Origin of the sequence: Xenorhabdus innexi, from assembly GCF_002632485.1 — a bacterium.
In the GTDB taxonomy this organism is placed as follows: Bacteria; Pseudomonadota; Gammaproteobacteria; order Enterobacterales; family Enterobacteriaceae; genus Xenorhabdus; species Xenorhabdus innexi.
In genome coordinates, this window is record NZ_NIBU01000023.1 from 1 (window position 1) to 56,337 (window position 56,337).

The following is a 56,337-nucleotide window of genomic DNA, read 5'->3' on the forward strand; positions in this document are numbered from 1 at the left end:
TATGCCAGAACGCGTTCAAAACACCACAAAGAAAATCATGTAAAAACAAAACATTGGATGCGTGTTTTGAACGGCTTAATTCTTAAGAGCCTATCTATGTGGTGTGCCTAAACATGGAAGTAAATTAGTTGGTCTTATTTCAGCGCCAAGGACAATAGAGGGGTTTAGTCAATATCCCAATATTAAACCTGAGATAAGAAACAGAATTAATGATATGGTAGCTACTGCAAATGATGGGACGCATCGGTACTTCTTGGCTTACCGTAGCTTAATTATAAATGCTATAAATATATCCAAAAGTAACAAAATAGCTAATACAGAGGTTATTGCGTGGAAAACATATGAGAGTGATCCTCCTGGCTCAAATTTTATCAAGTTGTTTTCGTTGCAAGGACAAGATTTTTATAAACTTTCTGATAGTTATCTTAAATAAGAGATCATATATGAAGAGTTTTGTTTTTTTATTTATTGTTTTTTTCTCATCAAATTCATTTTCAAATCAGGATGAATTAGATTTTAAAGCTTGGGAAAGAAAGGGGAGTTGGGGGATTTATAATAAAAAACCAGATGGCTCTTTCAATCCGTTAAAGATAAAAGATTACAGAGAAGGATATCTACCATCATTTAGTTATCTTATTAATAAATTTGGTTTTGGGGATAAAAATAATACGTATTGTTTGATAGGCTATCAATGGAATAAAAAAGAGAATAGTGAAGAGCGTACTAGAGTCGTTGTTTTTTGGAAAAATGCTAATTATTTAATTGATTGGGATCTACCTGATGGTGATACTTATCATAGATATAAAGCTATTATCTTTAGTAAACCTTTTATTAACCTAAATGAGTCCGTTGTTCCTTACAAAGAAGCAGAAGGTGCTCAAGCTTTATGGGCTAAAGAAGGTATTATTCAGATGATAAATGACTGTGAACTTCATGGCGAAAAAATTACGATAAAACCCTCTGAAGTGATGGATATTAAATAAAATAAAAACTGCTCGCAGTCAGCGGGCAGGCATTGCTGGAATGAATAGTAAGTTATAAATTAAGTAGTTAGCTACTTTTTTGGTAGTCATATTCATGGTTTTCTTTCGCTACAATGGCAAGATTTTTATAAGTTATCAGAGAGCCATATTAAATAAGAGAGTATGTATGAAATATTTAATTGGGATTATCATGGTTTTTTTCTCCATCAATGCCTCCGCAAAGAGGAGTAATCTTGATTTTAAATATTGGGATGAATCAGGAGGGTGGGGGATATATAATAGAAAACCGGAAGGATATTTTAATCCGTTGAAAATCAAGAAATATAAAGAAAATTACATCCGTGCATTTAACTATGCCATTAAAGTTTTTGAAAAACAAAAAGAAATTAATTATTTTTGTTTGATTGGTTATGATTTTTATAAAAAAGATGGACATGATGAATTTAAACGAGTTGTTGTTTACTGGAAGACTGCTAATCGATTAATTAACTGGGAGGTTCCAGATGGGGATGATGATAATGATGATAGGTATAAATCTATTATATTCAGCAAACCTTTTATTGATATTAATGAGTATGTTGTTCCTTACAAAGAAGCCGAAGGTGCTCAAGCTCTATGGGCTAAGGAAGGCGTTATTCAAATATTGGATGATTGTGAACTTCATGGCGAAAAAATTACGATAAAACCCTCTGAAGTGGTTGATATTAAATAAAATTCAAACTGCTCGCAGTTAACGAGCAGTATGCGTGGTTTCACAATTGATTTTTTGGTACAAAATCATCACTAAATACCATCCGCTTGCGCCCCGGCTCTATCTCTGTCAGCGGTTCTACCTGTCGCAATGTGCTTTTACAGCGTGTCACCAAATCCTGATATTCGCGGGTGCTGATCCGTTTCCATTCCAGCTCCTGATCTGTCAGCGGGCGCAGAGCGCGGGCGGGCGTACCGATAATGAGCTGGTTGGCAGCAAATACCGCCCCTGCCTTGATAAAGGCCATTGCTCCGACAATACAGTTTTCACCAATCTCTGCGCCATCCATCACAACTGAATTCATGCCAACCAAAACATTGCGCCGGATTTGGCATCCATGCAGTATTGCTCCGTGCCCAATGTGACCATTTTCTTCAACTATCGTGTCTTGTTGGGGGTAGCCGTGCATGACGCAGTTATCCTGAATATTCGAACCATCCATCACAATCAGTCGACCGAAATCACCGCGCAGACTGGCATTCGGGCCGATATAAACCTGTCTGCCAATAATGACGTCACCGACCAAAACCGCAGTCGGATGAACATAACTGCTGGGGTCAATAACCGGGGTTAAACCATCAAGTTGATAAACAGGCATAAGCATTTCCTCAAAATCAATTGTCAGGTAGTACTAAGATCCGTGGGGCAATCCACCAAAACGACGATAATACGCAGCAGCAGGCTGGGGCAGTTTACCGATGGTGGTTTCACACTGTTCACTAATGTAGCGCGTTGCTGAAGAGCCAATACGCTGGTAGATGTTGATACATAAATTACGGGCAATCTGGCCTTCCCACTGTGCAGGCAGCAGTGCATCCGGTAGCAGTGGATCACGCAGCACGACGCGGCGGTAAAAGTGGATAAGCAGAAGGCGCAACTGGAAGCAGCGCTCTGGTGTCAGCTCATCTGTGTTGCAGTCTTGCAGTAGTTTCATCAAAGGCCGGAATGTGATGATAAATTCGTGGTAGTGCTGGGCGATTTGATCCAGCGACCAACTGACTGATACCCGTTCTTTCAGACTTTGCTCCGAGCGGCGATAGGGATAATCCGCCCGGAAGTAGATCACTGAATCACTGGCGTTCAGCTCTCCCAGCAGAGCCGGAATATCATTTTGTGAACTGCCGGGGGCTGCCATTAATGTATTGCTGAGCTGACCGAACCCAAACCAGTTCAGCTCTTTTTTCAGGCGGGTACGTTCTTCTTTGTTGGTTTCTTCCAGCAGCAGCAAATCCCATTTACCATCCCATGCAGGCTGTGCGCTGAGATAAATTTTACTCTCCGCATGGCGAAACTGGCTCATACCGCGTTCAGTAATGCGGTAGTAACTTCGGCGACCTATTTTCTCTACCTCCAGCCAGCCCTCTTTTTGTAATCGAAATACAGATGTCCGGACGAAACGGTCACTGAAACCCAGTGGTTCCAGCAGAAGGCTGAGACTGCCCAGCCAGATTTCTCCTCCCTGATGGCTGAGTGCATCGCCATACAGGGAGATGATCAGCGATGTGCCGCTAATCGGCTGGGCATCAAGGGCATGTCGAATAAAATCGTCGAGTTTGTGTGTCATATTTTATTATTGTCTGAGCGCAAATGTTCATGACAGTAGCATAACCGGATTTACCCGTCTTCTCAGTGTCGTCTGTGGCGAAAAATTATTTCTGCTGGCGGCGGTCAATCACCCGGACAGCTTTGCCTTCTGAACGTGGAATATCCCCGCAGTTGACAATACTGACCTCTGTGCTGATCCCTATCATCGCTTTTATATGATGACGTAATTTATGACAGATGCTACAGCGCTGCTGGATACTGAACTGTGTCGGATCTTTCAGCTCAACTTTGACGGACAGGGAGTCATAATTGCCGACACGGTTCACTTCCAGCTGATAGTGTGGTGACAGTTCGCTGAAACGTGTGATCTGCTCTTCTACCTGTGATGGGAACACATTGATACCGCGAATGATCAGCATGTCATCAGAACGCCCGGTAATCTTACCCATGCGCCGCATATTGCGGGCTGTTCCCGGCAACAGGCGTGTCAGGTCGCGGGTACGGTAGCGGATCATCGGCATCGCTTCTTTGGTCAGTGTCGTAAAAACCAGTTCGCCACTCCCTCCGTCCGGCAATATATTCAGGTTGTCCGGGTCGATCACTTCGGGATAGAAATGGTCTTCCCAGATAGTGGAGCCATCTGCGTATTCCAGTGATTCCATGGCAACACCCGGCCCCATAATTTCAGACAGACCATAAATATCCAGTGCCTTGATGCCCATCCGGTTTTCAATTTCCTGACGCAGGCCTTCCGTCCACGGTTCAGCGCCGAAAATACCGACCCGCACAGAACATTGTCTGGCGTCACCTTCCATTTGACGCTCCAGTTCATCCAACAGTGTCAGGCAATAGGAGGGAGTCATCATAATGACATCGGGTTGAAAATCGCGGATCAGCTGCACCTGTTTTTCAGTTTGTCCGCCAGACATAGGGATAACGGCGGCACCCAGACGTTCTGCGCCGTAATGTGCTCCCAGTCCTCCGGTAAACAGGCCGTAACCGTAAGCGACGTGTATTTTATCTTTTGCTGTTACTCCGGCAAAACGCAGGCTGCGGGCGACCAGCTCAGCCCAGTTATCAATATCCTGCTGGGTATAGCCAACAACCGTCGGACGCCCTGTTGTTCCCGATGAAGCATGGATACGCACAATTTTTTCCATTGGAACGGCAAAAGTATCAAAGGGGTAGTTATCTCTCAGATCCTGTTTGGTGGTATAGGGAAATTTGGCAATGTCCTCAAGTTGCCGGAAATCACCGGGGTGAATACCAATGGCATCAAACTTTCGTCGATACATTGGCACGTTGTTGTAGGCATGATGCAATGTCCATTTCATCTGCTCAAATTGCCACGCCTGAATTTTGTCGCGTGAAGCAAATTCAATGGAGTCGTGACTGGCTTCGGCATGAGGAGTGAAGCGTGAGTGAAGGTGTTGTACGTTGTTACTCATAATTTCCCGCCCTTTTTGTTTATTTAGGGATAACAGGCTGTTTTTATTTTTATATGCAGGTGCTGGTTCTGAATGACTTGTCTGAAAAAATGACTTTTATGAGAAATTGTTTTTATGAAATACGTTCAATAATCATTGCGATCCCCTGACCGACTCCGATGCACATGGTGCACAAGGCATAGCGTCCGGCTCGTCGTTCCAGTTCAAGGGTTGCTGTCAGTGCAAGCCGGGCGCCACTCATTCCCAGTGGATGCCCCAGTGCTATCGCACCGCCATTCGGGTTCACATGTTCAGTATCATCTGCCAGCCCCCATTGACGTATCACTGCCAGTGACTGGGCGGCGAAGGCTTCATTCAGTTCAATGACATCCATCTGATTCAGGCTCAGGCCGGTGAGTGCCAGTACTTTGTTTGTGGCTGATAATGGCCCGATCCCCATAATGCGTGGTTCAACACCGCTGGTAGCGGTTGCCACAATACGTGCTTTAGGTGTCAGACCATGTTTTAAGGCAGCGGCTTCTGACGCGATAATCAGGGCGGCGGCTCCGTCATTGACACCGGAAGCATTTCCCGCAGTGACTGTGCCGTCAGTACGGAATGGTGTTTTCAGTTTCTGTAACTGCTCTAATGTTGTATCAGGCCGGGGATGTTCATCCTGTGAAATAAGCGAGGTTTCTCCTTTCTTACGACGATCAGGCAGGGCAACAGGGATGATTTCTTCCGCCAGTATGCCCTGTTGTTGCGCTTTGGCTGTACGCTGTTGGCTGCGCAGGGCGAAAGCATCCTGTGCCTCCCGGCTGATTTGAAATTGTGCAGCCACGTTTTCTGCGGTTTCCGGCATCGAATCTGTGCCGAACTGTTTTTGTATCAGTGGATTAATGAAACGCCAGCCAATGGTGGTATCGAATATCTGAGCCTGACGGCTGAAAGCCGTTTCCGCTTTTCCCATCACCAGTGGTGCACGGGTCATGGATTCCACGCCACCAGCCAGTATCAGTTGAGCTTCACCCGCTTTAATACTGCGGGCAGCAAAAGCCATTGCATCCAGACCGGAACCACACAACCGGTTGAGGGTTGTGCCGGAAACAGTATGAGGCAGGCCAGCCAGCAGTGTTGCCATACGAGCGACATTACGGTTATCTTCACCCGCCTGATTTGCACAACCGAGAATGACATCATCAATAGCCTGCCCGTCCAGTCCGGGATAACGCGCCATCAATGCCCGTAGCGGCAGGGCAGCCAGATCATCAGGCCGCAGGCTGGCGAAGACTCCGCCATAACGTCCGATAGGTGTACGTACTCCGTCACAAATAAATGCGTGGGTCATAATTTTTCTTTCCTGAGCGTTTTAGTGGGCGTTGTTTTAGTCGGTGTTATTGCTTTTGCGGGTTCTTCTAAAACAGAATGACCCAGACGGTGGGAGTGACCACGGAAAAAGGCAACGGTTTTGCCATTCTGGTTGGTAATTTTGACGTCATACAGCCCGTTAGTTTTGCCCTGATGTTGCACTGATGCGTTAGCTGTCAGCCGATCACCATTAAAAACCGGATGAATAAAATCGATATTACATCCAGAAGCGACAGCGGCAAGCCCTTCGCTGTTGCAGGCATAGGCAAATGCGGTATCTGCCAGACTGAAGATGATGCCACCATGACAGGTTTTATGACCGTTAAGCATGGTCGGTACAATGGTCATGCTTAATTGAGCGATCCCGATGTCGATATAGTCAATGTGCATCCCCATATGGTTGGCGCAGGCATCTTTGCTGTACATGGTTTCAATACAGTTTCGGGCAAGCTGCTTCGGGGAATTGTTCGTTTTATTAGGCATGATCTTTCTTCTTATTTATGTTGATATTCATTCATGTTGCCGGAGATACGGGTACTGCAATGTGGTATGGCCTGCCGCCAGCTGACGGAGCAGAGGAGACGGGCGGTAACGGGTTTCGCCGTAAAACTGCCGTAAGTTTTCCAGCGTATTGAAAATATGCTGCCAGCCAAGCTGAGTTCCCCATGCCAGCGGGCCAATGGGATAATTCACACCACAGCACATTGCCAGATCGATATCTTCGGCACTGGCGATGCCTTTGTTGAGCGCATCCAGTGCTTCGTTGCACAACATTGCCACAGTACGCATCGTCAGCATGGCCGGATAATCCGGCAGTAAAATGACCTGTTTGCCGAGGGAATGCAGAAAACGAACTACTTTTGCGGTTTGTTGTTGAGTGTTCTGGCAGGCTGCGCTTATCACGATTACCGGAGCAGTGCGATGGTTGGCGGACAGATCAAATTGCACAACCGGAGCCTGAATTTCATCAGCCAGTTGTGAGCTGGTTTTTCCGTTTGCCAGCATAAACAGCACATTATCAATCTGTAATGCAGGTGAAGATAACCGGAGATTCAGTTCTTTTTCGCAGAGTATTCTGTTTTCCTGTATTCCGTTCTTTTGTAACAACGCAGCAAAGTGCGGCAGGGCAGACCAGTTACCGATGGCCTTTATTTGCTCAGTTTTGATTGACTCTGCGGGTTGTATTTCCGCAAATGTAGGGCACTCAGCACGGTCTTTATCAGCATCACCTTTACCGGAGCTATTCTTTCCTGATGAACCTTCCTCTCTTGAATAGACATAAAACCCCTGACCACTTTTGCGTCCCAGATGATTGGCTTCCACCAGTTCTTTTTGTCGTAGTGATGGCTGAAAGCGGGGATCACCGTAGAAAGCATGAAACAGGGATTCAGTGACGGCGTAATTCACATCATGTCCGATTAAATCCGTCAGTTGCAGTGGACCCATAGCAAAGCCACCGCCATCTTTTATGACAGCATCCAGTGTTGCGGGTGATGCAACCTGTTCTTCCAGTGCGCGCAGGGCTTCTGCATAAAAAGGGCGCGCAATGCGGTTGACGATAAAACCGGGTGTGGAGCGGCAAATAACCGGCTGTTTCTGCCAATCGGTCACGAGACATTTAAGAACCGCGATGATTTGCGGGGAAGTTTCCAGTCCTTGTACGATTTCTACCAGTTTCATTAACGGGGCCGGGTTGAAAAAATGCAGTCCAGCCATGCGTTGAGGTGTACTCAGGACACTGGCAATAGCCGTAATTGACAGCGATGACGTATTGCTGGCAAAAATAGTCTGTTCTGAACAAAGAGATTCCAGCTGGTGGAATAGTTTTTGTTTGGCTTCCAACTGTTCGATAATCGCTTCAATCACCAGTACACAGGGTGCCAGTGCCTGTAATGAGTTAACAGGTGTGATGTGTTGCAACAGTGTCTTAGTTTTTTCTGCATCGGCTTTACCTGCCTGAACCCGATGATGCAGGCGGCTCTGGAGTGTATTCAGCGCCTGTTGTGCAGCGTCACTATTGGCATCAAATAGCAGGACGGAATGTCCTGCCTGAGCTGCAACCTGAGCAATGCCGATACCCATCGTTCCCGCGCCGATAACAGCGATTGGGCCTTCTGGTATTGATTCATCTGATGCGGAATCACTGAATGTCGGACGATGATATACCGGCATATTCATAGTTATCTCCCTTTGAACTGAGGTTCACGTTTTTCCATAAATGCACGGACACCTTCCTGAAAATCTTCCGTATGCCCGCATTGACGCTGTAAATCGCGTTCTAGCTCAAGTTGTTCATCCAGCGTATTTGCGGCGGCGGCATAAGTGGATTGTTTGATACACGCAAGGGAGAACGTTGGCTGAGATGCCAGACGCTGGGCGATTTCCCATGCTTTTTCTGCCAGCTCTTTAGGTTCAAAGACCTGCCAGATCATGCCCCATTCCAGTGCCTGTTCAGCACTGATTTTGTCCCCCAGCATTGCCATTCCCATTGCTCGTGCATGACCAATCTTGTGAGGCAGGAACCAACTGCCGCCCGCATCCGGTGTCAGGCCGATACGACAAAAAGCCTGAATAAAGGTGGTCGTGCGGGACGCAAGTACAATGTCACCCGCCAAAGCAAGGGAGAGACCGGCACCCGCAGCCACGCCATGAACGGCACAGACCACCGGCTTAGGGAGGGTGGTCAGACGGCGGATTAGCGGATTGTAGAAAGTTTCAAGGGAATACCCGAGATCAGGAACGCCACCTACATTGATAACAGAATTGCGATCATTTAAATCCTGACCGGCACAGAAACCACGTCCGGCACCTGAAATCAGTACACAGCGTACGGATTCATCCTGTTCAGCAATTTTCAGTGCTTCACTGAGTTGCAGGTGCATTTCCTCGTTGATGCTGTTTATCAGTTTTGGACGATTGAGCTTAATACTAAGGACACCTGCTTTCACTTCAGTGAGTATCGTGGGTATATTTTCGTTTTCCATCTACTAGCATCCTTTAAATGTCGGTTTACGTTTTTCAAGGAAGGCGGAAATACCTTCCTGACGATCGGCTGTACCGGCTAAGGCAACAAAATGTTGTCGTTCAGCGGACAGCCCCTGTGACAGGCTGGTTTCGTATGCAGTCTTGAGAGCAGCCTTAGCCGCCCGTAATGCCAGCGGCGAAAATTCACTGATGCGGCCTGCTATCTGTTGTGCGCGTTTTAACGTCAGATTATCGATACAAACTTCACTCACTAACCCTGCCTGTTGCGCCTGATGAGCGTTAATGGCTTCACCGGTTAATATCATCTGGCTGGCAAGGGCTTTACCTACACTACGAATAAGCCGCTGTGTTCCTCCAGCCCCCGGCATTAACCCAAGGGTGATTTCCGGCAGACCAAAGCTGGCATTTTCACCGCAAATCACCAGATCACAGGCCAGCGCCAGCTCACAGCCCGCGCCGAGGGCGTAACCATTAACAGCGGCTATCATGGGTTTGCTGGTATTGTTCAGCCGTTGCCAGAGATGGGGTCGGCGATCAGTTATCGCGTCAGCAACGGTTTGTTGCTGTAGTTCTTTGAGGTCAGCACCAGCGGCGAAACAACGCTGGGAACCGGTAATGATGATGGCACCAATGTCAGTATCGGCATCGGCCTGCTCCAGATGCTGGACGAGCAGTTCAAGACAATCATTGCTGAGGGCATTGCGCACTTCCGGCCGGTTGAGGGTCAGTGTGCATACCCGCTGTTGCTGATGACATAAAACCCATTCCTGACTCATAGCGTCTCCAGAGTTCTGATTATTTTTTATGAATGGCCTGTTTTTAATGCCTTCCTACCAAGAAAAAATGTCAAACATCAAAATCAACAACAACGCCATCGCCTTTCGGCCATGACTGGCAGCTTAAAATATAACCGGAAGCGAGTTGATCCGGTTCAAGGCTGTAGTTCACTCCCATGTCCACTTCACCGGATTTGAGCCGGCATTTGCAGGTGGCACAAACACCGCCTTTACAGGCGTAGGGCAGGTCCGCTCCCTGCCGCAGGGCGGCATCAAGAATGCTGTTATCTTCAGCATTCATGACAATATTCAGGGTGCGGCCATCTAAATGGATCTCGACACGGGTTTCGCGTCCGGCCAGATTTGCCGGACGGGACGCGGTGTACAGGGGATGATTACCGGTATTGAAACGTTCACTATGGATGTTTTCAGACACCATACCCGCCTGTTCAAGTGCTGATTTGGCATCGTCCAGCATCGTTTCCGGCCCGCAAAGAAAAGCGTTATCAAACTGGGTAAAATTAAGGAGCGTTTTGCCGATACGCCGCAGATTTTCGGTATTGATACGACCATTGAGCAGCGGGCTGTCGGTCGTTTCCTGACTGAATAGATACAGCACCTGAAAACGCTGTAGGTAGCGGTTTTTCAGGTCAGATAATGCTTCCCTGAACATGATGGATCGGCTGGTACGATTACCATAAATCAGCGTAAAAGTGCTTTCAGATTCCAGAGCCAGTGTGCTTTTGATAATCGACAAGATGGGTGTAATTCCTGAACCTGCGGCAATCGCCAGATAACTTCCCCGCCTGCTGGTATCCGGGGGATAACCAAAATTGCCCTGTGGCTGCATGACATCCAGTTCATCCCCGACTTTCAATCGTTGGTTTATAAAAGTGGAAAATCGCCCCTGATAGACAGCTTTGACACCGATTTGCAGTGTGTTATCCAGTGGCGAGCTACAGATGGAGTAGCAGCGGCGCAGCTCTTCCCCGTCAACTTCGGCTTTGAGTGTCAGGTGCTGACCCGGCTGATAGTGGAAGTTTTCTTTCAGTTCATCGGGAATGTGCAGAGTGACGGCGACAGAATCAGGTGTTTCACGCTCAATAGCCTCAATGCGTAAGCGATGAAATTGTGTCCGGTGAGACGATTTTTGTTGAGAACCGGGATGATGAAGAATGCCCATCTGCTACTCCCTTCTATTCGTTTGAAATTAAATACATTTGAAGTAATCGAAAGGTTCCAGACAGTGCTGACAGCGATAAAGTGCTTTGCAGGCAGTGGAGCCAAACTCACTGATTTTTTCTGTCTGCTGGCTGCCACAACGGGGGCAGATAATGGATTCGGTATCTGCACTTGTTTTACGACCAGAGCGCTCACAGGCCGCTCCCTGCGGTGGCGCGATACCTGATTCCCTCAGGCGTTGTCTGGCATCGGCATTCATCCAGTCAGTCGTCCACGCCGGACTCAGGCTCACATCAATATGGACGGGGAAAAAACCGGCTTGGGTCAGCGTCGTTCGGATTTCGTTAATCAGAAAATCTGTTGCCGGACAGCCTGAATAAGTCGGAGTGAATACCACTTGCCAGCCGTTTTGACCGTTCTGCTCATTCCTGAAAGTGGTGACTTCCCGTACCATACCGAGATCGGTAATTGATAGCGTCGGCAGTTCCGGATCGGCAATCTGATGCAGACACTGCCAGATCTGATGGATTTCCGGTTGTTGCAATGTGTTGAATTGCTGTTCCATCTTATCCTCCTGATGCTATCGGATGACGTTATCCGGTTTGCAATCACCAGTTACAGTCGGGATAGGCCCGTTGTAAAAACTGCATTTCTGCCAGAATGTAGCCGAGATGCTCTGTATGCAGCCCTTGCTTACCGCCCTGTCGGTAAGGTGTTTCCTGTGGTATTTCCAGTGTGGCCTGCGCAAAGGTTTCTTTGATCGTTTCCTGCCACGGCTCATACAGGGTTCGTGGATCGACTGCAATACCGGCTTCGGCCAGTTGTTGTTCTACTTCATCGCAATGGAAGAGTTCACCGGTGAAACGCCATAGTTGATTGACAGACTGCTGTATTTTGTCATGGCTCTGTTCCGTGCCATCTCCCAGCCGGATCATCCAGCCACGGCTGAAACGCAGGTGATATTCCACCTCTTTTAATGACTTGTTGCTGATGGCTGCTAACTGGCTATCGCGGCTCTGCCCTAATGCCTGATGAAGTAAAACGTGATAGGCATCGATAAAAAACTGGCGCACCAGCGTATCGTTAAAGCCACCATTAGGTTGTTCTACCAGCAGAAGATTACGGAATTCCCGCTCATCACGACCAAAAGCCAGACTGTCTTCATCAATCTCTTTTTCAGAACCTTCTTCCACCTCCATTCCATTAAGTGTGGCGGCATAGCTCAGAAAGTGGCGTGCCTGCCCCAGCAGATCAAGACCAATATTGGCCAGAGCCAGATCAATCTCCAGTTCTGGTGCGTGACCACACCATTCGCACAGGCGTTGTGACAGGATCAGCGGGCTGTCTCCAAGACGTAATACGTAGTCGAAAAGATTACGTTTGAAAAGAGTATGTTCGGGGGAAACGGCAGGAGTCATATTCATATTTTGCCCTTTACATATTCTTGATGCCGTCAGGGATCGTGTAGAACGTCGGATGACGGTAGATTTTATCTTCCGCAGGTTCAAAGAAAGCGCCGCGATCTTCCGGCTGTGATGCAACCAGATAAATGGATTTCACCACCCAGATAGAGCAGCCTTCATTACGCCGGGTATAAGCATCACGTGCGTTTTCGAGCGCCATCTGATCATCCGCTGCATGGAGGCTGCCGACATGACGATGAGTCAGCCCCTGTTTACTGCGGACAAAGACTTCATACAGTGGCCAGTCATTATCGTTCATTACATTTCTCCTTGTGTATATACCCGTTGTCTTTCAGGTTGCAGCGGATTAAGCGGCCTGTTTTCTGGCTGCTATCTTTTTGGCATGAACGGATGCGGCTTCACGTACCCATTTCCCGTTGTCCCAAGCCCGGCGCTTGGCCTCCAGACGTTCGTAGTTGCATATCCCCTGTCCTTTGAGTACCTGATAAAATTCATCCCAGTTGATTTCACCAAAATGGTAATGCCCTGTTGTTTCATCCCAGACCAGTTCAGGATCAGGAGCCGTCATACCCAATGCTTCTAATTGGGGAACGGTGTTATCAATAAATTTCTGTCGCAGCTCATCATTACTGAACCGTTTGATTTTCCAGGCCATACTCTGGGCACTGTTGGGGGAATCACTGTCATTGGGGCCGAACATCATCAGCGTTGGCCACCAGAACCGATTGATAGCATCCTGTAGCATGTCCCGCTGGGCTTTATTGCCTTTAGACAGAGCCATAACGGCTTCATATCCCTGACGCTGGTGGAAGCTCTCTTCTTTACAGATTTTCACCATTGCGCGGGCATAAGGGCCGTAAGATGCCCGGCACAGAGCGACCTGATTGACAATCGCAGCACCGTCTACCAGCCAGCCAATCACCCCGATGTCTGCCCAGCTTAAAGTGGGGTAGTTGAAGATTGATGAATATTTCATCGTTCCATCCAGTAACTTCTGATAGATGTCCTGACGAGTACAACCGAGGGTTTCTGCGGCACTGTAGAGATAAAGGCCGTGACCAGCCTCATCCTGCACCTTTGCCAGTAATACCGCCTTGCGCCGCAGGGTCGGGGCGCGGGTGATCCAGTTGGCTTCCGGTAACATGCCGACAACTTCCGAGTGTGCGTGTTGACCGATCTGACGTATCAGGTTTTGGCGATAGGCATCGGGCATCCAGTCCTTAGCTTCAATGGAAATATCTGCCTCGATCTTGGTGTCAAAATGCGCCTGTAGTTGATCAGTTGTCATATAACGCTCCAAATATGATTCTTATTTTTTTTATTGATCAATAAAAATGAATCACTTAACGTAACCTTAAATCTACAAACTGATAACAAAAATATCAAACACTTTATTTGTATATTTGTCGAACATATCACAATTTATCTCTTTTATTTTTTCAAAAAGTTATCATTAATTTTTATTGTTAGTGATATATAAGAATATTGATATGCAGTGACCTTAAAATGTTTAGTTCTTGTTAGTTTTTTTGGTGGTTTTTTGTCAGGGTTATGTGATACATAAATATCAATGGTTTGTTTAATGATGATTCATTAATAAGATCGCCGGAGAAAAACATGCAACAATTAACCAGTTATATTTGTGGTGCCTGGGTTTATGGGAAAGGCAATGCCAGAACTATCTACCATGCAGTCAGTGGTGAAGCGTTGTATCAGGTATGCTCAGATGAGTTGCCACTGGCTGATAGCCTTGAATATGCCAGAGAAAAAGGCGGAAAAGCACTCGCAGCCATGACGTTCCAGCAACGTGCCCAGATGATGAAAGCCATTGCAAAACATCTGCTTGCCAATAAAGAAGCTTTATATGCTATTTCAGCAGAGACCGGAGCAACCCGTTCGGATGGTTGGGTCGATATTGAAGGCGGCATCGCAACGCTATTTTCCTATGCGGGGCTGGCAGGGCGCGAGCTACCGGATGATGTACTGTGGCCGGAAGATGAGATGATCCCCCTTTCCAAACAGTCGCAGTTTGTCGCTCGTCATGTTCTGACTTCCCGCCCCGGTGTTGCTCTGCACATTAATGCATTTAACTTTCCTTGCTGGGGCATGCTGGAGAAACTGGCACCGACCTGGATGGCGGGTATGCCAGCAATCATCAAACCCGCGACGGCATCAGCGCAGTTAACACAGGCAATGGTGAAACTGATCCTCGACAGTGGTTTGGTTCCAGAAGGCGCATTACAGTTGATTTGTGGCGGAATTGGCGATCTGTTTGACCATCTGGACTATCAGGATGCAGTGACTTTCACTGGTTCGGCTCAGACCGGACATAAATTAAAGGCTCACCCCCGCCTGATTGAAAAATCTATTTCATTCACGATGGAAGCTGACTCGCTCAACTGTTGTATTCTGGGTGAAGATGTCACGCCGGAAATGCCGGAATTTGGCGTGTTCATTAAGGAAATTGCCCGTGAAATGACGGTGAAGGCAGGCCAGAAATGTACGGCTATCAGGCGGATTATTGTGCCGGTCTCTCAGCTCGATGCGGTAAAAGAAGCATTGCTTAAACGCCTTGCTGGTGTTGTGACAGGTGATCCGGCATTACCTGAAGTGCGCATGGGGGCACTGATCAGCCTTGAACAGCGCAATGAAGTGCAATCCAAAGTTGATGAACTTTTACACAGTGGTTGTGAGTTACTGTGTGGCGGCTCGTTAGATAAATTGGTTCTGGCAAATAATACCAACAGTAATGGCGCGTTTTATCCTCCCACGCTGCTTTATTGTGCAGACCCGATGACTAATCAGGCTGTTCATGAGACGGAAGCCTTCGGACCGGTTTCCACGTTGATGGCCTATCAGGATACTGAACAGGCGATTGCGCTGGCTTTGATGGGGCAGGGAAGTCTGGTGGGATCGCTGGTTACGGCAGATGAGCAGATTGCGATCCGGGTAATCCGGGCAACTGCCTGTGCTCATGGCCGTATGCTGATTCTGGATGAAGCGGCATCTGCGGAATCAACCGGACATGGCTCTCCGCTGCCCATGCTGGTGCATGGCGGGCCGGGGCGTGCGGGTGGCGGTGAGGAGCTTGGCGGGCTACGTGCCGTGAAACACTATATGCAGCGCACGGCCATTCAGGCCAGTCCGACGATGCTGACCGCGATTGGGCGCGAGTGGGTGCGCGGTGCGAAAGTGAAGGAAGATCCTGTCCATCCGTTCCGTAAGTATTTCGAACAGGTTGAGATAGGAGAAAGTTTGCTGACTGCCCGCCGCACGGTAACAGAAGCGGATATCGTTAATTTTGCCTGTCTGAGCGGCGATCATTTCTATGCGCATATGGATAAAATCGGTGCGGCTGAATCTCTGTTCGGAGAGCGTGTGGCACACGGTTATTTTGTTGTTTCTGCCGCTGCCGGGTTGTTCGTTGATGCCCCTGTCGGGCCGGTACTGGCGAACTATGGCATGGAAAACCTGCGATTTATTGAGCCGGTGAAAATTGGCGATACGATTCAGGTTCGGTTGACCTGCAAGAAGAAGATCAAGAAAGTGCAGAAAACGCCGGATGATAAACCACATGGTGTTGTCATGTGGGATGTACAGGTTTTAAATCAGGAACAGCAGCCTGTCGCGCTTTACAGCATTCTCACGCTGGTGGAACGGCAGTTGAGGGATTATGTTTAATATTTCGAGGACATTCTGACTGATATCGGGGGGAGAAAACACTCTCCCCTATGGGTTATTTATTCCTGTCTCTTTTTTGGGATATTCATAAATAACCCCCCATTAATAAATTAAATTGTATTTTTACCACTGGGAGCTTATATCCCCGCCCTCATCGGGCGAGGGTTTACGGCGAAATTGCTAAGAATCAGTGCATGAAATAATATAGCCGATAATTGTATTAATCCAGTTATTGTTATTTTAATGTTTGTTATTTTTTATACCTGAAAATAAAGTCCTGTTATTACAGATGAATTATCTACCCGATAGATTCCAGTGTATGGATTCCTGATCCTGCCATGTGTCTGTCCGAATCAGCATTCACCGGATTGCTGCAAAAATTTTATGTGAATCTTCCTCTTTTATTAAGGATTCTTGCCTTTAATACCTCCGCTTTTTTGTTTTTAATCGCTTTATCCTGTTTTGCTTTAACGACTTCAGTAATGTTTATCGTCACCTGAGCCATTTGCAGATTATTTTCCATGAATTTTTGACGCTCAAAAGCCCGGTGTTCAGAGAAAGTAATTGGATAATAATTATTTCCTGCATTAAGGTAAGTCGCATCAGCTCTGAGATTATAAGCGTGGGTATTATGTAATGTAGCAGGCTGATAATCGTGAGTATTTTCAGTGACATAATCAGTGATAAATCTGAGGCCGTTGACCGGAGACGTGGCACTGTTTATTTCAGAGTTGAGCCACTCTAAGGCCAGCTTACAGGCTTTTCTTAAAAATGCCGTCACGAAACTTCGTATAATGTCGCTATTTTCCGGCAAATCCGGGTATATCGTCATACCCGCATCGAGATTTATCAGGAAGTTAAATCCTGCACTGTCTCCTTGAGTGGTAAAGGTATCAAAAGCGGCATCAATGGTTGCGGCAGATTCAGGGCTGAATAGCTGTACTTCATCGGAATCATAGGGTTCATCAAGGTCAGTATAGTGCGGTACGATAAAATCAGGAGGGGAGTTACTGATATTTTTATTAAGAAATCTTGTTCTGTAATTTCCTTTAGTGGGGGATCTTTCCCGTTTCCTGATAAGGCTTTGACTGATGGAAAGTCTGTCTTTATTTTGATATAGAAATTTCAGCCAATTATTTAATAATACTTTTGATATGTCGTGTGTGATCAACATGCTGTCAGGAGAGGAATTAAGTGATTTTTTTATGTTGTTATTGACAAGAAATTTATGTTTTTTAACCATCCATTTATTTATTTCCAATGTATTATTAAAAAGCTGCTTTATTCCTGTTTCTCCTTCCAATCTTAACGTTGTTGTCAATGAGCCAATGGAAACATAAACGTTGTCATAATGAGTATTCTCTCTTCCCGGAGTGACAGATTCATTAATATATTTCCGAATTTCATCAACCATTCCATATAAAAAAATAATATTTTTAGACATGGTATCTCCAGTATGTAATCAAAACCACAAACCAGAGAATACAACTCGTAGAGGGTGTAGGAAATATGAAACATGCAGAAAATAAAGAAAAACCTTGTTAGTGGGCGATGCTTAAATGACAGCTTGTCTGCAAGATACGCATAATAGTTTCGGCCCCGCTGCGATTGGGGTTGATGCGGATCATGCGTTGCTCCAGCGTCGGATCGGTCTGACGGAATGTGCCGGAAATACGGTAAAACAGGGGTGGGATTTCATATTTTGATTCTGCCCCGACGGGGTAAGGTAATGCGCCTAATGTATGAGCAGTTGCCAGTACCGCTTCCGCAATGGGTTCATGAAATTCTACCAGAACGACTTTGGACTGGGCATTGGCAATGATAGCCTGCTTAACTTGTGGTATTTCCCCCTGATTCAACCGGCTTACGAGTTCTTCATTGACGCCAGACTGTACTGCATGCATGACCGGCGCGAATACCAGCCCGCGTAATGCTTCCATTGCCTGATAACCCTGAATCTGACAGCCACCGGAGTACATACTGCGGCGCAGGTTATCAATCACGGATTGTTTGCCGATAACTAAACCCACGCCTTGTGGCCCCAGTAATTTGAAGCATGAAAAGGCAGAAAGTGTTGCACCATACTCACTACCAATATGAGACACTTTCATCGCAGCATAGTTGTCATCCACCAATGAAGGAATGTGATATTTGTTCAGGATGGAAATAATATCTTTTAAGGCATAACGGTCATCAATTTTCTGCCGGGTATGCTGGACAAGACAGGCTGTGGGTTGATGTTGTTGAATGGCGGTTTCAAACTGCTTTGTACAGTTGAAATCCGCATAGACGAGATTCAGACCCATTTGTTCAATCGAAATCTTAGTCGTGGGATAGATCGGCGCTTCATGGACAAGTAGTGTCTGACAAGGACGGAGTAATACTCCCAGCCCGGCACGTAAGGCTCCGGTTCCGGCACCATTCACAAAAGCAGCAGCTTCAGCCCCGAAGTATTCAGTGATAACTGCTTCAATGCGTTGTGTCATCCGGGGTTGATGGAGATCCGGGACTAATCCCAGATCGCCCTGTGAGAGAAAATCAGCACCGGGAAAGTGACGACAGATAATATCCACCAGCTTAAATTGCTGCTGTTGAGCCTGAGCCATCGTCATGCTTTGCAGTGGAAAACTTTTCAATAGAAAGTCCTGCAATGGGGCACTTTGTAACGGTACTGTTTTCATTCTCTCACGCTATCTCTGTCACTTTGTTCTGACTGATTAATTTATTCCGACTAAATAAAGTACGTTAGCAAGAATACCCACGGCAATGGTTGCGATCGGGCCGATAGCCATTTCAACCAAAGGACGCTTGGAAGTGCGGTTAAGCAGATAAATTCCCGCGACAATCATAAAACCCATACCCGGCAGAATGGCGTTGGAAGCGATCATACCACCAACCAACAAGGCAACTTCGAGCATTTTGGTGATCGCGGTACGAATATGGCCGCTGCAAGCTTTGACACCGGGATATTTATCCAGCCAGATAGCAATTTTCGCCAGTAGCTGGATCTCTATAAACATCGTCAGACCACCAGCTACAAAGGCCAGCCACGGATTGCTGGTTGCCAGACCTGCCACAAATACGAATTTCATTCCGTTCGGGCTGTAGACACCGGTAGCGATTGCCGTTGTTCCGACCAGCGGGACAAAACCGATGGCACGCGCCAGCGCTACCAGCAGGGCGTTAGTCTGCTCATCCTGTGCCATCAGTTGCAGGGATACCGGCCCTTCTGCCAGCAGGCTGAAAGACATGGTTGCCGCGCTTGCGGTCAGACCGCCACAAAGGATAAGAAGCCATTTGTTTTTCTGAATACGTTCGATGCGGGTTGAAAACAGCCCGACTAACATTTCATTGGCTCCTTTGGGGGCTGCGGAGGTTTGATTGGCTGATGAGGTATTAGCCGGACGTTCACGCATGGCGAAGTAGAACATGGCGATCATCGATAATAATAAAGCGGCCCCATTCGGATCGACACTGACGGGTTTTTCGATTAACCCACCAAAGCTGAGCGGGCCAGCGGCTTTGGTTGCCATGTAGCCGACTAGAGCGGTGAGCATCACTAAAAACCCTTTGCGGTAGCCATATTGATAGCCGACGACCATTGCAGGGAATAAGGCAAAGCAGGCGACAATCGGATCACCGACTTTTTTCAGGTCATCAGTGAAATTAACCGGCAGCATCGCAAACAGTTCAACGACGGAACGTAATCCGGCCAGTAAGGCAATGGCGTACAAAGCACCGATGATGCCTGAGGCCACGAACCCCCTGCGGCTGTTGGCACACCAGATACCAATCATATCTGTACCGAGCAACAGACTGTGAACCAGTACGATGGGAGCTGTCAGGGAGAAGGGAATGCCAAACCCGACGACCAGCCCGATGCTCAGAGCAAAACTGGTTGCTGCCAGTGCCTTACGGCTCATCCGCCCTTCTAAGTATTCGGGAAGCAGTGGACGCAGGCCATCATGGAAAACGGCGATACCACGGTTTGCCATCATGGCGGCAATCGCCCCAATCGCTGCCAGTAATCCGGCTTTAAAAGGATCGACTTCCATTAATCTCATCAGGAAATCATGAAAATGTTGCATGATAGACTCCTTACTGAGAAATGAGCGTGTTAATGATCACCGGCAGAACGATATCGATATCCTGCCCGGTGAAACCGAATGCTTTTTTACCTGCTTTTACATGAGAGATAATCTCATCATCAGATAAAATCTTTCCCGGCATACCAATCGTGGCACAGAGATCCAAGCCAATAAGTGCAATAGCGATAGCCAATGCGCCGCCTCCGCCTGTATTGCAGGCACCAAAATAGTAATCGGCATCGCCATTTTTAATCGCCATGGAGGCTTCGATGTCATTCATAATGACAATCGAAGCGGCTTTGTTTCCTGCCAGTTGCCGGATACATTCGGCAATTTTTTCTTTTTCTATTTGTCCACCAACGACAAATTTCATGCTGTTATCCCTCTTTTTCTTATTTTCTGTCGAATTATTGATTAGTTATGTGGCTTAGCTATTCGGAAAAGCGGTGCCGGAAGAATTGTGCAGGGTTATCACGTAACATTCGGTCTATCTGGGCTTGGGTAAAACCGGCAGTCAGCAGCATCGGCACGAATACCGTCAGTAAGTAATCGAAACCAATTCCTCCGTTACTTTTCAGTTGAGAACGACGGGTTATATCCTGAGAAAGCATCACTTTGTCGAGTAATCCTCGTCTGGCAAGCTCCTGTAACATCGCAATACGCGCGCTATCCGGATAGTAATTGTTTTTACCAATGGTATCGAATTGTACCCATGCACCCTCTTCAAGCAGGGGAATAACTGTGTCCAGATTGTCTTTCAGGTCACAGTGACCAATCGCTATATATTCAGGAGAGACACCAAATCCTTTAAGGAGCGCCAGTTGTTCACGCCCCATCGTGCTTAAGGTGGTGTGGGTGGATATGGGGCATCCGGTTGCATGATGGGCGAGAGCTGCTGCGGCAAACACCTTTTGTTCATCTTCGGTAATTGTCCCAAGACTGGAGCCAATCTCGGCAATAATACCGGCTTTTAACGCCGTCCCGTCAATGCCTGTTTCAATTTCAGTAATCATCTCTTCGGCAATATCCTGAATACTTAATGTACTGAAATGAGCTGGAAAGAACGGCCGTTTGTAATAGCCTGTCGAGGCAATGATATTGATGCGGGTTTCACGTATCAGATTCAGTAAAAAGGAGGCATTGCGCCCCATATAACGGTTAGTAACTTCCACAATATTGCGCAAACCAAGCGCATACAGATGGCGAAGTTCATCAACAATCAGCTCATATTGATCCAGCCGACAATCAAGCGTGCCTTTAGCTTCGGAAAGATCAATATGTAAGTGTTCATGAACATAGGTGTAACCTGATGTATCAATCGTGGATGGGGAATACAGAGCGGAATGTATGGGTGTATTCCTGATCTTTTTCTGGCATTCCATAACTATTCCATAAATAAAGCATAACTATTCCGTAAAAAATTATTTCCGTAAAAAAATAGTTACGCAGCATCATGCGGTAAATCGGTTGGAGCGAAAATAACATTATTTGATGATGGAATAATATTAAATGTAATGCCTATGTTGAGTAATTATTAAGAGTAACCGTTGTTTTTCCAGTTTCCCTGACTGTCGTAAATGCCTTCCAGTCTGGGGTTTCCTGACTGAATGTCTGAAATCAGAGCGATATCACTGCGGGTGACGAAAATCTGGGTTCGGAAGCACATGATGACCGGACTGCCGACCGGATGTACGCCGTATAGAGAAAAATGATAATCAATACAAGGCTCTCCTAATCGTAATATCCGCACTGTTTTGTATGGCATGTTGTTTTCCGGAAAAACCAGAGCATGTTTCATATGGCTGCGTTTGTAGTAGCCACCACCATAACAATAACTGTTGCCATCATAGTGATGGGATATTTCCGTCACATAAGCCATCGCGATTTTTTCAGGCTCTCTGCCAATGCTGTTAGCAGGGATTGTTCCGGTCAGGGCATGACCCGGCTCTAAATGAGTCGCACCGTATTTCGCCAGTAAAGGAATAGTATTGCTGCTTGTTGCCGAGGGGGCATTGATTTGAGAAAGAGAAATACCGCGTTGCTTGAGTTTATTCCGTGCTCTGATTAGAGTCTGCAAATTGACGGTTGGTAATGTTGTCTGATACTGGGCATTCCATGCCAGACAAGGGAAATGAGTTAAACCACATAGTTTAATCCCCGGCATTTGCTGTAAAGCATCAATAGTTGTATCCAGTTCTTCAAAGAGAATACCGGCTTCCTGACAGGTAAAAGCCATATCGCGCTTAGCAAAAACTTTCAGCATGATGGGCTGAATACGCCCCAGTTTTTCAGCCGCATCAGATATTGCCTGCGCTTTCTCCAACGAAAATACAGTGATTATTTTGGGATCATGCCGGAGCATGGTTTCTATCAGATGAGTAGGTGTCTGTACTAAGTGCCCAATATGGCATAGCGGTATACCATGTTGGCTCAGGCTGTAAGCTTCTTTGAAATCCACTGCTACAACACCGGGATAACCGAGTTCAATGAGTTTTTTGGTCAACCACGGATTGCGGCCAAACTGCTTGGTCATCAGGTAGAGTTCGATACCATATTGCTCTGCTGTTTGCAGTAAGTGTCGGCCGTTATTTAATACCTGATCAACATCAATGACATAGGTATCCGGTAGGATCACGCCTTGCTGCCAAAGGTTTTTTGCTACTTCTATCAAGTTAGGATTCTGTTTTTTTAACGCATTAATAAACATTGGTTTCTCTTTGTAACTGCAAGGCAGTACGTTTGTGCGAAAATAAAAAACACCTGAAGACCATTAATCTTCATTTTTTTGAATATTTATAGTGTGAAAAAATCAGTAACTTTTTGTTGCAAGTATTAAACCATATAAATTTATTAACAGATAGCCTTCCTCATTGGGGTGTAGGGTGAGGGTAAATTTTTCCAGCAGGGAATGGTGAATTTTGAGTAATTGTGAATAGTTCCCGGATTGTTTTATTTTGTCCAGAACGTCTTTTTCTATGGGGGAAACAATTTCTCCACGACGTGATCGCATAAAAGCACTTGCCATGTGAGTAAGCGCCATTTCACCTTGTGGGTGGCGGATTGGGATCAACCAGATATCTTCCAGAATATGCACGACATCAAGCATATTATCGTAGATATCCTGATCGATGACACCACCTTGCAACAGGATAGTTAGCCGTTGTTCTACCATTGCTTTTTGTTACACGTCAGATTTAATTGATTATGTTTGGTCTGAGTCTGTATTTGGCTGAGACCTTATTTTTGGGCTGATTAAGGTTCAGTAAATGGGTTCTATTATGCCTGATACCACGTTCTGTTGATGGGTTAGCAATGCTTCTCTGTCAACCATGGTATGCAAGAGTTGTTGGATAGGGATATTATCCTTGCGGGCAAGAATAACAGCTTCGGAGGCTTTGATAAAACACTCACTGTCGCCGGGTAGCAGGGTCATCAGGCCTTGAGCAATCAGCTCGTGCCCTTGTCCGACGTTCCAGATGGCCGCATCGATGTGGCCTTTCATAATTTGATTCAGACATTCATGGTAAGAAACTTCAACCAGTTCGATTTCTTTTCCTGCAAAGTACTGCTGTGTCATTATTTTCTGGTCAGCAGAAGTACTGTCTAACCCTACGCGGCGGATGGATTCCATTTCACCCTGACGGAAGATTAGCCGATGCATGTCTGTATAACTTTGGGTCCCTAGTGATAGCGCAATATATATATCTTTATTTTCTGGATGCTGCTCTGCGGCGAGTCTTGATGTTACTGCTAAGTCATAGACGCCATTCAGTAAACATTCAATGCGGATATCTGAACCTCGCATGTGTGCAAAGTAGAAAGGAACACCTGCACACAATGCCTTTAAACCACTGGCCAGACCCTCATAGGCTCGGGTATAGGGAAGGGGCATTGCGCAGACTACATTGCCGATATCGGCATATTCCAGTAGTAATTTGTGGTTAATCTGCGAGAGAAAGCTGCCATTCCGACCGCGACGCTTAATTCCAACCGCCTGTGATTGCTCGAGAGATTTCAATGCTGCCTGCATCAAACCTACGGACAACCCACACTCTTTTGCCAGTAACTCTATGGTTTTCAGGCGATTTCCACATTGTTCTGAGAGGAGATAGCGTGCTAAAAATGATTGCGCAATCCCCTCTTTTTTAATGAATGTTTGACTCATCATTACAAGTTTTTATCCATTCTTGTTTATCTTCATAAATTTGAACATAAATCGCAACCAGCGAATTAAAGAAAGGGGAGTAATATCACAATTACTGAATAAATGAAAATTTAAAAAATGATAAAAATCAATATTATCAATATTTTGAAGATATATCGTAGTTTTAGCTTGAAGATATAAAAATAAGCATCATGGGAGAATATAGGGAGATAGTCGGTTTCCTATCCCTATGTCTGCTGTGTTTTTCTGTCTGCATGGTGATTTTTGCTACACTATTTGTCACAGTAAGAAACAGTTTGGTGATATTTTGTTCTTTAGCTTAACGTAAAGTAATCAGCCAAATAGTTATGTCTTTTTTTATTTCTTTTCTATTAAATTTTATTCTACGCTGCTGAAATACGAGATAAGTTTCGTGTATTTTTAGTCTGGTATTTTAATTGTTTTTTTATATATCATGAGGTTATTACTAATGAAGGTTATAGCAAATGATGTTCCAATTGAAATAGAAGATAGTGGTGAAGGGGCTAACGGTGAAAAGCGGCCAGTCGTGTTGCTTATCATGGGGTTGGGGATGCAGCTAACTGATTGGCCTGATGAAATAGTGAATCGGCTGGTTGATGCAGGATTCCGGGTGATTAGGCATGACAATCGTGACTCAGGGCTAAGCCAAAGATTTGATCATATTCCGCAGCGTTCTTTTCTGTGGCAGAAGGTCAGATTCCGCTTGGGGCTGCCAATTCGCGCTTCTTACAGTATGCAGGATATGGCTGATGATGCTGTGGGGGTGCTTGATGCTCTGGATATTCCGCAGGCTCATATTATAGGAGCTTCAATGGGAGGCATGATCGCTCAGAGGCTGGCGGCGACATACCCTGAACGAGCCAAAAGTCTGGTGAGTATTATGAGTTCGAGTGGTGCTCAAGATCTGCCTCAGCCAAAGCCGGAAATTATGGCAGCGTTACTATCCAAACCCGCTAATACCAGCATGGAAGAACTGGTTCGTCACCAACTGGGTATTATCCGGCTGATTGCTTCTCCTTCTGAACCATTAGATACAGATGAACTGACTAACCATCTGAAAGCAGCTTTTTGTCGTGGAGGCTATCATCCTAAAAGTTTCATCCGGCAGACGCTGGCTATAATGGCTGATTCTGACCGGGCTGATCTTCTTAACCGGATTAGCTGCCCGACTCTGGTTGTACATGGTGAAGACGATCCTTTAATTCCGATTGCCTGTGGAGAAGATACCGCTAAACGTATCACCGGAGCTAAGTTATTACCGGTACAACAAATGGGCCATACCTTTCCACCTTCGTTTATGCAGGCTATGACAGAGGAGATTATTCCGTTTTTGTATAGGGCGGGAAATAATGGCATGAAATAAGTCAAATGAAAATGAGGTAGACAGATATGCATTTTTTATAAGGAGTAAGTATCAACCTGAAAAAAGGAATATTTCTCTGAATGATATAGAAGTCCATAAAGTACAGAGTTTAGAGTAAGATAAAAAATATTCTTTTATTATTTATTTTCTTTTTAATAGGAGTTAATTATATGAATAAGAATGTAATATTTGTTTATGGAAAAGCTGATGCCCGTCGCGTACTTATATCAGATTTAAAAAAAGAAGAACAGGGCGATACTATTTATTTAGTAATTGATGTCCTGAATCGTTCACTAGGAATTACCAGTGAAGATGGAATGGGATTTCCAATCAGACTACAATCACTTATTAGTCGATCTTCTTATATAAGTTCTAGCATGCTTAACGTATTGTTTAAATATAACCCAAAGCTGAAATGTTTTCCGGGAACTACTGAATATTTATTGAAGTCATGGTTGAATTTTATATTTAAAAACACAGAAAAACTGTCAATATATAATAGATGGGATAAACATATTAATTCTAAAAAAGATAGTAAGAACGAAATAAAACAATACGTTACTGAAATTTTGAATAAAAATTCAAAATTTAGCTTTAGGCCAGATAATGATTTTTATAATGTAGGGTGTTTTGATGATAACGATATGAAGGCAATCAGTGGCTTTATGGGAAAATATAGAAAAGGTGATAATCAGGATTATAAGGTCAGTGATATCAAATTGTTAAAAAAATTAGAAGAGATTGATAGGAGTGAAAGTAGAAGAAGTACTGAAGTTGAATATGATGGTCTAGATCCACACACCAATCATTTGCTTTCGTCAGCTCTTGAAATGGGAATGATGAGGAAGCTATCTAAATTATCGTTGGAATGGATTAAGGAGGAGTCTGTAAAACCAGATTCTCCCATCAAAGGATGGATATTTCTCATGAATTATTTAGATAATAACACAGAAACAAGGAAACAAGAAACAAGGACAAGGGTTGATAATGAGATTGATCAGCCTAAGCTTTGGAAAGGAAAAAAAACATTTTCAAATGGTTCAGTGTATAGCCCTATTACAGATTCAGAATACAGACATGTGAGGAGAAAGTTTCTTCATGAAACGGGTACTGAACCGCTGATGCCATCATCAGAAGAAAGTAAAAGTAAGATAAAATCTGGAATATTTAATCTTGAATTTTATCCAAATAATCTTCTGAAGAGAGGAAAATAACAACTAATAACCTAATTATATGAATTTACTGATAATATATCCTTCATCTTTCTGATACTATTTAGTTGAAAGTGAGTAAGCTAAGACAATAAATATGTAGTCAGAAAGGTGAAGGAAATAATTTTTAAAGAGAAATTTTCTTAGTCATAATATGTAGTGTGCTCTGCTGACTGGGGCTAGTAAATGTAATATCTTTCAGTCGCTTCATTCCTTTTTTTTCATAGAATTTTCGTGCCCGTTCATTCTGTTCTAATACTTCCAGCCAAAGCCATTGTTGCTCCTGCTCCTGCCCTAATTTTTCGATATGGTTAAACATCCGTTCACCATAATTCTGCCCAGTTAAACGTGGAAGTAAATAGAGCTTATGTAAATAGAGTCCGGCTAATTCACTGTCAGAGATAGGTTCATTGAGGATTATTTTACTGAAACCGATTGGTCGGTGAGTTTCAGCAATATACCACTGATGATTGATAGTATTGAGTGAGTTCTCAATTTCTTCCTGTGAGCTTTGTTCGGCGATGTACTCTTCCTGTTCAGCTTTATCCTGCCATAAATGAGAAAAGTGAAAACGGTAACTTTCCTCAATCAGTTGGGATAATAGTTGGCTGTCTTTTATTGTTGCTTGCCGAATGGTCAACATAAGTTATCTCCAGAACTATTTGTAGGGGATCAAATTATTGCCGGATATTCTATTTATTAATTTTTCACCTGCCGGCCACTCTCCATAACCTGCCGCTGTGTGGATATGGCCCGCTCCGGATAAAACAACAAGTTCAGTCTGCCAGGATTCCGCCAGAGAATGTGCCTTTTCCAAAGATAAAAATTCATCGTTATCACTGCAAACCAATGTTGTGGGAAAAGGCAAAGGCATTGTTGGTAATGGTCGCTGAACATGGATTTCAGATGGCGCATCGGGGCTGTCAATATCAGCAGGCGCAACAAGTAATGCACCGGTTACTCTATTACAGTTTTTTTCTTTTGCCCATTGAGTTATGGTAACTGCGCCGCAGCTATGTCCAATAAGGAAAATTTCACCTGACGTTTTTTCAATAGTTTCATTAAGACGGTGTAGCCATTTTTCTCTGACGGGAGACAGCCAGTCATCCTGCTGAACTCTGATAACATTCTGATATTTTCTTTCCAGATGAGACTGCCAATGGTCTGGTCCGGAATTGGTATATCCCGGTACGATTAAAAAGGTTTTAGCTGCCATTTGATAATGTTATCTCGTGTTGTGTTTCGGTCTCTTAATACCCTGAATATCCTATCACAGTGTTAAAAATGTACGATGAAATTACCCAGTGAGATTGAGTTAAAAATAAAGAGATCTTAATGGAATATTCTGATGATTGGTTCCGAAAATTTATGGTTATTTTCAGGCGGAGATTTGAGTGAAAAGAGCAGATTCAAACAGAAATAATAATGGCGATAAAGATTATCGCCATTTTGAGTAAATTAGGTTAACTAACGAGCTTAAATTAAGCTTGGGATTGTGCTGGCTTAATGTTCTGTGCCAGCCAGTCAGCAACGCGCTGCTTTTGTTCATCTGTCAGCCACATACCCAGTTTAGTACGGCGCCAGATAGCATCATCCAACTGAGTAACCCATTCATGCGCTACCAGATAACGCAGTTCGGCCTCATACAATCCATAGCCGAAAAATTCACCCAAATCAGCCAGTTCTTTTGCATCACCCAGAATCAGATTGCTGTTACTGCCGTAGGTGCGGGCATAACGCCGTGCAATACCTTCTGGCAGCCAGTCATAACGCTGGCGAAGTAAACGGGCATATCCGTCACGATCATGTCCTTCTAACTCCCCGCCCGGCAGCTTACCATTTTTTGTCCATGCCTGACCGGCGTTTGGATAGTATTGCGTCAGTTTATCCATCGCATGTTCTGCGAGTTTACGGTAAGTTGTCAGTTTGCCGCCGAAGACAGATAGTAGCGGAGTCTGACCCCGCTCATCCTGTACATCAAGCGTGTAATCGCGGGTGATGGCCTGTGGTGAATCTGATTCATCATCACACAGCGGACGTACACCGGAGTAAGTCCAGACAACATCAGTACGGCTAAGCTGTTTTTTGAAATGGTCGTTATAAACTTTCAGCAGATAATCGATCTCTTGATCGTCAATTTTAACGTCTTTCGGATCGCCTTTGTATTCAACGTCCGTTGTGCCGATGATGGAAAATTCATCATTCCACGGGATCACAAACACGATGCGGTTATCTTCGTTTTGCAGAATATAAGCCTGAGGTTCGTCATGAACACGTGGTACAACTATATGGCTGCCTTTAATCAGGCGAATACCATAAGGCGATTTCAGTTGCAGGCCATCATCAAAGAAATTTTTAACCCACGGGCCGGTTGCATTAACCAGACCTTTTGCCCGCCATGTTTTGCTTTCACCCGTGGCGAGATCTTTGGCTTCAACCATCCAGTGATCATTTTCACGCCATGCACGGGTGACTTGAGTACGGGTACGGACTTCACCACCGTGTTTTTGTACTTCCTGTGCATTTAATACAACCAGACGTGCATCATCAACCCAGCAGTCAGAATATTCGAAACCACGGTTGATTGAGGATTTAAGCACTGAGTTGGCACCAAACTTCAGCCCCTTACTGCTTGGTAAACTCACTCGTTTACCTAAGTGATCGTAGAGGAACAGGCCAATACGGATCATCCAGGCCGGACGCAAATGTGGCTGGTGTGGAAGACGAAAACGCATCGGGAATGCAATATGAGGTGCCAGTTTTAATAAAACTTCACGTTCTGCCAGTGCTTCACTGACCAGACGAAATTCGTAATGTTCCAGATAGCGCAAACCACCGTGGATCAACTTGGAACTGGCTGAGGAGGTCGCGCTGGCTAAGTCCTGACCTTCTAACAGCAGGACTGACAGTCCACGGCCAGCAGCATCAGCCGCAATACCAGCGCCGTTAATTCCGCCGCCAATTACAATCAAGTCTTTGGTTTCCATTGCATACCCTCTGAAATGTTCGAAACAGTTCTTTAATGTTCGTTTTCGCTCAGAGATTGTAATCAAAAATTCATCAATCGCCAACCATTTACCAGAAAAAAACATATTTGCGTGATGCAGGTAACAAATCGTTATCATATATATAAGATTAATAAGGAAATTGTGAGATGCAAATTTAAGGTAACTGGTTCTTACAGAGTCATGGCGGAGAGAGCCTGATAGGGTGAGCGGGAGAAATTGTCTGAAAGGAGAAGAAAATCCGCCTGTTTTCAGGCGGATTCTAAATAGAAGCTCCTAATCTGAAGTCGGTTTTAGCACTGATCCTGCCTTAGCACTGTTTTGTGTTAACACAATTCCAGCTTAACGCTATGTTGTTCAATTATTTTTTGAAGACCGGAAGGGGGTTCTTTATCGGTAAACAGAAAATCAATCAAGTTCATATTACCGAGATTGACCATTGCACTGCGGCCAAATTTGGAATGGTCAGCAACCAGCATGACGCAGCGGGAATTCTCAATAATTGCGCGTTTGGTTCTAACTTCATGGTAATCGAACTCCAGCAGAGAACCATCAGAGTCAATGCCACTGATGCCGAGAATGCCGAAATCAAGGCGGAACTGGGAGATAAAATCCAGTGTCGCTTCACCCATGATACCGCCATCACGGGAACGGACTTCCCCTCCGGCCAGAATCAGGCGGAAATCTTCTTTTCCCATAAGCAGGGTTGCAACGTTGAGATTGTTGGTAACAATGCGCAGATCCCGATGATTAATTAATGCGTGGGCTACTGCTTCCGGTGTAGTCCCGATATCAATGAACAGGGTTGCACCATTCGGGATTTGGGCAGCAACCTGCTGGGCAATCCGCGCTTTTTCGTCTGACCACATAATTTTGCGGTCATGATAAGCCGTGTTGACAGAGCTGGAAGGTAAAGCTGCACCACCGTGATGACGCTGGATCTTGTTTTTATCAGCCAGTTCGTTCAGATCCCGACGAATTGTTTGTGGGCTGACATCAAAGTGTTCGACCAGTTCTTCAGTGCTGACATAACCCTGAAGACGAACCAGCTCGACTATTGCATCATGTCGCTGAGTTTGCTTCAAAACATTCCCCTAATTTTACCTAAAATTATTATAATTAACTGATTTTAATTGGAATATTATTGACTCTTCTGTTTGCGTAAATTGTCCCATAACGCCATCAGTAACCCGATGATTAAGCCTGAAAAGTGGGCTGCATTGGCAATACTAAGTGAAAACATGTTGAGATAGCCAACAAATAACCAGATGACTGAAATTGCGATAAGCCCTCTGGGGGCACTGAGTCCTTTTTGGGGAGACATTTCACCAGTCAGCCAAACATAGCTGATCAAAGCGTAGACCACACCGGAAAGCCCACCAAAATGCGAACCACTGAACAATGATTGTGCCCAGCCACTGAAAACAGCCGAAACTATTGTGATTTCAACAAGCTTTCCGGTATTAATGTTCCTTTCAACCTGACTGCCGAAATACCACCACAGAACCAGATTGAACAGAATATGTAACAATGAGAAATGTAATAAAGCAGGAGTGAGCCAGCGCCACAGTTCCAGATACTGCTCTTTGTTAGGCCACGCCAGCCAGCTCATCACCTCATTAACTCCGGCAAGTTGCATCCAGAAATAGACCAGAATACAGAGTGCGGTTATGGCGATAGTTAGTGGGCCAGACTGGTTTTTCAGGGTATTCCAGTTCAGATTATTGTGGTATTTCAGCGGCGTGTTTGCTTTACCCGTTTGCCAGCTGGCGGCCTGATAGCGCTCATTGAGCGGGTCACGGGAAAACTGATCAAGCTCCTGTCGGACAGCAGTTAGCTGTTTTTCATCTTCCAGCCACAGTTCAACCACGAATGGTTCACTGCTTTGGCGGATAGTCAGGTGAATACCCTGCGTTGCCATATAATCAATAAAGGCCTGAGCCAGTCTTGGATTATGTATTGAAGTTACATGGATCATTGCACGTATTATCTGCCTTAAATTAGAGGGTAATGATACGGATGTCTGCTACTCCGCATGGATGGCATGAGGATAATCTTTTTTCCATACTTCAAAACCGCCGTTAACACTATATACGGTTTCAAAACCGATATTTATCAGATATTGAGCGGCTCCCTGACTGCTATGCCCGTGGTAGCACATCACCATAACCGGCTGGTCAAAATCGGCTTCTTGCAGGAACTGATTGATAGTTTCATTTGTCAGATGAAATGCACCTGTTGCATGCCCTGCACGGAAACTCTGCGGATCACGGATATCCACCATCAGAGCACTTTTATCGAGCCAATTCTGGTAGGCTTGTTCAGGGCTTATTGTTTGAAAATGTTCCATAAATACTCAGTGTTATTTCTTAAAGTTTCGTTTTAAGGCGTCAGTTTCTTAATAATGTAACTTAATAACTTTACTGCCCTCCCGATTTTACACCGGGAAGGCATGTAAAGCAGAAAGCGATATGAATGCCCTTCGTCTTTCAGGTTACTTCTTTACCGACGGTGTTCACTGGTTAAAATCAGTAGTAAGAATGTTCACCACGCTGATGTTCTGTCAGATCTTTAACGCCTTTCAGCTCAGGGAACATCTGTAACAGTTGTTTTTCGATCCCTTCTTTCAGGGTAACATCGACCATCGAACAACCGTTGCAGCCACCACCAAATTGCAGGATGGCATAACCCTCATCAGTAATTTCCATCAGGCTGACGCGACCGCCATGACCTGCGAGCTGAGGGTTAATCTGTGATTGTAGGGTATATTCAACGCGCTCAATCAGTGGCGCATCGTCAGCGACCTTACGCATTTTCGCGTTTGGCGCTTTCAGGGTCAGCTGGGAGCCAAGCTGGTCAGTCACAAAATCAATGACCGCTTCTTCCAGAAAAGGTGCACTGATTTCATCAACATAGGCAGAAAGTTGGTCAAATTTCAATTCGGTGTCAGTGGCTTCAACAGCATCAGGTGGGCAATAAGAAACACCGCACTCCGCAGTCGGCGTTCCTGGATTAATGACAAAAACGCGGATTTGTGTACCGGGTTCTTGATTTGCCAGTAGCTTGGCAAAATGCGCTTGCGCTGCTTCAGTAATATTAATCATGTCATTTGCTCAATAGTTGACTGTTCTAGTTGGTTATAATACGCCCATTCATAAAGGAACTACAAGGTTCGGCATATTGCCCAGGCTTGCACGGAACGGGCACCGGCATGAATTAACAATTGTGTGGCTTCATGCAGAGTGGTTCCCGTGGTGATCACATCATCGAAAATGACGACATGTTGATCGGTAAAATCGCCACGCAATTGAAAGGCATGCTTAAGATTGGTTTTCCTCTGGGCGGCAGATAAGCCCCGTTGGGTGAGTGTAGCACGTGTGCGTTGCAAAAGATTAGGCTGATATTGGCATTGCAGCCAGCGTGCTAATGGCCTGATGATAAGCTCAACTTGATCAAACCCCCGTTGCCAGCGTTTCTGGCGGTGCAGCGGAATGCCGAGTATGCAGTCCGGCTTACTCCAGCGCCCATCGCGATAGCCCTGCAACCAGTGCAGAAGAAACAGGCGAGCCAGAACCGCTGCGAGCTGGGGTGTACTATGATATTTATAGCGGCGGATAAGCTGGCTCAGGGGAGGAGCATAATCGGTAACAGCGATAATTCGTTGCCAGAGTGGTGGTTCCTTCAGGCAGCGGCCACAGGGCAGATCGCGAGAGCTGGCAGGCAGGGAACAGCGTGGACAGACGTTCTCCAGCCGTTTCAGGCTTTGCCAGCAGAAGTGGCATATTCCATGATGGGCAAAATACAAATTTTGATGGCATAGCCAACAGTACCCGACCATTGTTAGCATGGTTTTTGTAAAGACCGTTTTTGTGAACATCGCTTTCTTCCTTGATAAGAAATCCCTGAAAGTAAATAAGGTGAGAATAACAATGGATAAATTGTTTTGGCAGACTTTAGGTGAAGCTCCTCGTGATCTTGTGATGCTGCACGGATGGGGGTTGAACGCAGAAGTTTGGCGTTCAGTAGAAACACGATTAGCTTCGCATTTTCGTTTACATTTAGTGGAGTTGCCGGGGTATGGGCGCAGTCAGTCGTATCCGGCCATGACACTGAAAGAGATGGCAGACACGGTTTGGCAACAGGCCCCCGAAAATGCCCTGTGGCTGGGATGGTCGCTGGGAGGGCTCATTGCCAGCCAGATTGCGTTAGATCACCCTGATAAAATGGCGGGCTTAATCACGGTCGCATCATCGCCAAAGTTCAGCGAAGGGGATGATTGGCCGGGAATTAAGCCTGCTGTTCTGGAGGCGTTCAAGCACCAGTTGAGTGAAGACTTTCAGAAGACGGTTGAGCGCTTTTTAGCATTGCAGACGTTGGGCACTGACAGCGCACGTCAGGATGCCCGTTTACTGAAATCTGTAGTATTAAACCAGCCGATGCCGACAGTAGAAGTACTCAATGCCGGGCTGGATATTTTGCGTACTGATGATTTGCGGTGTGAATTGGCGCAGCTTAAGTTACCTTTCCTGCGTATCTATGGTTATCTTGATGGTCTGGTTCCGCGTAAGATTGCAGCTTTGCTTGATAACGAGTGGCCGCACAGCCGTTCTGTTACTATGCGTCATGCGGCGCATGCGCCTTTTATTTCCCATCCTGATGAATTTGTCGATATATTGATGGATTTTGTCGGAAATTGAGTTAGTCAGCCTTCATTATTGATAATTCCCCATAACAGCCCTGTCGTGGGGAATTGAAACTTATCTGGAGGAATAAACTTCGGTGACGATTTCCGGTGTATTGACCAGAGTATCGAGTACAGGGCAGTTATTTTCTACAAAATGAATAAAATCGCGGATCTCCTGCTCGGTATTATCTGCTTTTATATGAAATTTTGATGTGATTTTGGAAAAGCCGATTTTCGCGTTTTTATTTTTCCCCGTGAAGCCGTCAGTATCCAATTCTCCTTCCACGTTTACCTGAATATCAATCAGGTTGATTTTATGTTTGCGGGCAAAACTTTTGGCCACAATGCACTGGCAGGCTCCGAAAGCAGAAAGAAGAGCTTCTACAGGGTTCATGGCTTCATCTGTTCCACCCAGATTTTTGGGTTCATCCACATGAAAGCTAAAACCACGCGATGAACATTTCATTTTAAGGTGACCAGCAGACTCTATTGTTGCAGCAAATAACTCTTTAGGCATTTTAGTATATCCTCAGGTTATTGATCATCATGACAGAACTGCATAATAAATATACTCTCTATCTTTTAAGCTGGCGTAATGCAGCTTGAAAGCCATTGAGTATGCTAAAAAAGTGTTTTTGTTCGTTAATCTATCATGATGGTTAAGAGAATTACCGTGCTGATGTTAACGAATCAGGTGTTACTCGAATGTAAAACCTGACTTGTTAACTGATTCAATAGAGTAAAAACTTAGGATGATTTAGGTTGCTAATGGTGTTGTTTTCGTAAGGAGCAATTCCAGAGGAATAAAAGACAGGAAGGTGCGATCAGCACCTCCTCACGGCAATTGATACGCCTTAACAGCGCACCTTTGAGTTTCCGGGCACTGTTTACAGCCACCACTGAGGCAGGAGGAAAGATCCACTTCCTCCAGTTTGCCCATCGTTACCAACTGACTGAGCATGGCCTCTACGATAGGCAGCGGTGCGGAAAACTGATGGCTCAGTGATCTGGCATCGGTGCGCCCATGAAGGGCGACCATATCGCGGATTTGCAACAGGCTAATCATTACGGCTCCTTAGTGGCAGCTACCGCCGGAACAATCGCAGCTCCGGTCTCTGCTAGTGCTATTGAATGTGACTGTGATTCTGCTGCGTGCACGACGTAATCCGACAAAGATTGCGATATTGAACAGAATGACAGCCAGAATCGTGAACAGGCTGCTTTGCGGATGCGCAGAAAAAGCGGTGGCCTGATAAAACAGCACAGCCAGAGAATAGGCAACGTTTAATCCCCATAAAATTGAGAAAGTCATCCAGCCACGGCTGGTTTCACGGGCAATCGCTCCCATCACAGAAACACAGGGCACATAGAGCAGCACAAAGATCAGGTAGCTATAGGCAGCCACAGGAGAGCCGAATTTGGCACTCATTACACCCATTGAACTGCTGTCCATATTGCCGTCGCCTTTGCTGGCCTCAATCGGGTTGGAGAGCGCACTCAGGGTGAATGTTTCTTTCAGGCTGTCCCATGTGTCTGTTACTGACCCTTTCAGTTCATCCAGCAGATTAAAATCATCAGGGTTGAATGGCTGTTTAGTAATATTCTCTGCGGTATAAAGTGTATTCAGCGTACCGACAACCACTTCTTTTGCCATCGCTCCGGTGATCAGCCCGACAGTTGCCTGCCAGTTATCAGAATGTACGCCCATCGGATGCAGGATCGGTGTGATGACTTTACTGACGGAGGCCAGCGCTGACTCGTTGATATTGTCTACGGTCTTACCGGAGAAAGAAAAACTATTGAGAGCACCGATAAACATACTGGCAGCGACAATCACTTTCCCCGCTCGGAGCACAAATCCTTTCAGGCGTTGCCAAGTCTGGATTAATAGCGTTTTGGCATGGGGCACATGATATACCGGCAGTTCCATCACAAAGGGAGATGCTTCACCACGCATAATGGTGTATTTGAGTAACAGGCCCGTCAGGATAGCAACGACAATACCGAGGAGATACAGGGAAAAAACAATACTGGCGCCATGTTTATTAAAGAACGCAGCGGCAAAAACGGCAAAAATAGCCAGACGCGCACCACAGGACATAAATGGCGCCATCATGATGGTAATCAGCCTTTCACGCGGCGCATCCAGTGTTCTGGAACCCATAACGGAAGGAACATTACAACCAAAGCCGACAATCAGGGGGACGAAAGATTTCCCCGGTAATCCCAGCGACTGCATCAGTCTGTCCATGACAAATGCGGCTCTGGCCATGTAGCCGGAGTCCTCAAGAAAAGAGAGGAAGAGGTACATCATGCCAATCTGAGGAACCAATGGCAGCATGGTATTGATACCGCCTCCGATCCCTTGTGCAAGGAACACCGTCAGCCAGTTCGGGAAATGAAGGGTATAACCGAGCCACTGCATACCATCAATGAAAATAGCGGAGGAAGCGCCATCAAAAATGGGCTGTAAAGCACCGCCGATATTAATCGCCAGTACGAACATGAGATACATGACAAACAGGAAAACAGGCACACCCAGCCAGCGATTGAGGATAACTTTATCCAGCGCCTGAGTCAGTTTATTGGGTATTGCTGAGTGAATATCCGTGACTGCCAGACACAGATGATTGATCGCCTGATAGCGGGCATCCGCAATGATGAGCTCGGGTTCTTCAACCTGTTGCTGTTGCAGGCGAATTTTACTTTCAGCCAGTTGCTCCTGCGTCAGCCCTGAACGTTCAAGGCTGTATATATCACCTTCCAGTATTTGTAAGCTGAGCCAGTGGCGCTGTTGCGGATTGAAATTTTTGCTGATCAAATCGGCGAGGCGGTTAGCCTCCTGCAATAGCGCATCGGGATAATTAACTAATACCGGACGCGCAGGCTGGTAGTAATGGTCAATGGTTTTTTTAAGCGTATTGATTCCGGTAGAGCGGGTGGAAACGAGTGGTATAACCGGGCAACCAAGACGCTGCTCCAGTGCTGCGATATCAATGTTAATATGCTGGCTTTCGGCTATATCCAGCATATTCAGGGCAATAATGCAGGGAATACCAAGCTCGATGAGCTGTAATGAAAGATAGAGATTACGTTCCAGATTTGAAGCGTCAACGACATTGATAAACATATCGGCTTCACTGCTCAGTATGTATTGGCAGGCAATTTGCTCGTCAATTGAGGTTTGTTCGGAAATGGTCGTGAGGGAATAAGTACCGGGAAGATCCACAAGGTCAATTTGGTGTTTTTGGGTAGAAAAATGCCCGATTTTGCGCTCAACCGTAACCCCAGACCAGTTGCCGACCCGTTGTCGGGAGCCTGTAAGTTGGTTAAATAATGTGGTTTTCCCAGAGTTAGGGTTACCGATTAAACCTATAGTTAATTGTTTCATCATACTTTTTACTGATCAGGAAGATTGTGCATCATTGCATTCAGTCGCTGGACTGTACGACATCAGGATTTCATTCCGTTGGCGCTGTTGAATGTACTGCTGCTAATGTGAGAAGTGCCAAATCTTTTTTACGGAGAATAAGGTTGACTCTGCGTGTTTCTATTTGAATAGGATCTCCCAGAGGGGCTACCCGAATGACCTGAAAGGTGGAACCGGGCAACATACCCAGAGACAATAGTTTTTGTCTGTATGCGCGGTTTATTTGTGGGAAGAATCCCAGAATTCTATAGCTCTGATTTGGAGTCAATGACATATAACACTCCGTGAAAATTTAAAATACAGTGATTATGAGAATGATTATCCTCAATAAAGCAAAATTCACAAGTGGAAGTATATTAGTTATTTAGGATTAAATCGCTAATGATAATAATATGCAATACCACTATCGTCTATTTATCACTGAATAATGACGGAATAATTTGATATTAATCAATTTAATGGTGATTCGATTAAAAATTAAAGTTTTGTAAAGAATGTAAATAAAAGGGGATAATAACAAGCTCCAATAAGAAATGGCGCTTGTTATTACTTATTTTTCCTATTAATTATTAAATCAATTTATGTTTTTTATTAATTTAGGGGGAAGAGAACAAATCACTTAAAGAGATTGAAACACGGGCATCATCCTGATGTTCACTCCAACGAGCTGAGTCGTACACCCACCATGATTCAATGTTTACTTTATAGAAACGGCGTATTGCGCTCCCATAAAAATCAGTAATGGGGCGAGCGTTTTTCTGTCTGGTATCTTCATCTGGAAACGTTTTCAGGAAGAAGTAATCATAGGTTTCCTGTAGGTCTTCGTCAGGGATCTGACGAGCCTGACCAATAAATTGAGCACCTGCAAGTGTTGGTGGCGAATCCGGTATTGTTATGTCTGCGCTGTAGATTGTACCACTGACTTGCGGGTTGATATGTAGTTCCTGAGAATGTCGGGTATCCTGCTTTGAATACCAGATTAAACTTAATGGATTGTATTTAGGAATATAGAACAGTGTGGTTGACCAAACGGTTCCGGCATTAGGGTCATGAGTGGAAAGTCCGAAAAATCTTATATTGCTGAGTAAGTCAAAACTACTTTTGACATGTTTATTCATAAATTACTCCTTAATAACTTTAGCTTTTAGTTATATTTATAATTTATTAAACAGCGTCTCATCGCCACGGAATATATTAATTATGGTTATGAAAAAGGAGTGGTGAATTATTAATAGAGAATATCGGATAATGTTTTTTTACGTTCTCTTTTATTTTTCATAATATTAATCTGATTGTAAAGAGATTAAATTTAGAAGAATTCTAAATGCTTACTTGAGTTACTGATAAAAAACAAGTTTGAATTTACAAGATAAGATATTGGACGATTTCGGTTTGTAATTCCTGTCCGTGTTCAATATTGAACTTGTGTATATAACAAATATGTTATATTTTATCCATAACGAATAAGTTATAGAACATGGACTGTGGGTAGGATGGTATGTGGGACGTTATCACAACAGAGTATTTTGATGCGTGGTTTCTGGCTCAGGATGATGAACTCAGGGAATCCGTTTACGAAGCAATGGGGGTATTGGAGAGGTTCGGGCCGAATCTTGGAAGGCCTTATGTTGATACACTATATGGCTCAGATTTCCCAAACATGAAAGAATTACGTGTGCAACATGCAGGTGATCCGATTAGAGCTTTTTTTGCATTTGATCCTAAACGACGTGCAATCGTTTTATGTGCTGGCAATAAAACAGGGGTAAATGAAAAACGGTTCTACAATGACATGATCCGGCAAGCTGATTCTGAATACCGCCGTCACTTAAACAATTTGGAGAAATAACTATGGCCAATTACAGAGAATTATTGGCAAAAGAAAGCCCGGAAATGCAGGCACGGGTTGAAAAGCGAGTGGAACAAGCAAGCATCAAATTGGCCCTTAGTCAGTTGCGTGATGAATTAGATATGTCACAGGCGGAGCTTGCTGCCGCTATGGGGGTTCAACAGCCTTCCATTGCTCGGATGGAGAATTCTGATCATGACCCACGTCTCTCAACACTCAAGCGCTATGTGGCAGCCTTGGGAGGGGAATTAAGTATTGATGTAACACTTCCGACCGGTAAGCGTGTGGCAATTCATCTATGATTCAGAAGGTCAATCTTAGTTGGTAAGCATCATCGTCTCATGAGCTTTTAAACTTGATAAAGCTGATCTGAGATAAAACTAAGCTGAACTGACTCAAGCGAGCCAGTTCAGGAAATAATCTCTTAAAAGAGGTTAGCGTTTTTTACCAAAAGCGGCTGCCAATGCATCACTCATGGCACTGTTAGCTAATGGCGAGGAACCGGATGAACGGAAATTCTGGCGGTTTTTGCCATTTCGGTTACGTTCATTGCCGTTACGCTGTTCCTGACGGTTGCCACCCTGCGAATTATTACGACGGGCAGGCGCTTCTCCCGGCTGTTCATCAAGGCGCATTGTCAGAGCAATACGTTTGCGGTTCAGGTCAACGTCCATCACCTTAACTTTCACGATATCGCCCGTTTTTACTACCGTGTGTGGGTCTTCCACGAACCGATCGGAAAGAGAGGAGATATGCACCAGTCCGTCCTGATGTACGCCGATATCAACAAACGCACCGAAGTTGGTGACATTAGTGACTGTACCTTCCAGAATCATACCTGCACGCAGGTCATTCATCGTCTCCACACCATCGGCAAAAGTGGCGGTCTTGAATTCAGGACGAGGGTCGCGGCCAGGTTTTTCCAACTCTTTCAGAATATCGGTTACCGTCGGGATACCGAATTTCTCAGTGGTAAAATCCTGAGCTTTCAAATCGCGTAATGCTGCTGGGTTACCCATCAGTTCCGGCAAAGTCTGTTCTGTTGTTGCCAGAATTTTTTCAACAACCGGATAGGTTTCAGGGTGAACGGTAGACGCATCCAGCGGGTTATCGCCCTGATTAATACGCAAGAAGCCCGCACATTGCAGGAATGCTTTCGGCCCGAGGCGATGGACTTTCAGTAGTTCTCCACGGTTGTTAAAACGGCCATTTTCATCACGCCAGTTGACGATATTCTGGGCAACAGAGCGGGTCAGCCCTGCAACACGAGTCAGCAGAGAAACTGATGCGGTATTCAGGTCAACCCCTACACTGTTTACACAGTCCTCAACGACGGTATCCAGTTTTTTGGCAAGCTGAGTCTGGCTGACATCATGCTGATACTGACCGACACCAATGGATTTAGGCTCGATTTTCACCAGCTCTGCCAGTGGGTCCTGAAGACGGCGCGCAATGGAAACGGCACCACGCAGTGAAACATCCAGATCAGGGAATTCCTGAGCAGCCAGCTCAGAGGCAGAATAAACGGAAGCACCGGCTTCACTGACGATGACTTTCTGTGCAGTAACGTCAGGATACTGTTTCTGAACATTGGCAAAGAAGCGTTCTGTTTCACGGGATGCCGTGCCATTACCAATAGCGACCAGATCAACATTATGCCTGGTGCACAGAGCCGCAACCGCTGCGGCTGCTTTATTTTCCTGACCTGTGTGCGGGTAGATGGTATCGGTGGCCAGTAGTTTGCCGGTTGAGTCAACAACAGCAACTTTGACACCTGTTCTCAGACCCGGGTCCAGACCCATTGTGGAACGCATACCCGCAGGAGCGGCCATCATCAGATCGTGCAGGTTACGGGCGAAGACGTTGATCGCTTCGTTTTCCGCTTTTTCACGCAGTGTAGCCATCAATTCTGTTTCCATATGCAACAGAACTTTGATACGCCACGTCCAGCTCACGACAGCCTTGCGCCATCCGTCAGCCGGTGCGCTGTTCAGGCGCAGGTTCAGATGGTCAGTGATAATCTGTTCGCAGTAACTTTCTTTAGGAGCTTCTTCAAACTGAGGGTCGGCATTCAGGGACAGTTGCAGGATGCCTTCATTGCGTCCGCGGAACATCGCAAGAGCACGGTGTGATGGTACAGAAGAGATAGATTCATGATGATCGAAATAATCGCTGAATTTAGCACCTTCTTCCTCTTTACCTTCAACAACTTTGGCCGTCAGATGGGCATTTTTCCACAGATATTCACGTACTTTTGCCAACAGAGACGCATCTTCAGCAAAACGTTCCATCAGGATATAGCGGGCACCATCTAAGGCCGCTTTGGTATCCGCAACGCCGTTGTCAGCATTAACATACGCAGCGGCGGCGGATTCCGGCTCCTGCTGCGGGTCTTGCCACAACAGGTCTGCCAGTGGCTCCAGCCCGGCTTCAATAGCAATCTGCCCACGGGTGCGGCGTTTAGGCTTATAAGGCAGGTAGAGGTCTTCCAGCTCGGTTTTACTGAGCGTGGAATTAATGGCTTCAGCCAGTTCACTCGTCAGTTTACCCTGCTCTTCAATAGATTTCAGGATAGTCTGGCGGCGGTCTGACAGTTCACGCAGATAACCAAGACGGCTTTCAAGCTGGCGAAGCTGGGTATCATCAAGCCCCCCGGTAGCTTCTTTACGGTAACGAGCAACAAAGGGAACGGTATTTCCTTCATCAAGTAAAGCAATCGCGGCCTGAACTTGCTGGGGTTGAGCCTGTAACTCACCGGCAATAATTCGACTTAAAGATTCATTCATAGTCTATTTTCTTCAACTTTCTTAGCGTCTGTAGATAGATATCAGCAGACAGTACCAGATTCATCCAAAATTCCCCTTCAATGTTTCAGGTTACCCCGATGTAACTTGAAATCTATTGGGTATGGATGCTGGCAGGTTTCACACTTGACTCCATTATATACGTACCGAGCGCAATAATTTCCAGTTTATGCCTTTTATCTTTCGATTATCTGTTTTGTTGCGGGTTCTGAGCCGCCAGAGTCATTGGTTATCTGTTGCTGTGATACAACTCGAAAGACGGCGGGTATATCAGGTATAGCATAATATTTCTGTCATGTTGCGATGGAACTCCTCGAATATCTGCCCGGTTAAGATATAGTACTGCGCCATTAATCATATTTTCTCAAGTGAGTTTTTCATGGGCAAAAGTAACTACATTACCCGAGAAGGCTGGCAGGCGCTTGATCAGGAACTGAAGTACCTCTGGAAAATTGAGCGTCCAAAAGTCACTCAGGCTGTCTCTGATGCGGCTGCATTAGGGGATCGTTCAGAGAACGCAGAATATATTTATGGTAAAAAAAGGTTAAGGGAAATTGACCGTCGGGTGCGTTTTTTATCTAAAAGGCTGGATGTATTGCAAATTGTCGATCCTGATCCGCGACAGGAAGGAAAAGTCTTTTTTGGGGCATGGGTTAAAGTCGAAAACGAAAATGCCGAAGAATATATTTTCCGTCTGGTGGGGCCGGATGAGTTTGAGCCAGCCAAAAAATGGATCTCCATTGATTCACCGGTAGCCAGAGCACTACTGGGTAAACAGGTTGATGATGAAGTGACTGTGATGACCCCGAATGGTCAGGCAGTTTACTGGATTCTGGAAATCAGTTATCAGCCACCGGAAAGCTAAAAGTAGTCGGTAGAAGTCAGGGAGCAAGGAAAACAGGGATGAAAAACAGAAACATAAGCAATTATTGTCAATGCTGCAAATATTATTAAAATACATGGCGTTAGTGTTCTTTTAAAGCGTGGATTTTCTGTAAAAATAATGGATATTGCGGGCATGGAGCATCTTGGGAGCTGAAACATGCAAGAGAGTTATAAAATCCTTGTTGTTGATGATGATATGCGTTTGCGTGTCTTACTGGAGCGCTATTTATCAGAGCAGGGTTTTCAAGTTCGTTGTGTTGCAAACGCAGAGCAGATGGATCGCTTATTGACCAGAGAATCTATTCAATTGATTGTACTGGATTTAATGTTGCCGGGCGAAGATGGGTTATCTATCTGCCGCAGATTGAGGAGTCAGAATAACCCGATTCCTGTCATCATGATTTCTGCGAAAGGGGAAGAAGTTGACCGGATTGTCGGTCTGGAGATAGGAGCAGATGATTATCTGGCAAAGCCCTTTAATCCGCGAGAATTACTGGCACGTATCCGCGCAGTGTTGCGCAGGCACTCCCATGAATTAGCTGGCGCACTGACTTCGGATAACTCGGTAGTGACTTTTGGTAAATTTAAACTGGATATCGGGACGCGGGAAATGTTTCATCAAGATGAGCAACTGCCGCTAACCAGTGGGGAATTCTCGGTACTGAAAGCATTGGTGTCCCATCCACGTGAACCATTATCGCGGGATAAACTGATGAGTCTGGCCCGCGGCAGGGAATATGGTGCGACGGAACGCTCTATTGATGTGCAGGTTTCCCGTTTGCGCCGCCTGATTGAAGAAGATCCGTCGCATCCCCGCTATATCCAGACCGTTTGGGGGTTGGGGTATGTTTTCGTTCCTGATGGCAATAAGGCATAAGCTGTAAAGCCTGGTTGTATAAAGCCTAAATGGTGTGAAACCTGAATAATATAAGGTCTCTGATAAGGAATAAGTGGAAGTAGGTTATGAAAAAGCTCAGGCTCTCACTGCATAGTATATTTTCCCGTGCTCTGCCTTGGGTACTGGCGATGCTGTTGAGCAGCCTGATGATCAGTTATCTGCCTGCCACCATGCTGGCAAGGCTGGAAGATATCTCATTTACCACCGTATTCCCGTATATCCTGATAAGTACACTGCTGTCAGTATTATTGGTTGCCACTATAGGCTGGTTTTACTTTCAGGCGCAAAGGCGTCCTTTGGCAGCCGTACAGCAGGCAATAATAAAAACAGGAAAAGGGAAAATCATTGCACCATTGCCTGAATCGGGAACATCCGGTACTCGGTCGGTTATCCGGGCTTTTAACCAAATGTCGGTGGCACTGAAGTCGCTGGAGGATGATCGGGCTATTTTTATGGCAGGTATCAGCCATGATTTACGTACCCCGCTGACCCGGATACGGCTGGCGATGGAAATGATTGATGAAAAAAATGATTTTCTTTGCGAATCCGTCAATCATGATATTGAAGAGTGCAATGCAATCATTAGCCAGTTTATTGATTATCAGCGGGCAGGGCAGGATACGGCAAAAATTCGTTGTGAATTAAATCAGCTCATTGAGGAAGTAATCAGGGCAGAAAAAGCGGTAATGCCAGAAAAGAAAAATCCGGGAAAAAACCATGCTGCTGAAAGCCATTCTTTTAAAAACCACTCTTTGAAAAAAATAGCAGATAACCTGTCTATGCAGCCTGTTTTCATTATGGCCGATGCTCTGTCTGTGAAGCGTGTAGTGGCGAATATGCTCACTAATGCTCAGCGTTACGGCAATGGATGGATCGGCATCAGCAGTGGCAAAACTGAAAGATTTGGCTGGTTTCAGGTGGAAGATAATGGCGTAGGTATCACAAAAGAACAAGCTGCTGTTTTGTTCCAGCCCTTCAGACAGGGAAAACCGCATCACATAAATAACGGCAATAATTACAATGGGGTCGGGCTTGGGCTTGCCATTGTCCGCCGCATCATCGACATACATGATGGATACCTTGAGGTGGGCAGAAGTGAAAGAGGCGGCTTATCCATTCGTGCTTATATTCCACTGGCTGATTCTTAAACGCTCCATTCTGAATCGCTGTCATAAAAATGTCATAATTCATACATATTGCTGTCATCAAAGTGACTTATTTTTCTCCCTCCAGAACCATTTTTTTCTGAAAACCAAACTATTAACAGTTGTTTTTGATAAATAATGCGTCTCTTAGCGGAGGGTGTATGAAACCAATGCGTCTCACTGTGATCGGTATTATGGCAGCAGCATCAGCTGTGGTATCGATATCTTCATTTTCAGCAACCAGCCTGACAGGAGCTGGGGCAACCTTTCCGGCACCGATATATACCAAATGGGCTGATTCCTATCAAAAAGAAACAGGTAATAAAATCAATTATCAGGGAATTGGTTCTTCAGGGGGCGTAAAGCAGATTATCGCCGGTACAGTTGATTTTGGTGCTTCAGATGCGCCATTGACTGATGAAAAACTGGCATCAGATGGTTTATTCCAGTTTCCTACTGTAATCGGTGGCATTGTGTTGGCGGTAAACTTACCGGATATCAAATCGGGTCAATTGGTGCTGGATGGTAAAACGCTGGGAGATATTTACCTCGGCACCATTAAGAAGTGGAATGACCCTGCCATTGCGAAGCTGAATCCGAATCTTAAACTGCCTGATCAAAACATTGCCGTTATTCGCCGCGCGGATGGTTCAGGTACCTCATTTGTCTTTACCCGCTATCTATCCAAAGTGAATAGTGACTGGAAAACAAAAGTCGGCGCTGGCTCTACAGTGAAATGGCCGACCGGGCTGGGCGGTAAAGGCAACGATGGCATTGCCGCATTTGTTCAGCGTCTGCCCGGCTCCATTGGTTATGTTGAATATGCCTATGCGAAACAGAATAACCTTGCCTATACCAGCTTGATTACCGCTGACGGAAAGACGGTTGTCCCGACTGAAGCAAGCTTTAGTGCGGCGGCAAAAGGTGCTGACTGGAGTAAAAGTTTCGCACAGGATCTCACTAATCAGCCGGGTAACAATGCGTGGCCAATCACTTCAACGACATTCATCCTGCTCCATAAGCAGCAGAAAAATGGCACAAACGGTGCATCTGCTCTGAAATTCTTTGACTGGGCTTATGAAAAAGGCGGTCAACAGGCGAAAGAACTGGATTATGCCGTGTTTCCGAAAGATGTTATCGAACAGATACGTGCGGCATGGAAAAGCAACATAAAGGATGAGCACGGCAATGCCCTGTACTAACCATTTTTTAGCGGGTGGAAAGGGATAACTCAAATGGGAATTGCGCGCATGGTAAAACATAAAGCCACTCACCAAACCAGTTTACAGAAAGCACCGGGCAGGTATGGTGACATCATTTTCAGTCTGCTGGTCAGGCTGGCTGCACTGATGACGCTATTCCTGCTGGGAGGCATTATCATTTCGCTGTTTGTTGCATCATGGCCGAGTATGCAGCAGTTTGGTATTGCTTTTCTATGGCAGAAAGAGTGGGATGCTCCGGCAGGGATCTTTGGTGCTTTGGTACCGGTTTACGGCACATTAGTTACCTCGTTCATTGCCCTGATTATTGCCGTTCCGGTGAGTTTTGGTATCGCCCTGTTTTTGACCGAGCTGGCACCAAACTGGCTGAAACGGCCGCTTGGTGTCGCAATTGAGTTACTGGCAGCCATTCCCAGTATCGTTTATGGCATGTGGGGGCTGTTTGTGTTTGCTCCGCTTTTTGCCACCTATTTTCAGCAGCCTGTCGGTGAGGTTTTATCGGGGATTCCTATTGTAGGAGAACTGTTTTCCGGCCCGGCTTTCGGCATCGGTATTCTGGCGGCGGGGATTATTCTGGCCATTATGATTATCCCCTATATCGCTTCTGTGATGCGTGACGTCTTTGAGCAGACGCCTGTCATGATGAAAGAGTCTGCTTACGGTATTGGCTGCACAACATGGGAAGTGATTTGGCATATCGTTCTGCCTTATACCAAAAATGGTGTCATTGGTGGCGTTATGCTGGGGTTAGGGCGGGCATTAGGAGAAACGATGGCGGTGACTTTTATTATCGGTAATACCTACCAACTGGATAGTTTTTCACTTTATATGCCGGGAAACAGCATCACCTCCGCACTGGCAAACGAATTTGCCGAGGCTGAGTCTGGTCTGCATACCTCAGCATTGATGGAGTTGGGGCTGATTTTATTTGTCATCACCTTTATTGTTCTCGCGCTGTCAAAACTGATGATTATGCGTCTGTCCAGAAATGAGGGGCGCTGAAATGTTGAGTCCTGATAAGCGCCAAGCCAACCAGATAACTAACATCGCTGGCGCAGAAAATCTGGCAGGCTGTCGTCGGATGCAGGTCTGGCGTCGGCAGAAAAACCGTATCGCCCTGTTTCTATCGATGGCAACAATGGTATTTGGCCTGTTCTGGCTGGTCTGGATTTTAATTTCTACAATCACTAAAGGCATTGATGGAATGTCTGTGGCGTTATTCACGGAAATGACACCGCCCCCCAACAGCGAGGCAGGAGGGCTGGCGAATGCCATCGTCGGCAGCGGGCTTCTGATTTTCTGGGCAACGGTATGTGGTACACCTTTAGGCATAATGGCGGGGATTTATCTGGCTGAATATGGCCGCCGATCTTTGTTAGCTGAAATGGTGCGCTTTATTAACGATATTCTGCTTTCGGCACCGTCTATTGTTGTCGGGTTATTTGTCTACACAGTCGTGGTCATTAAGATGGGGCATTTCTCCGGTTGGGCAGGGATTATTGCGCTGGCTTTGTTACAAGTTCCGATTGTCATCCGCACGACGGAAAATATGCTGAAACTTGTACCGGATAGTTTACGTGAAGCCGCTTATGCACTGGGAACACCGAAATGGAAAATGATCACGGCTATCACATTAAAAGCCTCAGTATCCGGCATTATTACCGGTGTCTTACTGGCTATCGCCCGTATTGCAGGTGAAACCGCACCTTTACTGTTTACTTCGCTTTCTAACCAATTCTGGAGCACCGATCTCAGCCAGCCCATTGCTAACCTGCCTGTCACCATTTTCAAATTTGCCATGAGTCCATTCTCTGACTGGCAACAACTGGCATGGGCCGGTGTTTTGCTGATCACCCTGTGTGTATTGTTGATTAATATTTTGGCTCGAGTTTTATTTGCCGATAAGAAATTTGCCGGAAAGAAATTCTGAAACTGAAGAGAGAAGCTGCTGATGAATCAGGCTAATAATGGTGTGGCAGGGAGTAAAATTCAGGTACGTGATTTGAACTTCTATTATGGCAAATTTCATGCCCTGAAAAATGTGACGTTAGATATTGCGCAGAATAAAGTGACCGCCTTCATCGGTCCTTCGGGATGCGGTAAGTCAACACTGTTGCGCACCTTCAATAAAATGTATGAACAGTATGCAGAACAGAGAGCTGAAGGTGAGATCGTGCTTGATGGGGCAAATATTCTGACGGATAAACAGGATATTGCGTTACTGCGGGCTAAAGTGGGAATGGTGTTCCAGAAACCGACTCCTTTTCCGATGTCGATTTACGACAATATTGCGTTTGGTGTGCGTTTATTTGAAAAGCTCCCAAGAACTGAAATGGATGAACGGGTGCGATGGGCGCTGACAAAAGCCGCCTTGTGGAACGAAACAAAAGATAAGCTGCATCAGAGTGGTTACAGCCTGTCAGGAGGCCAGCAGCAGCGTTTATGTATTGCCCGTGGTATTGCGATCCGCCCGGAAGTTTTATTGCTGGATGAACCTTGTTCTGCCCTCGATCCGATTTCCACCGGGCGTATTGAAGAGCTTATCAGCGAACTGAAAGCGGAATATACCGTGGTGATCGTGACCCATAATATGCAGCAGGCAGCACGTTGTTCTGATTATACGGCTTTTATGTACCTTGGTGAGCTGGTTGAGTTCAGTGACACTGACATCCTGTTCACTACACCCAAAATGAAGCAGACCGAAGATTATATTACAGGTCGTTACGGCTGATACAGGCTAAACGGGGTAGCTAAAGATGGACAATCTGAATTTCGGCAGGCATATCTCCGGTCAGTTCAATGCTGAACTGGAACATATCCGTACTGAGTTAATGGCGATGGGCGGATTGGTAGAGGAGCAGCTGAGTAAAGCGATTATGGCGATGCATAATCAGGATCGCGAGCTGGCTCAGCAGGTTATTAAGGATGACCAGAAGGTGAATATGATGGAAGTGGCGATCGATGAAGCCTGTGTCAGAATTATTGCCAAACGTCAGCCTGCTGCCAGTGATCTGCGCCTGATTATGGTTATCTCAAAAACCATTGCAGAGCTGGAACGTATTGGTGATGGAGCGAATAAAATCTGCCAGACCGCTCTGGAGCGCTTTTCTCAGCAACAACAGCCGTTGCTGGTCAGTCTGGAGTCTTTGGGGTGGCATACTATCCGTATGCTGCATGATGTTCTGGATGCTTTTGCCCGCATGGATTTGGCGGAAGCCATCCGTATCTATCGGGAAGATAAAAAAGTGGATCAGGAATATGAAGGCATTGTCCGCCAGTTAATGACTTATATGATGGAAGACCCGCGTACCATTCCAAGCATTATGACCGCACTGTTCTGTGCTCGTTCGATTGAACGTATCGGGGATCGTTGTCAGAACATTTGCGAGTTTATTTTCTATTACGTCAAAGGGCAGGATTTTCGTCATATTGGTGGCGATAAACTGGAAGAGTTGCTGACAAAAGGTGAGTAATATTTATTCAAAAAAGTTATAAATATAGCATTTTTTATTATTTCATGTGCTATGACGAAATTGATAGCTTTTGTTAAACAATGAACAATTATTGATAACAGGGGTATCCAATGAAATTCCGCAATCAATCTCGTCAGAATCAGTCCCGCATAGCACTGACTGCATTATTGACCAGTCTGGTATTGGTTTCAGGTGTCGCTAAGGCAGATAAACTTGATGATATAAAAAAAGCTGGCACCGTTCGTATTGCGGTCTTTGACAGTAACCCGCCTTTTGGTTTTATCGATCCTAAAACCAAAAAACTGGCGGGTTATGATGTGGATATCGCTAACGCCATCGCCAGCGATTTGGGCGTAAAACTGGAACTGCGTCCGACGAATCCCGCCAACCGTATTCCACTCCTTGCATCCAAAAAAATTGATTTAATTGCTGCGAATTTCACAATTACCGATGAACGCGCAAAACAGGTCAATTTCTCCATTCCTTATTTTGCTACGGGGCAAAAATTCATTGCCCGTAAAGGTATCCTGACCAATCCGGACGATATCGCGAAATTACGTATCGGTGCGGATAAAGGGACGGTACAGGAGATTACGCTGCGCGAACGTTATCCGACGACTAAAGTCATCTCTTATGACGATACTCCACTGGCATTTGCAGCGCTGAGAAATGGCAATGTTCAGGCGATCACGCAGGATGATGCAAAATTAGTTGGCCTGCTGGCCAATGTGCCTGAGGCGCAAAAAGCGGATTTTGAAATCTCACCTTTCAGTATTACCCGTGAATATCAGGCGGTCGCTGCTTCAAAAGGAGAAACGCGATTGGTTGACTCTGTTAACCAGACCTTGCTGAAACTGGAAAAAGAAGGTGAAGCAGAAAAAATTTATAACCGCTGGTTTGGCCCTGAAACAAAATCGGCACAACCGCGTGGTAATTTCAGATTCGCTCCGTTAGACAATCAGGCAGAGTAATAAATCACACCTGAAATTGCACCGGAAACCAGCCCCGTCTATGTGCGGGGCTGTGCCGTTTGTTGATATACCCGTCGTCTTTCAAGTTGCCTCTTTGTTGGCTGCGTTCATTCACTCCGGTCACATAGTTACCTATGCTCCGGGGGCATTCTCTTGCCGCCGCGATGCATGAAATCCATAGGGGTGAATATGATTATGGTGAACACACTATGTTTGAGCAATTTATCAGCGAGCACTTACTGGCTCCAGAATATCTGCAATGGCTCTGGCAGGGGTTCCTGATTACATTGTGGATCTCTGCCTGTACTGTTGCTTCTTCCACCTTATTAGGCTTTGTCATTACGGCTGCGCGGGACAGCCAAATCAGGCCATTGCGTTGGCTGGTGACAGCCTATACCTCGGTATTCCGTAATACGCCACTATTGGTACAACTATTTTTCTGGTATTTCGCTTCCGGTCAGATTTTACCTCAGGCCGCGATGATCTGGCTGAATACTTCACATGAAACCACGCTGGCAGGTATCACACTTGAATGGCCTTCATTCGAGTTTCTGGCAGGGTTTATCGGCCTGACGCTCTATTCAGCGCCTTTTGTGGCGGAAGAGCTGAGAGCAGGAATGCGGGGGATTGGGCGCGGGCAGAAATATGCGGCTCATGCACTGGGGCTAACCGGCTGGCAGGCGATGCGCTATGTTGTCCTGCCACAGGCATTAAAAATTGCCATGCCGCCACTCTTGGGGCAGTACATGACTATCGTCAAAAACTCATCACTAACGATGGCGATTGGTGTGGCTGAACTTTCCTATGCTTCCCGTCAGGTAGAAACGCAATCCCTGAAAACATTTGAGGCGTTTGGCGTTGCGACAGTGTTTTACATCGCGATTATTGCGGTGATGGAAGGCTGGGGACAGTGGCGTCAGCAGAGAATACTGGCAAGGGGGCATTGAGATGGATTTTACAGTTATCACGGAAAACTGGCGCTACCTGCTGCTGGGAACATTTCCTGACGGCCCACTGGAAGGAGCGGCATTAACGCTGCTAATCAGCCTCATGGCCGGAGCAATCTCGATCGTTCTGGGAATAGTGGCAGGTGTTGCTCTGGCAATGCTGCAAGGTTTCTGGGTAAACCTGCTGGCGGCGGTATTAGGTTTTTTCCGCGCCATTCCGGTTATTATGCTGATTTTCTGGACTTACTTCCTGCTACCGGTAGTTTTAGGGGTGGAAATTCCCGAAATTACAACCGTTGTTTGCGCACTGGCTCTGATCACTTCCGCTTATCTGGCTCACGGTGTTAAAGCAGGCATTCTGGCAATCGGAGAAGGGCAATGGCGAGCAGGATTATCTTTGGGCTTTAATCGTTGGGAAGTCTTGTGGCATATCGTTTTACCACAGGCCTTACGCATGATGGTGCCTTCATTTATCAACCAATGGATTGCATTAATCAAAGATACGTCACTGGCTTATATTGTCGGAGTAGCAGAATTGTCATTTCTGGCAACGCAGGTTAATAACCGCAGTATGGTTTACCCGATGGAAGTCTTTTTATTTGTCGCCTTAGTTTATTTCGTGATGTGTTTATCACTGGAATTAACAGCCAACTATGTGGCTCGTCGTTTCTCAGTGAAGCGTGAGAGAAAGAAATTTCTGTGGTTTTGGTCTAAAAAAGAATTAAATATTATTCCCAACGCTAACATTAAATGTTAGCCAGATATTTTTCTTTTTGACTCTATTAACTCTCCACTGTTGAAGTGGGGAGTTATTATTACTATCTAAATATTAAAATAGTATTACTTATTAGTTTATATTTGTGATAAATAAAAACTAAAATTCATATACTACAATAAATATCCATTCTATGGAATAAGTCATATTTCCTTATTTTATTTTATGCTATAACAGGCAGAGTAAATAATAATAGGTTAATATAATATGGCAAATTCGATTTATGTAACGATTAAAGGCAAACTTCAGGGCCTGATTTCTCAAGGATGTTCTACATTAGACTCCATTGGTAATAAATATCAATTAGGACATGAAGATCAAATTTTTGTATTACAATTTAATCATGGTGTTTCTCGATCACAGAATGTTTCTCACCAGCCGGTTAAATTTGTTAAGTTATTAGATAAATCATCCCCGTTACTGTTAATGGCAATTTCAAACAATGAAGAGGTAGACCTGATGTTTGATTTTTACCGAACGTCGCAAGCTGGTGGACAGGAGCTTTATTATTCTGTCAATTTAAGGAATGCTAAGTTATTAAATGTGAATGTCCAATATCCACATTCGGTGAATCATAATGATAGACAGCCCGAAGAAGTTGTTGCTGTTCAGTATAAAGATATTGTTTGCCAGCACCATGCGGCTGGTACATCCGGATACAGTGCTTGGGAAGAAACTGTTTATTAAGGCTCGACATCGTACTTAATATATAAGTAAATAATCACGAGTGGTGATCAAAATGCAATTTAATAGTCTTACATCACAATTAAGAAATGAATTTGATGAAAGTAAGTTACCTAACTTTCAGTCTGCTAGAATGTTTGGCCATATACATTGTAGCGCTAACAATATTGATTTTCAGGCTATTGCTGATACTTTAGATTGCCACCGTGATTTTTATGGTGCAGGAATAATTTATTCAGATGGACTATCTAAGCGTTATTTGGTTAGGCCATCAAAAAGAAGAGGAAGCCAAACATCCTCTGAATTAACACATATTATCATCTTTAATCGAGAAGCTATAAGCACTACTCCTGAAGTAGAATTGAAAAAAACAGTATCAGAGCCCAATTTGATGTTAGAAATTGGATCAACTGCACTTTCATGTGGTTCTGCAGCAGCATTTATAGTTGTTGAATATGTTTCAGCAGCAGCGGCTCCAGTTACGTTAGGGGCTAGTTCAGTCATTACTGTTTTGGCTTATAGTGGTGCTGTAGCAAGTACTCTTCAATGTGGAAATGGCATCTATAGGGTTTATCAACTTACCAGTAGTGGTGAGGAAGGGATAGAAAATATCGCTTGGTTAGATTCACAAGATTGGTATGTTGCAACGACAACAATGCTGGATATAATCTCTCTCGCTTCCGGATCTGCGGCTTTAAAAGAGGCATACCACACTTACAGAATAATGAAGTCTACATCTTCACGTAGTGCATCTGAGTGGTTAAAAAAAATGCCGAGGCATGAGAGAAAGAGACTAACAGAAGAAATTATGCGGCATAATAATCCAGGTATTTCTAATCAGGCTATAAAAGACGCAATAAAAAGAGGAAAATATCTTAAACACTATCCAACAGAAGAAATCCAAAGAGCCCTACGAAACCATTTGATAAATTCTCTTTCTGCTGGAGGTGGCTTTTTTGGCAGTGGAATGACGGGAAGTATCAGGAGTCCTGAAAACATAGTAAACTCAGCTAGTTATGTTATTGGTGTAATTTACTCTATTGTGGAAGAGCAGCCAGCCACTTATATTAGAAATAGCTATTGATAAAAAGGTTTTACAAAATTCATGCTATTATAGCAATCAGATTAATATAATATTTTTATGGCATTGAATGAAAAGCTCTGCCACTTTGGTATTGGGTGTGTATAAAATAGTTTTAAAAATAAAGAGGTAATATGAAATATCAGATTTTTTTGGAGATTGTATGATAATTAATAATGCATTAACAAATAAAAAGTTCAGATATATTCTTGACCTGTATAAAAACACAGATATTAGAGTTAAAAACGGTGATTTTTCTTTGTTGGATGAGATAAATTCTGTTAATCCTAAAACTAAATTATCTATTAATAGATTATCAGAAGAAAGTGTATTGTTGGTCTTGTTTTCTTCATTGGTTTTTATTTCTTATATGACATTTATTTCTGTGCTATATGATTTTTACCTTTCTATTGATATTGCAGGTCTTAAACGATCTACCACTATATTTATTATTTCTATTACTTCAGTGCTAACACTTTATGCTTATAGAGGAAGTCTTTTAGCTTTAAAAATACTGAATAGGTTAAATACATTAAGTATTGTTTTGGCTATTGGTCTTCTTTTACTTAATTATTTTATTTATTATATGCACCACGAATTGTATTTATTAATAATTGTCCTTTTTAATTTCTTTACTAACAGAATAATCATTAATAGCGAAATATTTTCTCGTATGATGAGAGGGATATTATGGTTTAAAGTTAACAATTTATTTTTGAAAAAAAAGATAGATAAAGAAGAAAATATCGTTCAACATGTTGATAATTATAATAAATTAAATGTGTTCATGATATTTTGGAGGTATTTCATATTAAATGAAAATCTAAATAATGTACTTAAATCAAGTTATGCACTTAATCAAAGAGTGAAAAAAAATGACAAAACTTTGCTAACAGAAAGGAAGCTAAATAAATATAGATTATTATTGCGTTTTGATATTCCGAAGAAAGCATTATTAATAACATTGCTTTCTACTATATTACTAATTAAATTTTATGTAATGGTCACATTTATGCTGTTATTTAACTTGCATAATAAAAATCATTTACCAATTCTATTTTTTATTTCTTCGGTAGCCTTGATATTTGCATTTTTGTCAATATCATTGACACATCGTGGCATTAATTTAGGTTTTATCATGCTAACTGCAGCCCGTTATCTTTCTTTTATACTTTTTATTTCTCTAGTTGGTTTAAAATTTATTGTGAATATATTGGACTATAGTAATATATCTTTATGTATTATAGGGTTGGATCTTTTTATGGTTTTCTTTATGTTAAATACTAAATATTACAGTAATTATATTAAGGAACTACATTACTTTCAGATATGGCATAAAATTATCCGTAAAAAATTATAATGCTCTGTAATAGTTGAGTTTTTATTATTGTATTTATATATTTATATATTTATATATTTATATATTTATATATTTATATATTTATATATTTATATATTTATATATTTATATATTTATATATTTATATATTTATATATTTATATATTTATATATTTA

The 56,337-nt window shown here is 44.6% G+C and carries 58 protein-coding genes; 23 read left to right on the forward strand and 35 right to left on the reverse strand.

The genetic code is table 11. The annotated features are described in order from the left end of the window. Positions 1-103 precede the first annotated feature (103 nt). From Xinn_RS21995 to Xinn_RS10820, 3 genes are all read left to right on the forward strand, one after another. Entirely contained in the window at positions 104-433 is a 330-nt protein-coding gene (locus Xinn_RS21995) for a hypothetical protein (protein ID WP_086954765.1), read from the forward strand. Positions 434-443: 10 nt separating this feature from the next. Continuing rightward, the gene (locus Xinn_RS10815) at positions 444-983 is read left to right on the forward strand and encodes a hypothetical protein (protein WP_086954764.1); all 540 of its coding nucleotides are present in this window, start codon (positions 444-446) and stop codon (positions 981-983) included. A gap of 166 nt (positions 984-1,149) precedes the next feature. Beyond that, the gene (locus tag Xinn_RS10820; RefSeq protein WP_086954763.1) at positions 1,150-1,695 is read left to right on the forward strand and encodes a hypothetical protein; all 546 of its coding nucleotides are present in this window, start codon (positions 1,150-1,152) and stop codon (positions 1,693-1,695) included. 40 nt (positions 1,696-1,735) lie between these two features. On the opposite strand, the gene paaY is transcribed toward Xinn_RS10820, so the two are convergent. The 13 genes from paaY to paaA all read right to left on the reverse strand — a co-directional run bounded on the left by paaY (position 1,736) and on the right by paaA (position 13,729). Beyond that, positions 1,736-2,332 carry a phenylacetic acid degradation protein PaaY gene (gene paaY / locus Xinn_RS10825; protein ID WP_086954762.1) on the reverse strand — a complete coding sequence of 199 codons (597 nt, stop codon included), beginning with the start codon at positions 2,330-2,332 and terminating at the stop codon, positions 1,736-1,738. 33 nt (positions 2,333-2,365) lie between these two features. Continuing rightward, positions 2,366-3,298 carry a phenylacetic acid degradation operon negative regulatory protein PaaX gene (gene paaX, locus Xinn_RS10830; RefSeq protein ID WP_086954761.1) on the reverse strand — a complete coding sequence of 311 codons (933 nt, stop codon included), beginning with the start codon at positions 3,296-3,298 and terminating at the stop codon, positions 2,366-2,368. A gap of 85 nt (positions 3,299-3,383) precedes the next feature. Further along, entirely contained in the window at positions 3,384-4,727 is a 1,344-nt protein-coding gene (gene paaK / locus Xinn_RS10835; protein WP_086954760.1) for a phenylacetate--CoA ligase PaaK, read from the reverse strand. Between the two features lie 112 nt (positions 4,728-4,839). Further along, positions 4,840-6,054 (reverse strand): 3-oxoadipyl-CoA thiolase, encoded by a 1,215-nt coding sequence (gene pcaF, locus Xinn_RS10840; protein WP_086954759.1) that lies wholly within the window; start codon positions 6,052-6,054, stop codon positions 4,840-4,842. Continuing rightward, complete coding sequence (paaI, locus tag Xinn_RS10845) at positions 6,051-6,557, reverse strand: hydroxyphenylacetyl-CoA thioesterase PaaI (protein ID WP_086954758.1); 507 nt, start codon at positions 6,555-6,557, stop codon at positions 6,051-6,053. The genes pcaF and paaI overlap by 4 nt, the downstream gene beginning before the upstream one ends. Positions 6,558-6,584: 27 nt before the next feature. Beyond that, a complete protein-coding gene (locus Xinn_RS10850) occupies positions 6,585-8,246 on the reverse strand; it encodes a 3-hydroxyacyl-CoA dehydrogenase (RefSeq protein WP_086956538.1) in 1,662 nt (553 codons plus the stop codon). 8 nt (positions 8,247-8,254) lie between these two features. After that, positions 8,255-9,058, reverse strand: a complete 804-nt coding sequence (gene paaG, locus Xinn_RS10855) for a 2-(1,2-epoxy-1,2-dihydrophenyl)acetyl-CoA isomerase PaaG (RefSeq protein WP_086954757.1) — start codon at positions 9,056-9,058, stop codon at positions 8,255-8,257. Between the two features lie 3 nt (positions 9,059-9,061). Further along, complete coding sequence (gene paaF, locus Xinn_RS10860; protein ID WP_086954756.1) at positions 9,062-9,835, reverse strand: 2,3-dehydroadipyl-CoA hydratase PaaF; 774 nt, start codon at positions 9,833-9,835, stop codon at positions 9,062-9,064. A 70-nt stretch (positions 9,836-9,905) separates the two neighbouring features. Then, positions 9,906-11,018 (reverse strand): 1,2-phenylacetyl-CoA epoxidase subunit PaaE, encoded by a 1,113-nt coding sequence (gene paaE, locus Xinn_RS10865; RefSeq protein ID WP_086954755.1) that lies wholly within the window; start codon positions 11,016-11,018, stop codon positions 9,906-9,908. A 27-nt stretch (positions 11,019-11,045) separates the two neighbouring features. After that, on the reverse strand, positions 11,046-11,582 hold the full coding sequence (paaD, locus tag Xinn_RS10870) for a 1,2-phenylacetyl-CoA epoxidase subunit PaaD (protein ID WP_086954754.1): 537 nt from the start codon (positions 11,580-11,582) through the stop codon (positions 11,046-11,048). 43 nt (positions 11,583-11,625) lie between these two features. Continuing rightward, positions 11,626-12,441 (reverse strand): 1,2-phenylacetyl-CoA epoxidase subunit PaaC, encoded by an 816-nt coding sequence (paaC, locus tag Xinn_RS10875; RefSeq protein WP_422645981.1) that lies wholly within the window; start codon positions 12,439-12,441, stop codon positions 11,626-11,628. Positions 12,442-12,451: 10 nt separating this feature from the next. Beyond that, positions 12,452-12,739: a 1,2-phenylacetyl-CoA epoxidase subunit PaaB gene (gene paaB, locus Xinn_RS10880; protein ID WP_086954753.1), complete on the reverse strand. Its 288-nt coding sequence runs from the start codon at positions 12,737-12,739 to the stop codon at positions 12,452-12,454. 48 nt (positions 12,740-12,787) lie between these two features. Next, positions 12,788-13,729 carry a 1,2-phenylacetyl-CoA epoxidase subunit PaaA gene (gene paaA, locus Xinn_RS10885; RefSeq protein ID WP_086954752.1) on the reverse strand — a complete coding sequence of 314 codons (942 nt, stop codon included), beginning with the start codon at positions 13,727-13,729 and terminating at the stop codon, positions 12,788-12,790. A gap of 329 nt (positions 13,730-14,058) precedes the next feature. Here paaA and paaZ point away from each other — a divergent pair, with 329 nt between their 5' ends. After that, complete coding sequence (gene paaZ / locus Xinn_RS10890) at positions 14,059-16,122, forward strand: phenylacetic acid degradation bifunctional protein PaaZ (protein ID WP_086954751.1); 2,064 nt, start codon at positions 14,059-14,061, stop codon at positions 16,120-16,122. Positions 16,123-16,504: 382 nt separating this feature from the next. On the opposite strand, the gene Xinn_RS10895 is transcribed toward paaZ, so the two are convergent. The 8 genes from Xinn_RS10895 to yhfZ form a co-directional block, all read right to left on the reverse strand. Beyond that, on the reverse strand, positions 16,505-17,566 hold the full coding sequence (locus tag Xinn_RS10895; protein ID WP_086954750.1) for a hypothetical protein: 1,062 nt from the start codon (positions 17,564-17,566) through the stop codon (positions 16,505-16,507). A gap of 97 nt (positions 17,567-17,663) precedes the next feature. Next, positions 17,664-18,758, reverse strand: coding sequence for an aminotransferase class V-fold PLP-dependent enzyme (locus Xinn_RS10900; protein ID WP_086956536.1), 1,095 nt, complete (start codon positions 18,756-18,758; stop codon positions 17,664-17,666). Positions 18,759-18,839: 81 nt separating this feature from the next. Continuing rightward, positions 18,840-20,210 carry a YhfT family protein gene (locus tag Xinn_RS10905; protein WP_086954749.1) on the reverse strand — a complete coding sequence of 457 codons (1,371 nt, stop codon included), beginning with the start codon at positions 20,208-20,210 and terminating at the stop codon, positions 18,840-18,842. 10 nt (positions 20,211-20,220) lie between these two features. Continuing rightward, positions 20,221-20,583 (reverse strand): DUF2620 domain-containing protein, encoded by a 363-nt coding sequence (locus tag Xinn_RS10910; RefSeq protein WP_086954748.1) that lies wholly within the window; start codon positions 20,581-20,583, stop codon positions 20,221-20,223. Positions 20,584-20,641: 58 nt separating this feature from the next. Further along, entirely contained in the window at positions 20,642-21,592 is a 951-nt protein-coding gene (locus Xinn_RS10915) for a phosphotriesterase family protein (RefSeq protein ID WP_086954747.1), read from the reverse strand. 152 nt (positions 21,593-21,744) lie between these two features. Continuing rightward, the gene (locus Xinn_RS10920; RefSeq protein WP_086954746.1) at positions 21,745-22,917 is read right to left on the reverse strand and encodes a YhfX family PLP-dependent enzyme; all 1,173 of its coding nucleotides are present in this window, start codon (positions 22,915-22,917) and stop codon (positions 21,745-21,747) included. A 102-nt stretch (positions 22,918-23,019) separates the two neighbouring features. After that, the gene (locus Xinn_RS10925) at positions 23,020-23,382 is read right to left on the reverse strand and encodes a PRD domain-containing protein (RefSeq protein ID WP_086954745.1); all 363 of its coding nucleotides are present in this window, start codon (positions 23,380-23,382) and stop codon (positions 23,020-23,022) included. Positions 23,383-23,469: 87 nt separating this feature from the next. Beyond that, positions 23,470-24,378, reverse strand: coding sequence for a GntR family transcriptional regulator YhfZ (gene yhfZ, locus Xinn_RS10930; RefSeq protein WP_086954744.1), 909 nt, complete (start codon positions 24,376-24,378; stop codon positions 23,470-23,472). A 466-nt stretch (positions 24,379-24,844) separates the two neighbouring features. Between yhfZ and Xinn_RS10935 the strand changes: the two genes are divergently transcribed. Both Xinn_RS10935 and Xinn_RS10940 read left to right on the forward strand, forming a co-directional pair. Then, positions 24,845-25,759, forward strand: coding sequence for an alpha/beta fold hydrolase (locus Xinn_RS10935; protein WP_086954743.1), 915 nt, complete (start codon positions 24,845-24,847; stop codon positions 25,757-25,759). A gap of 170 nt (positions 25,760-25,929) precedes the next feature. After that, positions 25,930-26,973, forward strand: coding sequence for a hypothetical protein (locus Xinn_RS10940; protein ID WP_086954742.1), 1,044 nt, complete (start codon positions 25,930-25,932; stop codon positions 26,971-26,973). 124 nt (positions 26,974-27,097) lie between these two features. Here Xinn_RS10940 and Xinn_RS10945 read toward each other — a convergent pair whose 3' ends face one another. The 8 genes from Xinn_RS10945 to gntX form a co-directional block, all read right to left on the reverse strand. Beyond that, on the reverse strand, positions 27,098-27,613 hold the full coding sequence (locus tag Xinn_RS10945) for a GNAT family N-acetyltransferase (RefSeq protein WP_086954741.1): 516 nt from the start codon (positions 27,611-27,613) through the stop codon (positions 27,098-27,100). A 15-nt stretch (positions 27,614-27,628) separates the two neighbouring features. Further along, positions 27,629-28,186 (reverse strand): RBBP9/YdeN family alpha/beta hydrolase, encoded by a 558-nt coding sequence (locus tag Xinn_RS10950; protein WP_086954740.1) that lies wholly within the window; start codon positions 28,184-28,186, stop codon positions 27,629-27,631. Between the two features lie 265 nt (positions 28,187-28,451). Further along, positions 28,452-29,957 (reverse strand): glycerol-3-phosphate dehydrogenase, encoded by a 1,506-nt coding sequence (glpD, locus tag Xinn_RS10955; protein WP_086956535.1) that lies wholly within the window; start codon positions 29,955-29,957, stop codon positions 28,452-28,454. Positions 29,958-30,301: 344 nt separating this feature from the next. Further along, positions 30,302-31,060 carry a DeoR/GlpR family transcriptional regulator gene (locus tag Xinn_RS10960; RefSeq protein WP_086954739.1) on the reverse strand — a complete coding sequence of 253 codons (759 nt, stop codon included), beginning with the start codon at positions 31,058-31,060 and terminating at the stop codon, positions 30,302-30,304. A 56-nt stretch (positions 31,061-31,116) separates the two neighbouring features. After that, positions 31,117-31,953: a rhomboid family intramembrane serine protease GlpG gene (gene glpG / locus Xinn_RS10965; protein WP_086954738.1), complete on the reverse strand. Its 837-nt coding sequence runs from the start codon at positions 31,951-31,953 to the stop codon at positions 31,117-31,119. A 48-nt stretch (positions 31,954-32,001) separates the two neighbouring features. Further along, positions 32,002-32,325: a thiosulfate sulfurtransferase GlpE gene (gene glpE, locus Xinn_RS10970; protein WP_086954737.1), complete on the reverse strand. Its 324-nt coding sequence runs from the start codon at positions 32,323-32,325 to the stop codon at positions 32,002-32,004. A gap of 178 nt (positions 32,326-32,503) precedes the next feature. Next, positions 32,504-33,079, reverse strand: coding sequence for a Fe-S biogenesis protein NfuA (nfuA, locus tag Xinn_RS10975; RefSeq protein ID WP_086954736.1), 576 nt, complete (start codon positions 33,077-33,079; stop codon positions 32,504-32,506). 59 nt (positions 33,080-33,138) lie between these two features. After that, positions 33,139-33,822: a DNA utilization protein GntX gene (gene gntX / locus Xinn_RS10980; RefSeq protein WP_086956534.1), complete on the reverse strand. Its 684-nt coding sequence runs from the start codon at positions 33,820-33,822 to the stop codon at positions 33,139-33,141. Positions 33,823-33,904: 82 nt separating this feature from the next. Here gntX and bioH point away from each other — a divergent pair, with 82 nt between their 5' ends. Beyond that, on the forward strand, positions 33,905-34,672 hold the full coding sequence (gene bioH, locus Xinn_RS10985) for a pimeloyl-ACP methyl ester esterase BioH (protein ID WP_086954735.1): 768 nt from the start codon (positions 33,905-33,907) through the stop codon (positions 34,670-34,672). A 60-nt stretch (positions 34,673-34,732) separates the two neighbouring features. On the opposite strand, the gene Xinn_RS10990 is transcribed toward bioH, so the two are convergent. The 5 genes from Xinn_RS10990 to Xinn_RS11010 all read right to left on the reverse strand — a co-directional run bounded on the left by Xinn_RS10990 (position 34,733) and on the right by Xinn_RS11010 (position 39,207). After that, positions 34,733-35,176 carry an OsmC family protein gene (locus tag Xinn_RS10990; protein WP_086954734.1) on the reverse strand — a complete coding sequence of 148 codons (444 nt, stop codon included), beginning with the start codon at positions 35,174-35,176 and terminating at the stop codon, positions 34,733-34,735. A gap of 318 nt (positions 35,177-35,494) precedes the next feature. Further along, positions 35,495-35,725 (reverse strand): FeoC-like transcriptional regulator, encoded by a 231-nt coding sequence (locus Xinn_RS10995; protein ID WP_086954733.1) that lies wholly within the window; start codon positions 35,723-35,725, stop codon positions 35,495-35,497. A gap of 9 nt (positions 35,726-35,734) precedes the next feature. Continuing rightward, positions 35,735-38,050 (reverse strand): Fe(2+) transporter permease subunit FeoB, encoded by a 2,316-nt coding sequence (gene feoB, locus Xinn_RS11000; protein ID WP_086956533.1) that lies wholly within the window; start codon positions 38,048-38,050, stop codon positions 35,735-35,737. Between the two features lie 70 nt (positions 38,051-38,120). Then, on the reverse strand, positions 38,121-38,363 hold the full coding sequence (gene feoA, locus Xinn_RS11005; RefSeq protein WP_086954732.1) for a ferrous iron transporter A: 243 nt from the start codon (positions 38,361-38,363) through the stop codon (positions 38,121-38,123). A 322-nt stretch (positions 38,364-38,685) separates the two neighbouring features. Further along, entirely contained in the window at positions 38,686-39,207 is a 522-nt protein-coding gene (locus Xinn_RS11010; protein WP_086954731.1) for a pyridoxamine 5'-phosphate oxidase family protein, read from the reverse strand. 380 nt (positions 39,208-39,587) lie between these two features. Here Xinn_RS11010 and Xinn_RS11015 point away from each other — a divergent pair, with 380 nt between their 5' ends. After that, positions 39,588-39,938, forward strand: coding sequence for a type II toxin-antitoxin system RelE/ParE family toxin (locus Xinn_RS11015; RefSeq protein WP_086954730.1), 351 nt, complete (start codon positions 39,588-39,590; stop codon positions 39,936-39,938). A 2-nt stretch (positions 39,939-39,940) separates the two neighbouring features. Then, positions 39,941-40,240, forward strand: coding sequence for a helix-turn-helix domain-containing protein (locus Xinn_RS11020; protein ID WP_086954729.1), 300 nt, complete (start codon positions 39,941-39,943; stop codon positions 40,238-40,240). 132 nt (positions 40,241-40,372) lie between these two features. Here the strand turns inward: Xinn_RS11020 and Xinn_RS11025 are convergent, their stop codons facing one another. Then, positions 40,373-42,724, reverse strand: coding sequence for a Tex family protein (locus Xinn_RS11025; RefSeq protein WP_086954728.1), 2,352 nt, complete (start codon positions 42,722-42,724; stop codon positions 40,373-40,375). Between the two features lie 397 nt (positions 42,725-43,121). Here Xinn_RS11025 and greB point away from each other — a divergent pair, with 397 nt between their 5' ends. From greB to Xinn_RS11095, 14 genes are all read left to right on the forward strand, one after another. Then, entirely contained in the window at positions 43,122-43,607 is a 486-nt protein-coding gene (gene greB / locus Xinn_RS11030) for a transcription elongation factor GreB (RefSeq protein ID WP_086954727.1), read from the forward strand. Positions 43,608-43,784: 177 nt separating this feature from the next. Further along, positions 43,785-44,504, forward strand: a complete 720-nt coding sequence (ompR, locus tag Xinn_RS11035; RefSeq protein WP_086954726.1) for an osmolarity response regulator transcription factor OmpR — start codon at positions 43,785-43,787, stop codon at positions 44,502-44,504. 86 nt (positions 44,505-44,590) lie between these two features. After that, positions 44,591-45,673, forward strand: a complete 1,083-nt coding sequence (locus tag Xinn_RS11040; RefSeq protein ID WP_086954725.1) for an ATP-binding protein — start codon at positions 44,591-44,593, stop codon at positions 45,671-45,673. A gap of 158 nt (positions 45,674-45,831) precedes the next feature. Further along, the gene (gene pstS / locus Xinn_RS11045) at positions 45,832-46,872 is read left to right on the forward strand and encodes a phosphate ABC transporter substrate-binding protein PstS (RefSeq protein WP_086954724.1); all 1,041 of its coding nucleotides are present in this window, start codon (positions 45,832-45,834) and stop codon (positions 46,870-46,872) included. A gap of 48 nt (positions 46,873-46,920) precedes the next feature. Continuing rightward, complete coding sequence (gene pstC, locus Xinn_RS11050) at positions 46,921-47,892, forward strand: phosphate ABC transporter permease PstC (protein WP_086956531.1); 972 nt, start codon at positions 46,921-46,923, stop codon at positions 47,890-47,892. Between the two features lies 1 nt (position 47,893). Beyond that, positions 47,894-48,820, forward strand: a complete 927-nt coding sequence (gene pstA, locus Xinn_RS11055; protein ID WP_099137653.1) for a phosphate ABC transporter permease PstA — start codon at positions 47,894-47,896, stop codon at positions 48,818-48,820. 21 nt (positions 48,821-48,841) lie between these two features. Continuing rightward, entirely contained in the window at positions 48,842-49,621 is a 780-nt protein-coding gene (gene pstB, locus Xinn_RS11060; RefSeq protein WP_086954723.1) for a phosphate ABC transporter ATP-binding protein PstB, read from the forward strand. Positions 49,622-49,646: 25 nt separating this feature from the next. Beyond that, positions 49,647-50,363, forward strand: coding sequence for a phosphate signaling complex protein PhoU (gene phoU / locus Xinn_RS11065; protein WP_086954722.1), 717 nt, complete (start codon positions 49,647-49,649; stop codon positions 50,361-50,363). Between the two features lie 110 nt (positions 50,364-50,473). After that, positions 50,474-51,334 (forward strand): ABC transporter substrate-binding protein, encoded by an 861-nt coding sequence (locus Xinn_RS11070; RefSeq protein ID WP_086954721.1) that lies wholly within the window; start codon positions 50,474-50,476, stop codon positions 51,332-51,334. Positions 51,335-51,543: 209 nt separating this feature from the next. Further along, complete coding sequence (locus Xinn_RS11075) at positions 51,544-52,281, forward strand: amino acid ABC transporter permease (protein ID WP_086956530.1); 738 nt, start codon at positions 51,544-51,546, stop codon at positions 52,279-52,281. A gap of 1 nt (position 52,282) precedes the next feature. Then, entirely contained in the window at positions 52,283-53,038 is a 756-nt protein-coding gene (locus Xinn_RS11080) for an amino acid ABC transporter permease (protein ID WP_086954720.1), read from the forward strand. Positions 53,039-53,263: 225 nt separating this feature from the next. Then, entirely contained in the window at positions 53,264-53,743 is a 480-nt protein-coding gene (locus Xinn_RS11085) for an Hcp family type VI secretion system effector (RefSeq protein WP_086954719.1), read from the forward strand. 52 nt (positions 53,744-53,795) lie between these two features. Beyond that, positions 53,796-54,824, forward strand: coding sequence for an Ssp4 family T6SS effector (ssp4, locus tag Xinn_RS11090; RefSeq protein WP_086954718.1), 1,029 nt, complete (start codon positions 53,796-53,798; stop codon positions 54,822-54,824). 160 nt (positions 54,825-54,984) lie between these two features. Further along, a complete protein-coding gene (locus Xinn_RS11095; protein ID WP_086954717.1) occupies positions 54,985-56,181 on the forward strand; it encodes a hypothetical protein in 1,197 nt (398 codons plus the stop codon). Positions 56,182-56,337 lie beyond the last annotated feature (156 nt).

Bases quoted from the DNA above. Each gene is read 5' to 3' on its own strand.
- Xinn_RS10815 (WP_086954764.1), top strand. From the start codon at position 444: ATGAAGAGTTTTGTTTTTTTATTTATTGTTTTTTTCTCATCAAATTCA.
- Xinn_RS10820 (WP_086954763.1), top strand. From the start codon at position 1,150: ATGAAATATTTAATTGGGATTATCATGGTTTTTTTCTCCATCAATGCC.
- paaY (WP_086954762.1), bottom strand. From the start codon at position 2,332: ATGCCTGTTTATCAACTTGATGGTTTAACCCCGGTTATTGACCCCAGC.
- paaX (WP_086954761.1), bottom strand. From the start codon at position 3,298: ATGACACACAAACTCGACGATTTTATTCGACATGCCCTTGATGCCCAG.
- paaK (WP_086954760.1), bottom strand. From the start codon at position 4,727: ATGAGTAACAACGTACAACACCTTCACTCACGCTTCACTCCTCATGCC.
- pcaF (WP_086954759.1), bottom strand. From the start codon at position 6,054: ATGACCCACGCATTTATTTGTGACGGAGTACGTACACCTATCGGACGT.
- paaI (WP_086954758.1), bottom strand. From the start codon at position 6,557: ATGCCTAATAAAACGAACAATTCCCCGAAGCAGCTTGCCCGAAACTGT.
- Xinn_RS10850 (WP_086956538.1), bottom strand. From the start codon at position 8,246: ATGCCGGTATATCATCGTCCGACATTCAGTGATTCCGCATCAGATGAA.
- paaG (WP_086954757.1), bottom strand. From the start codon at position 9,058: ATGGAAAACGAAAATATACCCACGATACTCACTGAAGTGAAAGCAGGT.
- paaF (WP_086954756.1), bottom strand. From the start codon at position 9,835: ATGAGTCAGGAATGGGTTTTATGTCATCAGCAACAGCGGGTATGCACA.
- paaE (WP_086954755.1), bottom strand. From the start codon at position 11,018: ATGGGCATTCTTCATCATCCCGGTTCTCAACAAAAATCGTCTCACCGG.
- paaD (WP_086954754.1), bottom strand. From the start codon at position 11,582: ATGGAACAGCAATTCAACACATTGCAACAACCGGAAATCCATCAGATC.
- paaC (WP_422645981.1), bottom strand. From the start codon at position 12,441: ATGAATATGACTCCTGCCGTTTCCCCCGAACATACTCTTTTCAAACGT.
- paaB (WP_086954753.1), bottom strand. From the start codon at position 12,739: ATGAACGATAATGACTGGCCACTGTATGAAGTCTTTGTCCGCAGTAAA.
- paaA (WP_086954752.1), bottom strand. From the start codon at position 13,729: ATGACAACTGATCAACTACAGGCGCATTTTGACACCAAGATCGAGGCA.
- paaZ (WP_086954751.1), top strand. From the start codon at position 14,059: ATGCAACAATTAACCAGTTATATTTGTGGTGCCTGGGTTTATGGGAAA.
- Xinn_RS10895 (WP_086954750.1), bottom strand. From the start codon at position 17,566: ATGTCTAAAAATATTATTTTTTTATATGGAATGGTTGATGAAATTCGG.
- Xinn_RS10905 (WP_086954749.1), bottom strand. From the start codon at position 20,210: ATGCAACATTTTCATGATTTCCTGATGAGATTAATGGAAGTCGATCCT.
- Xinn_RS10910 (WP_086954748.1), bottom strand. From the start codon at position 20,583: ATGAAATTTGTCGTTGGTGGACAAATAGAAAAAGAAAAAATTGCCGAA.
- Xinn_RS10915 (WP_086954747.1), bottom strand. From the start codon at position 21,592: ATGGAATGCCAGAAAAAGATCAGGAATACACCCATACATTCCGCTCTG.
- Xinn_RS10920 (WP_086954746.1), bottom strand. From the start codon at position 22,917: ATGTTTATTAATGCGTTAAAAAAACAGAATCCTAACTTGATAGAAGTA.
- Xinn_RS10925 (WP_086954745.1), bottom strand. From the start codon at position 23,382: ATGGTAGAACAACGGCTAACTATCCTGTTGCAAGGTGGTGTCATCGAT.
- yhfZ (WP_086954744.1), bottom strand. From the start codon at position 24,378: ATGATGAGTCAAACATTCATTAAAAAAGAGGGGATTGCGCAATCATTT.
- Xinn_RS10935 (WP_086954743.1), top strand. From the start codon at position 24,845: ATGAAGGTTATAGCAAATGATGTTCCAATTGAAATAGAAGATAGTGGT.
- Xinn_RS10940 (WP_086954742.1), top strand. From the start codon at position 25,930: ATGAATAAGAATGTAATATTTGTTTATGGAAAAGCTGATGCCCGTCGC.
- Xinn_RS10945 (WP_086954741.1), bottom strand. From the start codon at position 27,613: ATGTTGACCATTCGGCAAGCAACAATAAAAGACAGCCAACTATTATCC.
- Xinn_RS10950 (WP_086954740.1), bottom strand. From the start codon at position 28,186: ATGGCAGCTAAAACCTTTTTAATCGTACCGGGATATACCAATTCCGGA.
- glpD (WP_086956535.1), bottom strand. From the start codon at position 29,957: ATGGAAACCAAAGACTTGATTGTAATTGGCGGCGGAATTAACGGCGCT.
- glpG (WP_086954738.1), bottom strand. From the start codon at position 31,953: ATGATCCATGTAACTTCAATACATAATCCAAGACTGGCTCAGGCCTTT.
- glpE (WP_086954737.1), bottom strand. From the start codon at position 32,325: ATGGAACATTTTCAAACAATAAGCCCTGAACAAGCCTACCAGAATTGG.
- nfuA (WP_086954736.1), bottom strand. From the start codon at position 33,079: ATGATTAATATTACTGAAGCAGCGCAAGCGCATTTTGCCAAGCTACTG.
- gntX (WP_086956534.1), bottom strand. From the start codon at position 33,822: ATGCTAACAATGGTCGGGTACTGTTGGCTATGCCATCAAAATTTGTAT.
- bioH (WP_086954735.1), top strand. From the start codon at position 33,905: ATGGATAAATTGTTTTGGCAGACTTTAGGTGAAGCTCCTCGTGATCTT.
- Xinn_RS10990 (WP_086954734.1), bottom strand. From the start codon at position 35,176: ATGCCTAAAGAGTTATTTGCTGCAACAATAGAGTCTGCTGGTCACCTT.
- Xinn_RS10995 (WP_086954733.1), bottom strand. From the start codon at position 35,725: ATGATTAGCCTGTTGCAAATCCGCGATATGGTCGCCCTTCATGGGCGC.
- feoB (WP_086956533.1), bottom strand. From the start codon at position 38,050: ATGAAACAATTAACTATAGGTTTAATCGGTAACCCTAACTCTGGGAAA.
- feoA (WP_086954732.1), bottom strand. From the start codon at position 38,363: ATGTCATTGACTCCAAATCAGAGCTATAGAATTCTGGGATTCTTCCCA.
- Xinn_RS11010 (WP_086954731.1), bottom strand. From the start codon at position 39,207: ATGAATAAACATGTCAAAAGTAGTTTTGACTTACTCAGCAATATAAGA.
- Xinn_RS11015 (WP_086954730.1), top strand. From the start codon at position 39,588: ATGTGGGACGTTATCACAACAGAGTATTTTGATGCGTGGTTTCTGGCT.
- Xinn_RS11020 (WP_086954729.1), top strand. From the start codon at position 39,941: ATGGCCAATTACAGAGAATTATTGGCAAAAGAAAGCCCGGAAATGCAG.
- Xinn_RS11025 (WP_086954728.1), bottom strand. From the start codon at position 42,724: ATGAATGAATCTTTAAGTCGAATTATTGCCGGTGAGTTACAGGCTCAA.
- greB (WP_086954727.1), top strand. From the start codon at position 43,122: ATGGGCAAAAGTAACTACATTACCCGAGAAGGCTGGCAGGCGCTTGAT.
- ompR (WP_086954726.1), top strand. From the start codon at position 43,785: ATGCAAGAGAGTTATAAAATCCTTGTTGTTGATGATGATATGCGTTTG.
- Xinn_RS11040 (WP_086954725.1), top strand. From the start codon at position 44,591: ATGAAAAAGCTCAGGCTCTCACTGCATAGTATATTTTCCCGTGCTCTG.
- pstS (WP_086954724.1), top strand. From the start codon at position 45,832: ATGAAACCAATGCGTCTCACTGTGATCGGTATTATGGCAGCAGCATCA.
- pstC (WP_086956531.1), top strand. From the start codon at position 46,921: ATGGTAAAACATAAAGCCACTCACCAAACCAGTTTACAGAAAGCACCG.
- pstA (WP_099137653.1), top strand. From the start codon at position 47,894: ATGTTGAGTCCTGATAAGCGCCAAGCCAACCAGATAACTAACATCGCT.
- pstB (WP_086954723.1), top strand. From the start codon at position 48,842: ATGAATCAGGCTAATAATGGTGTGGCAGGGAGTAAAATTCAGGTACGT.
- phoU (WP_086954722.1), top strand. From the start codon at position 49,647: ATGGACAATCTGAATTTCGGCAGGCATATCTCCGGTCAGTTCAATGCT.
- Xinn_RS11070 (WP_086954721.1), top strand. From the start codon at position 50,474: ATGAAATTCCGCAATCAATCTCGTCAGAATCAGTCCCGCATAGCACTG.
- Xinn_RS11075 (WP_086956530.1), top strand. From the start codon at position 51,544: ATGTTTGAGCAATTTATCAGCGAGCACTTACTGGCTCCAGAATATCTG.
- Xinn_RS11080 (WP_086954720.1), top strand. From the start codon at position 52,283: ATGGATTTTACAGTTATCACGGAAAACTGGCGCTACCTGCTGCTGGGA.
- Xinn_RS11085 (WP_086954719.1), top strand. From the start codon at position 53,264: ATGGCAAATTCGATTTATGTAACGATTAAAGGCAAACTTCAGGGCCTG.
- ssp4 (WP_086954718.1), top strand. From the start codon at position 53,796: ATGCAATTTAATAGTCTTACATCACAATTAAGAAATGAATTTGATGAA.
- Xinn_RS11095 (WP_086954717.1), top strand. From the start codon at position 54,985: ATGATAATTAATAATGCATTAACAAATAAAAAGTTCAGATATATTCTT.